We start from the raw sequence: 47,275 nt of genomic DNA on the forward strand, positions 1-47,275 counted from the left end.
GCGCGGCCGCCAGGGGCCCCCCCACCGGCCCCCGCCGGCCGCGGGTGGACCGGGCGACCCCCGCGAGCCGGGGGGCCATGGGGACGCGGCCGACCTGGGAGGTGTACGCGAGCGAGGCGAGCGACGGCGCGGGCAGGCCCCTGCCGCTGCTGCTGCCCTTGCCCGCGTCCGCGTCCGCACCCGCACCCGCACCCGCATCCGCATCCGCATCCGCATCCGCATCCGCATCGAGGAACTCCACCATCGCGGCGACGTAGCGGCGCAGCGCGGCTTCGTCCCTGCCCGACAGCAGGAACACGTCGGCGGCGGCGTCCCGCAGCGGGGCCGGGGGCGTGGTGGCGGGTGCCTCTTCGAGGACGACGTGCGCGTTGACGCCGCCGAAGCCGAAGGAGCTGACGCCCGCGCGCAGCGGCAGGGGCGCGCCGTCGGCGTCCGCGGGCGCCCACGGGGTCGTCTCCCGTACGGGCCGGAACGGCGTACCGGTGAGGTCGATCAACGGGTTGAGCGTCTGGAGGTGCAGCGTCTTCGGCAGGGTGCGGTGCCGCATCGCCAGGACCACCTTGATGACTCCGGCGACGCCTGCGGCGGGCTCCAGGTGTCCGATGTTGCTCTTCACGCTGCCGACGCCGCAGGGCGTGGCCGGGCCGTCGGCCAGGGTCCGGTGGGCGCGGACGAGCCCGTCGATCTCCACCGGGTCGCCGAGGGAGGTGCCGGTGCCGTGGAGTTCGGTGTAGGAAACCGTTCCGACCGGTACCCCCGCGTCCTGGTAGGCCTCGACGAGCAGGGCGGCCTGGGCCAGCGGGTTGGGGGCGGTCAGCGAGGAGGCGTGCCCGCCGTGGCCGACCGCGCTGCCGCGGATCACCGCGTGCACCCGGTCGCCGTCGGCGAGGGCGCGGGAGAGCGGCTTGAGGACGAGTACGCCCACGCCCTCCCCCTTGACGTACCCGTCGGCCGTCGCGTCCAGGGCCTTGCAGCGGCCGTCCGGGGAGAGCACCCCGAGCTGGTTCCCGGCCACCACGGTCTGCGGCGAGAGCACCAGGCTCACGCCACCGGCGACGGCGAGTTCGCTCTCCCCCGCGCGCAGGGCGCGGACGGCGCGGTGCAGTGCCACCAGGGAGCTGGAGCAGGCGGTGTCGATGCTCTCGCTCTGGCCCTTGAGGTCCAGCAGGTACGAGATGCGGTTGGCCAGGATGGTCCGCGCGAGTCCGGTGCCCGCGTGGGGGTTGACCTGCTCCCCGCGCAGGACCATCGACTCGTAGTCGTTGAACTGGACGCCGGCGAAGACGGAGACGCGGCGGCCGGCGAGCCGGTCGGCCCGGCAGCCCGCGTCCTCCAGGGCGGCCCAGGTGTGTTCGAGGAACAGCCGGTGCTGCGGGTCCATGACCTCCGCCTCGGCGGGCGAGATCTTGAAGAACCGCGCGTCGAACCGGTCGACGTCGCTCAGGAAGCCGCCCCAGCGGGCGGTGCCGCCGAAGCGCCGGGACACCTCCTGCCAGTCCCAGCGGTCGGCGGGGGTCTCGGTGATCAGGTCCTCACCCGCCCGGAGGCGCTGCCAGAACTCCGCCAGGTCCGCCGAGCCCGGGAAGCGTCCGGACATGCCGACGATGGCGACGGCGTCCTCCGGGGTGGACGCGGTGGACGAAACGGCGGAAGGAGCGGCGGAAGGGGCCGTGGAGGGGGCGGTGACGGCGGTGGGCGCGACGGCCGGTTCCGCGCCCACGGTGGCGGACGTCGGGTTCCGTTCCGCCAGGGAGGGGTGTTCCGCGAGCAGGTGCCGGGCGAGCCGCTCGACGGTGTTCTCGCCGAACAGGGTCGTCGTCGGCACCGAGACGCCGTAGCGCTCCTCCAGCGCCACGGAGAGGGACTGCAGCCCGAAGGAGTCCAGTCCGTACTCCCCGAAGCCGGCCTCCGGGTCGAGCGCCTTCGGCGCCAGGCCCAGCAGTTCGGCGACGAGCTCCCGCAGCCGTTCGGTCAGTTCGCCCGCGTGCACGGGAGCGGCGGGGGCGGCGGCCGGCGCCGGAGCGGCCGGGCGGGCGCGGTGCCCGTGCTCCCGGATCCGCATCGCCCCGACCTGCTCGCGCATCCGCTCGGGCGCTCCGGGCAGTACGGCGACCTGGGGGCGTCCCAGCCGCAGGGCGAGGTCGAGCAGCCGTTCGCCCTCCTCGGCCTCGAGGTGGCGGAAGCCCGTGTCGGCGAGGTAGCGGCGCTCGTCCTCGGCCGCCACGTGCATGCCTCCGGCACGCCACATGGGCCAGTCGATCGAGACCGTGTGCCCGCTGCGGCGGCCGGCCGTGCGCAGTGCCGCGCGCTCCTCGGCGAAACCGTCGAGGTAGCGGGCGCCGACGGCGTAGTCGACCAGGCCGTAGTCGCCGAGCTGCCCGGCCAGCGAGGAGTACAGGACGAACAGGTCCAGCGGTTCGTCACGGGTCACCTCGTCGAGGACGCGGGTGCCCTCGAAACGGGCCCGCAGGTGGGAGCGGAACTCCGCGAGGTCCTTGCCGGGCAGCGGTGTGCGCGAGGCGGTCGCCGCCAGGTGGAAGACCCCGTGCAGCGCGCCCCACTTCTGCTTGACGTCCGCCACGACGCGGCCCATGGCTGCCTGGTCGTCCACGGACGCCTGGAAGTAGGCGACGTCACCGAGGGCGCGCAGCCCGGCGAGTTCCCGGGCCCGCTCCCCTGCGGAGGACCGGCCGGTGAGGGCCACCCGGGCACCGCGCGACAGCAGGGTGCGGGCCAGCAGCAGCCCGAGGCCCCCGGCGCCGCCGGTCACCAGGTGGACGGCCCCCGGGCGCAGCGGGGACTCCGTGACGGGGCTCGGGTCGGTCTCCGTGAGCACGCGCACGGTGCGGCCGGTCGCCGAGAGGCGGACGGCTGCCGAGGAGAGCCGCTCCGCGGCCACCTCGGCGAGCAGGGCCGCCGGTTCGACCGGGCCGGCGAGGCGCACGACGCCGAAGGCGGTGCCGGGCAGGGCGGCGCGCAGCGAGGCGTCGAACCCTCCCCAGGCCTCCGCCGTGGCGCCCTCCGGCACCAGGACCTGGATCCGCGCGGCGGCGGCCCGGGAGGCCGTCATGGCGCGCACGAGCAGGAAGACCGACTCGATGCCCAGGTCCGGGCGCTCGGGGTGGAGCAGCGGCCACCCCTGCACGATCCGGTCCGCGCCGGCGGCGAGCAGCCGGGCGTAGTCCTCGGCCTCGCCGGGGCGGATCGTGACGGTGGAGCCCTCGTCGGCGTATGCGGATCCGGCCCGTACGGTGACGGCACCGGGGACCGGAAGGTCGCCGAACACCAGGGTGCGGCCCGGGTGCGGGGCGGCGGGCGGCACGGGCTCGGCCACCCATTCGGCCGTGAAGAGGCTGACGGGTGCCCGGCCGGCCGGGCCGTCGGCCGGCCCGGAGCCGGAGCCGGACTCGGAAGCGGAGCCGGAGCCAGGCTCGGAAGCGGTCCCGGCACCGGTCCGGGCGACGGACCCGGCGGCGGCCCTCGGCTCGGTCGCCGGGGCGGTCGCCGGGGCGGTCGCCGGGGCGGTCGCGGTGGCCGTCACCGGCACGGTCGCCGGCGCGACGGCCGCCGCGGGGGCTCCATCGGTGAACCAGTGGCGCTCGGCGGCGAAGGGGTACGGCGGCAGCGAACGCAGCTGCGGCGTCCGCTCCCACCGGGCGGACCAGTCGACCGTCGCGCCGCGCACCCACGCGGCGGCGGTCTCCTCGTCGCCCCGTCCGTCGAACGGCGCGCGGTCGGCGTGCCGTTCCACGCGCCCCTGGTGGATGCCGGCGAAGTCCCCGGCGAGGTAGCGGCGCAGGGCGTCCACCGCGTGCTCGCCCGAGTCCGCGACGAACGCCAGGCGTTCGGCGTGTTCGGTGCGGCCGGACTGGAGGGTACGGGCGGTGCCGGCGAGGTCGTGCTCCCAGCCGTCCCGGGCGTCGACCAGGGAGCGGGCGGTGGCCCGCAGCCGCTCCGGGTCGCGGGCGGAGAGGACGAACACGGCCGGACGGCCGGAGGGCGCCGGTTCGTCGGCCGGGTACTCCTCCAGCACGACATGGGCGTTGACGCCGCCGTAGCCGAAGGAGCTGACCCCGGCGCGACGCGGGACACCGGGCGCCACGGGCGTCCAGTCACGTGCCTCCACCGCGATCTCGCAGGCCGTGCCCTCCAGCGCCAGGTGGGGGTTGAGTTCCGGGCCGTGCGGGTCCCCGGTGATCCGTCCGTGGCGCATGGACAGCAGGACGCGCAGCACGGCGGCGATGCCGGCCGCCGGCTCCAGGTGGCCGATGGTGTTCTTCAGGGCCCCCAGAGCGCAGTGCGGGGCGGCCGGAGCCGGGTGGCCCCAGTCGCGGTAGAGCTCGGCGAAGGCCTGGCGCAGGCCGTTGGTCTCGGCGGGATCGCCGATGACCGTGCCGGTGCCGTGGGTCTCGATGTACCCGATGGTCGCCGGGTCCACGCCCGCCTCGCGGTGGGCCTTCACGATCACCTCGGCCTGGCCGCGCGGGTTGGGCGCGGTCAGCGAGTTGGAGCGGCCTCCGTGGTTGACGGCGGTGCCGCGCAGGACGGCGAGCACCGGGTTGCCGTCGGCGCGGGCGCGGCTGAGCCGCTTGAGCACGACGGCTCCGACGCCCTCGCCGCGCACGTACCCCGCGGCGTCCCTGTCGAAGGCCCGGCCCACTCCGTCGGGGCTGAGCATCCCGGCCCGTTCGAGGGAGGCGAAGGTGACCGGGGAGAGCATGAGGCTGACGCCGCCCGCGATGACGGTGTCGCAGTGCCCGAGGCGCAGTGCCTCCGCCGCGCGGTGCAGGGCCACGAGCGAGCTGGAGCAGGCGGTGTCCACGGGTTCGCTGGGGCCGCGCAGGTCGAGGTGGTAGGAGATGCGGTTGGCCAGCATGGAGGGGGTCAGGCCGGTCGAGGAGTAGGCGTCGGTGGCCGTGTCCGAGCGCTGCACGAGCTCGGCGTACTCGGACGGGCCGACGCCGACGAACAGGCCGGTGTCGGTGCCGGCGAGGCCGGTCGGGTCGATGCCCGCGTCCTCCAGCGCCGACCACACCGTGCGCAGCAGCAGCCGCTGGCGGGGGTCCATCCAGCGGGCCTCGCGGGGCGAGATGCCGAAGAACAGCGGGTCGAAGCGGTCGATGTCCGGCATGAAGCCGCCCCGGGTGATCCGGGTCCGGTCCGGGTGCAGGGCCGGGTCCCCGTGGTGGGCGCGGCTGTCCCAGCGGTCGGCGGGCACTTCGGAGAAGAGGTCGCCGCCCTTCTGGAGGGCCGCCCAGAACTCGTCGAGGTTCCGTGCGCCGGGCAGGGTGCCCGCCATGCCGACGATCACGACGGGGTCGTCCTCGGCCGGCAGGTCCCGCGCGGCGTCGGCCGACGGGGACGGGGCGGCGTTCGGGTGCTCGTTCTCCAGCCACTCGGCGAGCGCGAAGGGGGTCGGGGTGGCGAGCAGTTGGTCGGGGCCGACCGGCACGCCGAAGGCGTTGGAGACCTCGTCGGCGAGCCGGATCAGGCCCAGGGAGTCCAGGCCGTGCTCGTGGAAGGAGCCGGTCGGGTCGAGGTCGGCGGGGGCGTACCCGCTGACCGTGCCCAGCAGGGCCAGTACGGCGTCCTGGAGCCGGGCGCCCCGGGTGCGGGCGTCCGGGGACCCGGATGCCGTCGGGGACCCGGATGCCGTCGGGGCGGCGGGGGCGGCCGGGGCGGCGGCGTCGATCCAGCAGCGGGTCCGGGCGAAGGGGTATCCGGGCAGGGACAGGACCGGTACCGGACCGGGCCGGCCGGCCTCCCAGTCGAAGACCTCTCCCCCGACCCAGCGGCGGGCCGTGTCGTGCGGATCCGCCGCGGAGGGGAGGACCGCGGCCCCCGGCTCGGCGGTCGCGACGCCGGTGTGACCGGCGGGCCGCCCGGCGAGGAACGCGTCGAGCGCCTCGGCGAGTTCCCCGGCCGACCGTGCGACGACGGCGAACCGGTGGGCCATGGCCTCGCGGCCGGTCTGGAGGGTGCGGGCGAGCCGGACGAGGTCGACGCCGGCGCTGCCTCCGGCGCGGCTCGCGAGCTCGCGCAGGGTCGTGCCGCCGTGCACGGAACCCGCCCCGACCGAGTCGCCGAGGCCGATCAGCCGCACCATCGTGGCCGGGTCCAGGCCCAGTTCGTCGAGGGGTTCGTCCACCGCCGTGACGGGGACGCCGGCCGCGGCCGCAACGTCTCGGGGATCGGCGCCGGTGCCCGCCGAACCCAGCCAGGTCCGCATGCCCGCGACGACGCGGCGCAGTCCCTCCGCGTCCCGCGCGGAGAACGGGAAGACGTCCGGTTCCGCCGCGCCGTCGGGCCGCGCAGCCGGTGTCCGGTGCTCCTCGACCACGAGGTGGGCGTTGGAACCGCCCGCGCCGAAGGCGCTGACACCCGCGCGCAGGGGTTCGGAGCCCGTCCAGGGGGCGAGTTCGCGCTGCACCCGGAAGGGCACGGCGTTCCAGTCGACGGCCGGGTTGAGGGTGTCCGCGTGCAGGGAGGGCGCCAGTTCACGAGCCTTCATCTGGAGCAGGACCTTCGTGAGGGCCGCGATGCCCGCGGCCGACTCCAGGTGGCCGACGGAGGACTTGACCGAGCCGAGCGCAACCGAGCCGGCCGGCAGGTCGCCGAAGGCCCTTGCGAGTCCGGCGACTTCGGCCGGATCGCCCAGCGCGGTCCCGGTGCCGTGCGCCTCGACGTAGGAGATGCCGTCGGCCGGCACTCCGGCCGTGTGCAGGGCCCGGGCGATGACCTCGCCCTGGGCGCCGGGACTGGGCACGGCGAATCCGCCGGTCTTTCCGCCGTGGTTGACGGAGCTGCCGAGGATCACGCCGAGGATGCGGTCCCCGTCGCGCTCGGCCGCCGCCAGCGGCTTGAGCAGGACGGCACCGACACCCTCACCGGGCACCATGCCGTCGCCGTCCGCCGCGAAGCTGCGGCACCGCCCGCTCTCGCCGGTGAACCCGCCGGCCGCCAGCTGGCGGTACTTGCGCGGATGCGGGGCGAGGTTGACGCCGCCGGCGAGCGCGTAGTCCGCCTGACCGGTCGCCAGGGCCTCGCAGGCGAGGTGGATGGCGGTGAGGGAGGAGGAGCACATGGTGTCGACGGCCAGGCTCGGCCCGTGGAAGTCGAAGAAGTACGAGACCCGGTTGGCGATGGACGCGTAGCCCATGCCGCCGGCGAGGCCCCGCTCGTCCTCGAACAGCTGGTAGTGCCCGTACATCACGCCCACGTACACGCCGACGCGGTTGCCCCGCAGGCGGGCCCGGGTGTAGCCGGCGTCCTCCAGTGCGTGCCAGGAGGTCTGGAGGAACAGCCGTTCCTGAGGGTCGGTCAGTTCGGCTTCCCGCAGGGACATCTGGAAGAAGCGGGGGTCGAACTCGTCGATCCCGTCGAGGAATCCGCCCCAGCGGCTCACCGGCTGTCCGTCCGCGTCGGCGGGGGCCCGGTGGTCCCAGCGGTCGGCGGGCACCCGGCCCACGCAGTCGCGGCCGGACCGCAGGTTCTCCCAGAAGGCGTCGAGGTCTTCGGCCCGGGGGTAGCGGCCGGCGACGCCGACGATCGCGACGCGGTGGTCGGCGGCCGGCACGGGCTGCGCCGGGCGCGCGGCCGGACGCACGTCGGCACCGGGTGCACGGACTGCCGGGACAGCGTCCGGCACGGGGGCGGGGGCGGGAACGGCGACCGGCGCCGCAGCGGGCTCGGGAAGGAGCGCGCGCACCCGGTCGGCGTGCCGCTCGACCAGGTAGTCGGCGACCTCGCGGATGGTCGGGTACTCGAACAGCAGGGACACCGGCAGCTCGCCCATGCCCTCGGCGAGGAGGTCCACGATGAGGGGCACCGTCAGAGAGTCGACGCCGAAGTTCTCGTACGTCTCGTCCAGCCAGAGCCGCTCGCGCGGCACCTGGAGGATCTGCGCGAAGGCGTCCTTGACGTACTCCCGCGCGGCCTCCGGCAGCGCGTCGCCGTCCGTGTCGGACGTGCCGGACGTGCCGGACGTGCCGGACGTGCCGGACGACGGGAGCGGGGGCTGTGCGGCGCGCGGCGGGGCGGCGGGCGCCGCGGCGGCAGCGGGCGGCGGGCCGCCCGGCGCCGTCTCCGCGACCACCACGTGCTGGCTCAGCCCCTCGTCCGCCGGCACGGCCCGGCTGCGACTGAAGCCGGCGAGGGCGAGGGCCTTGCGCCATCCGGGCGCGGAGAGCAACGGGGAGCCGGGCAGGCGCAGTTCGGCGTCCTCGTGGAGCCACCAGCCGTCGAGCAGGCCGAAGGTGAGGGTGGCGGTGAGGACGTTGCTGCTGGCCTCGTTGAGGACCAGCCGTCCGCCGGGCTTGAGCAGCCGGGTCACCGCGCGCAGGGTGGCGAGCAGGTCGGCGGTCGCGTGCAGGACGTTGGCCGCCACGACCAGGTCGGCGCTGCCCGGGGTGAAGCCCTGGGCCTCGGGGTCCGCGGAGATGTCGAGCCGCTGGAAGCGGACGTACGGGTGCGCCTCGGCGAACCGCTGCTCCCCGTGCCGCAGGAAGGCGCGGGATATGTCCGTGTAGACGTACGTCACCTCCGTGCCCGAGGCCGCGAGGGCGGGGAGGACGCTCGCGGTGGTGCCGCCGGTGCCCGCGCCGATCTCGATGACGGTGAGCGGGCCCTCGTGGCGCGAGAGCAGGTCCTGGACGGCGCCCACGACGAGTTCGTTGGCGCGGTCGACGACCGGGCTGCCCCGGTAGGCGCCTTCGACGAGCGCGCTGGAGCCGCCGGGGAACATCACGTCGGTGGCGCGGACGGTGCCGCGCAGCACGCCGAAGAGGTTCTGCATGCAGGGACGCAGCAGCCGGTCGAAGCGGTTGAGCGCGGGCTTGCGCCCGCACAGCTCGACCAGGTCTCCCTCGGGGTCCTCGGCGGCCCGGCGTCCGGCGGGGACGAGTGCTCCGCCCCGGTCGTCGAGGAAGCCGCCCCCGGTCAGCTGGCGCAGGATCTCGGCGAAGAGCCTGCGCTGCGCGGGGACGACGCCGAGCCGCTCGGCGAGCGCGTCGGGCTGCCAGCTCTCGGCGTCGCCGAGGTACACCCCTTCACGCCGGAAGAGCGTCCACAGCCAGTCGCACATGACCTCGGTCAGGCGGGCGTCGTCGGCCTCGGTGAGCAGCCGGGCGACCGGGGGGATCCGGGCCAGCGACGGCACCAGGGACACGTCGTCGGAGGGCGTCCCCGGGTCGGAGGGCGTCGTTCCCGCCCCGGCCGGTTGCCCGGCGGCCCGACGCGGCCGGGCGCCGACCGCGGCGAGCGCGGCCGCGTCGGCCTTGACCACGACGACCTGCCGGTCCTCGCGTCCGAGCACGGCGTGCACGGCGGCCATTCCCTCCTCCGGGGTGATCGAGTGGATGCCGGTGGCGGCGAGCCGCTCGCGGTAGCGCTCGTCGGCGACGATGCCGACGGTTCCCCAGTAGCCCCAGTTGATGACGGCCACCCTGGCCCCCAGCACCCAGTCGAGGTGGTGGGCGAAGGCGTCCTCGAAGGTGGATCCGGCCGCGTAGTTGCCCTGGCCTGCGCTGCCGGACAGGGCGACCGCCGAGGAGAAGAAGAGCACGAAGTCCAGGCCGCCCACGCCCCTCAGGGCGGCGTGCAGGGCGACCGAGGTGTGTGCCTTGGCGTCGAGGACCGAACGGAAGGTCTCCTCCGTCATGGTGGCGACGGTCTGGTCGCGCAGGACGATCGTGGCGTGGAAGACGCCGTGCAGGGCGCCGTGGGTGCTCCTGGTCCACTCGACGGCCTCCCGCAGCGCGGCGGGGTCGGTCGCGTCGGTCCTGCGGTAGGAGACGAGGGTGCCGTCCGGGTCGATGGCGCGCAGCCGTGCGCGGCGGTCGGCGTCCAGTTCGCTGCGGCCGAGGAGGACGACCTTCGCCCGGTAGCCGCGCACCAGCCATTCGGTGAGTTCCAGGCCGATGCCCCCGGCCCCGCCGAGGATCAGGTAGGTGCCGTCCCGGCGGATCCGCTCCTGCGGCGGCGTGACGGCGACCGGGGCGAGTCGGCGGTGGTGGAGCACGCCGCGGCGCAGTGCGTAGGGGCCGCCGGCGGGGGCGTCGAGGACGTCCGCGGAGGGCGCGTCGGCGGAGGAGCGGTCGACGACGGCGACCTGCCAGCGGGGGTGTTCCTGGGCCAGCGACAGGGCCAGGCCGTGCAGACCGGCCGCGTACGGGTTGGCGACGGGTTCGCCGGCCGTGGTGAGGGCGTCCTCGGTGACCACGGTGAGGCGGACGGCCGAGCGGGTGCGCTGGAGGACCTTGGCGAGCCGGAACAGGGCGAGGACACCGCGTTCCTGGGCCGCTTCGAGCACGGCGGTGTCGTCGGTCGCGCCCCCGGCGCGGGGGGCGAGGAGGATCACGTGGTCGGGCCGGCCGGTCGCGGTGGCGACGCGGTCGTGGTCCAGTTCGACGACGGAGCCGCCGAGGCGGGCGCGCAGGGCAGCCGCCAGCGCTGCCGAGTCCGGTGTGCTCACGAGCCAGGTGGTGGCCCCGTCGGGGAGCGGTTCCGGGGCCGGGCCGGACAGCTCGGTCCAGTGCGGTACGAACATCAGGTCGTCCGCGGCGGCCGTCGACGCGGCAGGGACGGCCGCTGCGGCGGGGGCGCCGGCCGGCCGGGCCTGGGCGACGCCGGGTGCGGGCCTCAGCGACAGGTCGCGCAGTCGCACGCGGATGTTCCCCTCGGAGTCGGTCAGGGTGAGGTCGTAGCGGTCGGTGCCGATGGTGCGGACGTGGGCGTACCCGAGGTCCGTCACCGGGGCGTGGACTTCGGCCGCGGTGAGGGCGTACGGCACCATCGCGGGGCCGTTGTCCCGGTCGCGGAGGACGGCGAAGGCGTGCAGGGCACCGTCGACCACCGAGGGGTGGAGGGCGGAGCCGGCGAAGCGGGCGGCTTCGGCGGGGATCCGCAGGCGTACGAGTGCCTCTCCGTCGCCCGCGGCGATCCATTCGACGGCCCGCAGGGCGGGTCCGTAGAACAGTCCCGCCGCCGTGAGGTCGGCGTAGAGGCCGGCGCCTTCGTGGCGGCTGCCGAGGCGGGCCCGTACGGCGTCGACGTCCAGGGGCTCCCCGGCGGGCGCGGACAGGGGCTCCACCCGGCCCTCGGCGAGGAGTTCGCCGCTGTCGTCGCACAGGTCGAAGCGCGTGCCGGTCTCGCCGCGGCGCAGCCGTGTCCTGGCCGTGCGCTCGGCGCCGGCGACGACGAAGGGCCGCAGCCAGCGGACGTTCGACAGCCGCAGCCGCTCCCCCGCCCCGGCCGCCGCGGCGGCGGCACGAGCCATCTCCAGGACGGCGGCGGCGGGCAGCAGCCGGGTCTCGCCGAGCCGGTGTCCACCGATGTAGGGGTGCTCGGGGTCGAAGGCGGTCCGGTAGGTCAGGCCGTCCAGGCTCTCGGCCGGGTCGATCACGTCGAGCAGCGGGTGCACCGGACCCGCTGCGGCGGGCTCGGCGGCCGGGGCGGGCGGTGCGGGCGGGGACCAGATGGCGTCGGTGAGCCAGCAGCGGAGTTCCTCGAAGGGGTAGCCCGGCAGCGGCACGCGGCTGCCGTTCCCCGCCGGCCACGTGACCGTGGCTCCGGCGGCCCAGGCGGCGCCGATCGATGCCGGATCGCCGTTCGCGGGGGCGGCGGCGCGGGAGGCGGCGCGGCCGCGGGCGCTGCCGGTCCAGACTCCCGTCGGGTCGTCTCCGCGCAGCCGGGCCACCAGCTCGGTGGTGGTGGAGGCCAGGACGACCATGCGGTCCGCCCATTCCTCGCGCCCCTGCTGGAGGGTGAACGCCACGTCCGCGAGGCGGGGTGACGTTCCGTCCGCCAGGCCGCGCTCCAGGGCGTCCGCCAGTTCGGCGGCGAGCACCGGGAGCCGTTCGGGCACCCGGGCGGAGAGCGGGAACAGGTACGCGCCGGGCTCCTGCACCGCGGCCGGCGGAGCCACGTACTCCTCCACGACGAGGTGGGCGTTGGCCCCGCCCGCGCCGAAGGAGCTGAGGCCCGCGCGCCGGGGGGCGCCGTCGGGACGGGGCCACGGGGCGAGGTCGCGCTGCACGTGCAGCGGGGTCGAGTCGAAGTCGATGTTCGGGTTGAGCGGGTCCGCGTGCAGCGACGGCACGAGCCGGCCGTGCCGCATCTGGAGCAGCACCTTGCACAGTCCGGCCATGCCGGAGGCCGATTCGAGGTGGCCGACGTTGGACTTGACCGAGCCGATCGGAAGGCTTCGCGGGGGCAGTCCGGCCTCGGCCAGGGCGCGGGCGAGGCCGCGGATCTCGACGGGGTCGCCGAGGGCGGTGCCGGTGCCGTGTGCCTCCAGGTAGCCGAGGGTGGCCGGGTCCACGCCCGCCTCGCCGAGCGCCTGGGCGACGAGGTCGCCCTGGGCGACGGGGTTGGGCACGGTGAAGCCGTTGGTGCGGCCGCCGTGGTTGACGCTGGTCCCGAGGATCACGCCGTGGATGTGGTCGCCGTCCCGGACGGCGTCCGCGAGCGGCCGGAGCAGCACCGCGCCGACGCCCTCGCCGGGGACGTAGCCGTCGCCGTCCGCGCCGAAGCTGCGGCAGCGGCCGTCGCTGGAGGTGAAGCTGCCCTGGCCGAGGAAGCGGTACTTGTACGGGTGGACGTGCAGGTTGACCCCGCCCGCGACGGCCAGGTCCGTGTCCCCGGCGCGCAGGTCGCGCACGGCCAGGTGAATGGCCGTCAGCGAGGAGGAGCACATCGTGTCCACGCCCAGGCTGGGGCCGGTGAGGCCGAGGGTGTAGGAGACCCGGTTGGCGATGGAGGCGTGCGAGGAGGCGCCGATCCGGCCGTCCTCGGCCTCGTGCAGCTGGTAGAGCCCGTACATCGCGCCGACGTACACGCCGACGCGGTGGGAACGCAGGTCCGCGCGGGTGCGTCCGGCGTTCTCCATGGCGTGCCAGGCGGTCTGGAGGAACAGCCGTTCCTGGGGGTCGACGATCTCCGCCTCGCGGGGCGAGACGCCGAAGAAGAGCGGGTCGAACATGTCGACGCCGCGCAGGAAGCTGCCCCAGCGGCTGTAGCGGGCCGCCCGGTCGGCGGGGGTGGCCTGGTCGTAGTCCCGCCAGTCCCACCGGTCCGCCGGGATCTCGGTGATCAGGTCCCGGCCCGCCTGGAGGTGGTCCCAGAACTGGTCGAGGGTGTCCGACTCGGCAAAGCGGGCGGCGACGCCGACGATGGCGATGGGCACGGGACCCGAGGGGGCGTGAGCGGGGGCCGCGACGGCTCCCGGGAGCACGGCCGCGGCGGGGGCCGCCGGCTCCGGGGCCTCCTCCGCCGGGGGGGCCGGGGCGGTCACCGGTCCGGGCGCGGGGGCCAGTTCCGCGAGGCGGGAGCCGTGGTGCTCGGTGAACCAGCCGGCGAGGGAGCGCAGGTCCTGGTACTCGAAGAACAGGGTCTTCGGCAGGGATCCGAAGTGGTCCTCCAGGCGGCGGGTCAGGTCCATGATCAGCAGCGAGTCGATGCCGAACCGCTCGAAGGGGGCATCGGCCTCCATCTCCTCGGCCGGAAGCTCGAAGGCCTCGGCGAGCACCTTGCGCAGGAACTCCTCGGCCGCGCCGGCGGACGGCGCCGCCGGTTCCCCGGCCGGGAGGGACGGGACGAAGGCAGCGGACGCGGCGGACGGAACGGCGCGCGCGGCGGACGGGGCGGACGGAACGGCGGACGGGGCGGAGGGGGCCGCCGCGGCCTCGGGCGCCGGCGCGTTCACCACCTCGCGCAGGCGCGCCAGGTTGCCGTGCGCCACCAGGACGTGGTCGCCGTCGTGGCCCAAGGCGCGGTCGAAGGCTTCCAGTCCGGCGTCGGTGGGCATGGCCACCAGTCCGACCTGACGGGCCGTCCGGGCCGCCGTGGCCGCGTCGGCGTCGACGCGTATGCCCCCGTCGGCCCACAGCGACCACAGCACGGAGAGGCTGCGGCCCGGCCGTCCGCTGCCCCGGCGCCAGGCCGTGAACGCGTCCAGGAAGCGGTTGGCGTAGGCGTAGTCGGTCTGGCCGGGGCTTCCTGCGGCCCCCGACATGGAGGAGAAGGCGATGAAGAAGTCCAGCGGGTCCCCGGCAGTGGCCCGGTCCAGCTCCACGGTGCCGCGGACCTTGGGGCCGAGCACGGCGGCGATCTGCTGGTCGGTCTTGCCGATCAGCAACGCGTCCCGGGTGGTTCCGGCGAGGTGCAGGACCCCGTGGAGCGGCCCGAAGGAGCCGTGGATCCGCTCGACGAGGTCCCCGGCGGCGCCGGGAGCGCCCAGGTCGGCGGGTACGTAGTGGACGTCGAGCCCGGCGGAGCGCAGCTCCGTGAGGTCCGCCTGGGCCGAACGGCCCGTCAGGACGTAACGGGCGTCGCCTCCCAGGTGGGCGACGAGCCGGCGGCCGAGGGCGCCCGCGCCGCCGGTGACCAGCACGGTGCCGCGCGGGGCGAGCGGTGCCGGGTCGGGGGCGATGGGCTCCCAGCGCGGCACCTGCCGGCCGGCGGCCGTGTACCGGACCCGGAACTCGTGGGCGGCGCGCGCCTCGGACCCGACGGTGGCGGCGAGGCCCGCCGTGCCCGCGTCGACCGCCGAGACGAGGAACTGCGGGTCCTCGTTGGCGAGGGCCCGCGCGAACCCGTCCACGGCCTGGGCGCGCGCGTCCTCGACCCCGCCGGACGTGCGGAACACGTGCAGGACGCGCACCGGGTGGCGGGTCGGCTGGGCCGCCCAGGACCGGTACAGACCGGTGAGGGCGGGCAGCGGGTCGCCGTCCGAGGTGTGGACGAGGAGGAGTTCCCCGTCGTGGGGGAAGACGGCGTCCTCGGTGGTGCGTTCGGCTCCGGTGTAGGCCTCCTCGCCGAGCAGGAGGGTGCGCACGGTCCGGCCGGCGGCCGGCGCGGGGGCGTCCTGCCAGCGCTGTGCGAGCAGGTGGGCGCCGATGGTGCCGTCCAGGCGGGCGGCGCCCTCGACCGGCCGGGTGACGACGGCGCGCAGCCGCACGCGGACCCGGCCCTGGTCGTCGGCGAGGGCAACGTCGTGGCCGGCCGGGGTCCTCACGGCGTGCACGTGGCCCTGCTCGGGGAGCGGTCCGAAGACCTCCACGGCGTCCAGGGAGAAGGGCAGTTCCCGGGCGCGCGGGGCCGAGGGGTCCTCGTCGGTCCACAGGCACGCCTGGAGCATCGCGTCGAGGAGGGAGGGGTGGAGGGCGAAGTCGGAGAAGGGGAGGTCCGCCGCCGTGGGCACGGCGACGTGCGCGAGGACCTCGCCCGGCGCGGACAGCACCGAGCGCAGCCCCTGGAGGCTGGGCCCGTAGCCGCCGCCGAGCGCGCTGAAGACCTCGTAGCACTCCTCGGCCGTGGCCGCACGGGGCAGCCGGGCCCGGATCGCCTCCAGGTCGAGGCGCGGTGCCTCGGGACGGGCGTCGAAGCGGAGGGTGCCGGCGGAGCAGAGCGCGCCTTCGGCGCTGCCGTCGGTGAGCCGGACCTCGTAGGAGACCCCGTCGGCCGTGGACGCGAGGTGCAGGCGTACGCGGGTCGGCTCGTCCTCGACGAGCACGGGGCGGGCCCACAGCACGTTGACGATGCCGGTGGCGCGGCCGTGGCCCTGCTGTTCGGCCGCGGCCACCGCGAACTCCAGGGCCGCCACGGCGGGCAGGATCCGGATCCGGCCCAGCGCGTGGTCGCGCAGGTAGAACTCCTCGCCGGTCAGCAGCCGTTCGGCGGGGCCGTCGGCCAGACCGGCGGGCGGCTTGATCCAGTAGCGGCGGGTCGGCCGGGGAGGCAGGGGCAGGGAGAGCCGGGCGGGACGGTCGCCGGGAGGCTCGGGCAGGACGACGTCCCGGCCGGTGACCCACAGGCGGGCCGCCTCGGCCGGATCGTCGGTGGCCACGGGCCCGGCCCCGTCGCCGGAGGCCGCGGAGGCGTCGGCCGTCGCGGTGCCGGTCACCAGACCGTCCCCGTCGCGCAGGCGCGCGGCCAGCTCGGCGACGCTCCCGACGGCCAGGGCGATGCGCTCCCGCAGGGGCTCCCGGCCGACGCGCAGGGTGTGGGCGATGCCGTCCAGGGAGGCGGACGGGTGCTCGTCCAGCCAGGTGCACAGCTCGGCCCGGTACCGGTCGAGCTGTTCGGGGCCGTCGGCGGACAGGAGGACCAGTCGGACGGTCCTGTCCTCGGTGGTGCCGCTCATCAACGCTGTCCCGCCTCTTCCACTACCACGTGCACGTTGCTGCCTCCCATGCCGAACGAACTGACGCCGACCCGGGCCGGCGTCCCCTCGCGTGTTTCCCATCTCTGTGCTGCGGCCTGGATCCGGAACGGACTGCCCGCCAGGTCGAGCATCGGATTCGGCGTCCGCAGGTCCACCAGGCCGGGGAGCGTGCGGTGACGCATCGCCAGCAGGACCTTCACGACGCCGGCGACGCCCGCCGCGGCCTCCAGATGGCCGATGTTCGTCTTGACCGACCCGAGGCCGGTGCGTCCCGGAGCCACCGGGATCTCCCAGTCGGCGTACAGGCGGCCGAACGCCTCCTTGAGGGCGTCGATCTCGATCGGGTCGCCGAGCGGGGTCCCCGTGCCGTGCGCCTCGATGTAGTCGATCGTGTCGGGCGCGACCCCGGCCGACCGGTGTGCGGCGAGCACGACGTCGCGCTGTGCCTGCGGGTTGGGGACCGTGAGCGAGTGGGTGTGCCCGCCGTGGTTCTCCGCCGAGCCGATCAGCACGCCGTGCACCGGGTCTCCGTCGGCCAGGGCCCGGTCGAGCAGTTTGAGGGCGAGGAGCACGACGCCCTCGCCCCTGCCGTACCCGTCCGCGCGCTCGTCGAAGGTCTTGCAGCGGCCGTCGGGGCTGAGCATCCCGGCGCGCCGCAGGCCGGTGAACCCGTGCGGGGACAGCAGGAGGTTGGCGCCGCCGGCCAGGGCCATGTCGCAGTCCCCCTGCTGGAGGGCGCGGGCCGCGCGGTGCACGGCGACGAGCGAGCTGGAGCAGGCCGTGTCGAAGACGGCGCTGGGTCCGTGCAGGTCGAACACGTAGGAGATGCGGTTGGCCGCGATCGAGGGGACGTTGCCGATCAGGAAGTGGTCGCCCATCTCCGGCGAGCCGGGGCCGAGCAGGCTCAGGTAGTCCGTGCCGCTGAGTCCGACGAACACCCCCGTGCGGCTGCCGGCGAGCGCGTCCGGGACCTGGCCGGAGTCGAGCACGGCCTCGTGCGCGGCGTGCAGCAGCAGGCGCTGTTGGGGGTCCATCTGTGCCGCTTCCCGGGGGGAGATGCGGAAGAGCCCCGCGTCGAAGGCGTCCACGTCCTCGACGAAGGAGCCGCGCAGGCCCTGCGGGAACACCCGCGCGGAGAAGCCCCGCTCCATGGGGTACGGCCGGGTGAGGTCGCGTCCGGCGGCGAGGTGCTGCCAGAACTCCTCCAGGCCGGAGGAGGAGGGCAGCCGTCCGCCGATGCCCACGACGGCCACCGGCGCGAATCCGCTCTGTGCGGCGGCCGTCGCGACCACCGGCTCGGACGCGGTCCGGGGGACGGGGCGGCGGTCCGTCGTGGCGAACGCCCCGGGGTGTGCCGCGCTCAGGTGGGCGGCCAGCGAGGTGAGGTCCGGGTGTGCGTAGAAGACGGTCGGGCGCACCGTGACGCCGAACCGCTCGCGCAGCGCGACCGCGAGGCGGGTGAATCCGATCGAGTCGAAGCCGACCTCGCCCAGCGGCCGGTCGAGGGGGACCTCCGCCACGGGCAGCCCGGCGACGGCCGCCGCGCTCCGGCGCAGTCGCTCCGCCAGGTCTCCGTGGCCGGCCGGCCGGGGCGGCCGGTCCGCTTCCCCGTGCCGTTCGGCGGGGCTGTCCTGGTGGCCGAAGCGGCGTACGAGTTCCTCGATCGGCAGGCGCGTCAGCGGACCGGTGTCCACCTTGGCGTTGGGGGTCAGGGGGAAGCGCGCCAGCGCGACCGTGCGGGAGGGGACCATGTACGCGGGCAGCCAGGCCCGGATCCGCTCGACCGCGGCCTCCGCGGCCTCCGCGGAGGCCAGGACGAAGGCCACCAGACGCGGCTGCCCGGGCAGGTCCTCGCGTACGGTCACCCGGACGTCGCCGATGCCGTCGTCGGCCCCCGCCGTGCCGGCGCGGCGGACGGCGGCCTCGATCTCGCCGAGTTCGATGCGGTGGCCGCGCAGCTTGACCTGACGGTCGGCGCGACCGAGCAGCACCACGTCCCCGTCGGCCGACCAGCGGGCGAGGTCGCCCGTGCGGTAGAGCCGTTCCCCGGTCACCGGGTCGTGCACGAAGCGTTCCGCGGTCAGCTCCGGCTTGCCCCGGTAGCCGCGGGCGACGCCGTCACCGCCGATGAGCAGTTCGCCGACCGCGCCGAAGGGCACGGGGGTGCCGTCGGGACCGGCGGTGCGGAAGGTGGTGTTGGCGAGCGGCGTGCCCACGGTGACGGGTCCGCCCCGCCGGATCCTCCGGGCGGAGGACCAGATGGTCGTCTCGGTCGGTCCGTACATGTTCCACAGTTCGTCGCACCGGTCCAGCAGCCGGTCCGCGAGTTCGGCGGTGAGCGCCTCCCCACCGCACAGCAGCCTGCGCACGCGTCCGGTCCAGCCGGCGTGCAGCAGCATCTCCCAGGTGGCCGGTGTGGCCTGGACGACGGTCGCGCCGGCCTCGTCGATGAGGTCGGCGAGTGCGAACCCGTCCCGGACCACGTCCTCGGGCGCGATGTGGACGGTGGCGCCCCGGGTCAGCGGGAGCAGCAGTTCCAGGCCCGAGATGTCGAAGCCGGCGGTGGTCACCGCCAGCAGGGTGTCGTCCTCGGAGCAGCCGGGCCGCTCGGCCGCCGCGACCAGCAGGTTGACCAGGTTGCCGTGGCAGACCTCGACGCCCTTGGGCTCGCCGGTGGATCCGGAGGTGTAGAGGACGTACGCGAGGTCGTCGTCGCGGCGGGCGACCGGGGCGACGGGTTGCGCCCCGGGCTCCGGGCCGGTCGGAGCGAGGGGCACGCCGGGTGCGGCGCCGGTCGGGGCGATGCGCACGCCGGGTGCGTCCTCGGGCAGCCGGTCGGCCAGGTGCGGATCGACGATCACGGCGGCCGGTGCCGCGTCGGCGGTGATGTGGGCGAGTCGGGGCGCCGGGAAGTCCGGGTCGAGGGGGACGTAGGCGGCCCCTGCGGCCTGGACGGCGAGCAGGGCCACGACCAGTGCGGCCCGGCGGGCGACCAGGACGCCCACGACGTCGCCCGGGCGTACGCCGTGCTCGGTGAGGACCCGGGTGAGGGCGTGCACCTGCCCGGCGACCTCCCCGTAGGTCAGCGAGCCCGTGGCGTCGACGAGGGCGGTGCGCCCGGGGTTGCGCCGGGCGCGGGCGAGCACCAGGTCGGCGGCGGTGACGTCGCGCGGCCGTTCGGCGCGCGTGGCGTTGGCCCGCTCGACCGCGCGCCGTTCGGCGGGGGTGGCGGGATCGAGGTCCCCGAGGCGTACGGAGGGATCGGCCGTCACCGCGTCCAGCAGCAGCCGGTAGTGCTCGGCCAGCCGTTCGACGGTGGAGCGGTCGAAGCGCTCCGGGTCGTACTTGAGGTAGAGGAGCACGCCGGTGTCGCGCACGACCACCTCGACGACGAGGTCGTTCTCGCCCTCCTGGGTCAGGTCGAGCGCGTCGCGGAAGACGGTCTGCCCGGCCGCCATGTCCTGGTCGCCGCCGACTCCCTGCTGCATGTAGAAGCCGATGTCGAAGCCGGCCTCGGTGCCGGTCGTGCGGCGCAGGTCGTCGACGACGGAGGCGAAGGGGTACGCGCCGTGTTCCTCGGCCTCCGCCATCCGTGCCGCGACGGCGGCCGTGAGCTGGTCGAAGCGGTGGTCGGGGGCGCAGTCCACGCGCAGGACCACCGGGTTGATCAGGTAGCCGACGGTCCGGTCGAAGCGCTGCGCGGGACGGCCGTCGGTCGGCACCATCACGCTGAGGTCGCGGTGTCCCGAGTGGCGGTGCAGCAGCGCGAGGAACGCGCCGAGCACGACGCTGAACGCCGTCAGCCCGCCCGCACGGGCGGTGTCCTGGACGGCCGCCCAGGTGGAGTGCGGGAGCCGCACCTGCACCATCTCGCCGCCGGTGTGCGAGGCAGAGCCGGTCCGCCGGCGATCGGCGAGCGCGTCCAGGACCGGCGCGGTGGAGGCACCGGTCAGCCGGTCGAGCCACCACCGCCGGTGCTCCTCCGTCTCCGGGGCGGCGAGCATGGTCCGCTGCCACTCCACGAACTCGGCGTAGGGGGCGGCGGGTTCGACCGGCGGCAGCGCGCGGCCCTGGGCGAGCGCGTCGTGGCAGGCGACGACGTCGCGCAGCAGCAGGTGGCTGGAGACCCCGTCGGTGATCAGGTGGTGGAACACCAGGAGCAGCAGGGTGGCGCCGCCGGGTGCGGCGACGAGCCACATCCGGTACAGCGGGTCCTGCTCCAGGTCGAACGGGCGGCGCACCAGGGTGCGCACGCGGGCGGCGAACTCCCCGTCGGTCACGTGGCCGAGGTCCAGACGGGTCACTTCCGGGACGCGGTCGGTGACCTCCTGCACGGGCCCCGTGGCGTCCAGGCGCACGGAGATGCCCAGTTCGGGGTGCCTGCGCACCATCGCGAGCAGCGCCTCGACGAGCCGGTCCTCCGCCACGTCCTGCCCGAGCCACAGGCCCAACGGCAGGTTGTAGGAGACGGTCTGCGGATCGTCGGTGTGCAGGGCCCACAGCGCGGCCTGCCCGCGGCTGAGCGGGTACGGCCCGGAGGGCGCCTTCGCGGCGGCGACCGCCGCCGGGGCCGGGGCGGGTGCGACCGCCGGTGCGGTCGTGTCGACCAGACCCCGGACCAGCAGCTCGGCCACGTCGTCGGACAGCTTGCCGGCGGCGATCGCCGCCAGCAGTTCACGCAGGTCGGTGCTCATCGGCCCGCCCCTCCTTCGAGTACGGCCAGCGCGTCGTCGACGCGGACGGTTCCGTCGCGCAGCCCGGCCAGCAGGGCGGCCAGCGCGTCCGGCGCCGGTGCGGCGGCGGACCGGTCCGGCTCCCGGTCCCGGCCCTGGTCCTGCGGCTGCGGCTGCGGCTGCGGCTGCGGCTGCGGCTGCGGCTGGGGCGCGGGCAGTGGCCCGTACGCCTCGAACACGGCTCGGGCCACCGCCCGTACCGTCTGGGCCACCCCGAACATCCGGGTCGGCACCTCCACCTGGTAGTCCGCGCCGAGGCGGCGGCTCAGCCGGCGCAGGCCCAGCGAGTCCACTCCCGCGTCGGACAGCGCCCGGTCCAGGGGCAGGCGCTCGGGCCGCATGCCCAGGTGGGCCGCGAGGAGCCCGCGCACGTGCGCCCGGACGGCGCCCTCGGCATCGTCTCCGGCGGGAGCCCCGGACTCGGCCGGCTGCACGGAGGAAGGCGCCTGTGCGGCGGCAGGAGTGCGCACCGCGGACACCACGCCGGTCGCGCCCTGCGATCCGGCACGGGTCCGGGGACCGGCCTCGGCCGCGACGTCGGCCTCCGCCTCGGCCGCGGTTTCGGCCGCGGTTTCGGCGACCAGGCCCGCCTCGGCCGCCTGAAGGGCGTCGAAGCGGGCTCCGGGCGTGAGCCAGTGGCTCTCCCGGGCGAAGGGATAGGTCGGTGCGGGCACCCGCCGGGGCGCCGTTCCCGGCCACAGCTCCGCCCAGTCGATCGGGGCGCCCCCGACCCACAGCCGGGCGACCTTGTCCAGTCGGCCCGCGTCCACCACGGCCCGCAGGTACCGGCCGCCCTCGGGGCCGTCCAGCAGCAGGGCGGTGGTGGCGTCCCTGCCGTCCCCCGCGAAGACGCCCGGGGCCGGTTCGCCGGTCTGCCACGCCTCCAAGGCGGCCACCAGCGCACGCGGCGAGTCGGCGACCACCGCGAGGCGCTCGGAGAAGGCCTCCCGGCCGGTGCTCAGGGTGTGCGCCAGGGCCGCCGGGTCCACGTCCTCGTGGTCCGCGACCCAACGGGCCAGCCGCACCGCGTAGTCGCGCAGCCGCTCCGGGGTCTTCGCCGACAGGACGAACAGCTTCTCCCCCGCGGTCGGGAGGACCGGCGCCTCCCGGTACTCCTCCACCACCACGTGCGCGTTGACCCCGCCGAGGCCGAAGGAGCTCACTCCCGCCCTCAGCGGTGCCTCGGCCCCGTCGGCCGTGCGGACCCGGTTCCAGGGCTCGTTCCCGGACGGCAGGCGCAGCGGGCTGCCGTCGAGGCGCAGGTGCGGGTTGAGCGTCTCCAGGTGGACGTTGCCGGGGATCGCCCCGTGGCGCATCGCGAGCAGCGCCTTGATCAGGCCGGTGACGCCCGCGGCCGCCTCCAGGTGGCCGGTGTTGGTCTTCACCGCGCCCAGCACCACGTGCGGCCGCCCGGGTGCCGCGCCGTGATCGGCGTACAGCTCCCCGAAGGCCGACTTCAGGCCCTCGACCTCGACGGGGTCGCCGAGTTCGGTGCCGGTGCCGTGGGTCTCGACGTAGCCGACGGTCCGCGGGTCCACGCCGGCGCGGCGGTGCGCCTTGACGATGCAGGCGGCCTGCGCGTCCGGGTTCGGGGCGGTCAGCGAGTTGGTGCGGCCGCCGTGGTTGACGGCGCTGCCCTGCAGGACGGCGTGGATGACGTCGCCGTCGGCGACCGCCGCGTCGAGGCGCTTGAGCACCACCACTCCCACGCCCTCGGCACGGACGATGCCGTTGGCGCGCGCGTCGAAGGTACGGCAACGGCCGTCCGGGCTCAGCATGTCGGCCTGGCTCATGTCCACGAACAGCGTCGGCGAGGCGATGACGTTCACGCCGCCGGCCAGCGCGACCTCGCAGTCGCCGCCGCGGATCGCCTCGGCCGCCCGGTGGACGGCGACGAGCGAGGAGGAGCAGGCGGTGTCGATGGTCTCGCTGGGGCCGTGCAGGTCCAGCAGGTACGAGACCCGGTTGGACATGATCGCGTGGGCCCTGCCCACCGTGCTGTAGCCGTCGAGCGGGACGCCGAGGGCGTGCTGGAGCTCGAAGTAGTCGTAGGTGCTGCTGCCGATGAAGACGCCCGTGTCGGTGCCGGCGAGCGCGGACGGCCGGATGCCGGCGTTCTCGATCGCGCTCCAGGCGGCCTCCAGCACGAGCCGGTGCTGCGGGTCCATCGCCACGGCCTCGTGGGGGGAGATCCCGAAGAACTGCGGGTCGAACAGGTCGACCCGGCGCAGGAACCCTCCCCACTTCGCCGTCGTGCGGAACTCGCCGGGCGTCGGCTCCCCGTGCAGGCGGCGCCAGTCCCAGCGGTCGGCCGGGATCTCGTCGACGAGGTCGTCGCCCGCCGTCAGGTGCTCCCAGAACTCGTCCAGGTCGTCCGATCCGGGGAGCATTCCGGCCATGCCGACGACGGCGACGGCAACGGGCTCGCCGGCGACGGGCACCGGGGCGGCGGCCCGAACGGGTGCGGCCGTGGCGGCCACGGCCTGCGCGCGCGCCGGTTCGGGTGCCGGGGCCGGTTCGGGTGCCGGGGTCTCTTCGGGTGTCGGGGCACCGGGCGGTGCGTCCGTGCTCCAGCGTGCCGCGAAAGCGGCTCCGTGGTGCTGGAGGATCTTGCCGATCAGGTCGTCGGCGGTGGCCACGCCGAAGAACGTGGCCGGGGTCAGGTCGAGGTCCCAGCGCGCGTTCATCCGGGAGCTCAGCCTCGTGTACGTGATCGAGTCGAAGCCGAACCGGCTGAGCGGGGCGTCCGGTGCGAGTTCCGCGGGCCGGACGCCGGCGACCTCGCGCAGGACGGCAAGGATCTCGTCGGCGGCCGCCGCGCGCCAGGACGACCCGGCCGCGGGCGCGCCTGCGGGCGCGGGCTGCTGCCGTACGTCCGCTCCGGCCGCCCGGACACCGATCCGGCCGAGGAACTCGTCCGTGCCCGAGACCACTGCCACCTGAACCTCCTGTCGGCCGAGCACCCGGCTCAGCGCTTCGAATCCCGCCTCCGGCGAGAGCGGGTGGACCCCTGCCTCGGCCAGCCGGCCGATGTGCCGCTCGGTGAGGGCGGAGCCGGCCCAGGCCCCCCAGTTCACGACCCGGACGGGGTAGGGCAGCCGCGCGGAGAGCGCGCGGCCGATGGCGTCCTGGGCGGTGCATCCGGCCGCGTAGGCCGCCTGGCCGGGGTTGCCGAGGAAGGACTGCACCGAGGAGAACAGCGCCAGGAAGTCCAGCCGCCGGTCGCCCAGCGCCTCGGCGAGCGCCTCGGTGGTGCGGCTCTTCGCCGCCATGCCGCGCAGGAACCACTCCTCGTCCATGGCGGCCAGCGACCGGTCGCTCGGCACGGTCACCGCGTGCAGGACCCCGTGGACGATGCCCACCCGGTCGAGCACGGCGCGCAGTCGGCCCGGTTCCGAGGCGTCCGCCCGGTGGACCTCCACCCGGGTGCCCGAGGGGTCGAAGGCCTTGATCCGGGCCGCCCGCTCCTCGTCCGGCGCGGAGCGCCCGACGAGGACGACCCGGGCGCGGTGACGCCGTACGAGCTGCTCGGCGACGTCCAGGCCGACGTCGCCGGTCCCGCCGACGATCACGTACGTACCGCCCTCGCGCAGGACGGGCGCGGCCCCGGCCGTCGCGTCGACGGGGTGGAGCACCTCCCGGTACCAGCGTCCGGAGTGCAGGGCGTAGTCGCCCGGGGCGGCGACGGGGACCGCCGTCGGGTCCTCGGGGCCCGTGTCGACGGTGGTCACCCGCCAGCGCTCGCACTCGTTGCGCACCGATCGGGCGAGGCCCAGTGCCGCGGCCGACGCCGGGTCGGTCGCGGCGCGGGTCACGACCGTCAGCGCGAGTTCGCCGCCCGCCCCGGGGCGCGCCTGGAGGTGGTGGACGATCCGGAAGAGGTCGAGGACCCCGCGCTCGCCCTCGACCACGGCGTGGACCGCGACGGGGGTCGGCAGGGACTCCAGCGGCGCGGCGTCGATCCGGTGGACCTCGGTCCCCGGGAACTCGGCGGGGCCGAGCACCCAGACCGGGCCGGTGACCGGTCCGCGGAGGGGCACGTCGGTGACGGGGTGCCGGCGCGGGGCGTAGACACCTGCCCGGACCGGGGAGGCCGGCGCCGGGGCCGCGTTCGCCGGGACGGCATCCGCCCCGGCACCGGGGGACGCCACGGAGGCGACCCAGCACCGCCGGCGTTCGAACGGGTAGGTGGGCAGCGGGATCGAGAGCCCGCCCACCGGCCAGTGAACCGTTCCTCCGGCCACCCAGCGGTCGGCGTCCGTCCCGCCTGCGGGCCGGGCCAGCGCGGGATGGTCGGTGCCGTCGGCGGCGGCCTTCAGGGCGGCGACGAGCGTGGACCGGTCGGCGGCGGTGACGGCGAGCCGCTCGGCCATGGCGTCGCGGCCGTGCTGGAGGGTGTGTGCCACATCGGCCAGCTCCGGTGTCCGGTCCGCCCGTTCGACGGCCGCGAGCAGCGCGGTCGCGTACCGGCTCAGCGCCTGTGGGGTGCGGGCGGACAGCGGGAACACCCAGGGGCCGTGCGGCCGCCGCACCTCGGGCGCGGCTCCGGCCTCCTCCAGGACGACGTGGGCGTTGACTCCTCCGTAGCCGAAGGAGCTGACGCCCGCGCGACGCGGCCCGGCGGCCGGGAGCGGCCAGGCCCGCGCCGAACGGAGCAGCTGGAAGGGGCTCCCGTCGAGGCGCAGGTGCGGGTTCTGTTCCCGCAGACCGGCCAGCGGCGGCTGCACGCCGTGCTCCATCGCGAGGAGCACCTTGATCACTCCGGCGGCGCCGGCGGCGGATTCCAGGTGGCCGATGTTCGCCTTGACTGCTCCGACGGCGCAGTACGGCTCGGTCGGCGGGGGCGTGCCCCGGCGGCTCAGCAGTTCGTCGAAGGCCAGCCGCAGGCCGTTGATCTCCACCGGGTCGCCGAGCTCTGTGCCGGTGCCGTGCGCCTCCAGGTAGCCCAGGGTGGCCGGGTCGGTTCCGGCACGCTCGTGGGCCCGTACGATCATCGCCGCCTGGGCGGCCGGGTTGGGCGCGGTCAGGGACCGGGCCCGGCCCCCGTGGTTGACGGCGGTACCGCGCAGCCAGGCCCGGACCTGGCGGCCCCGTGCCCGCTCGGCGCGGGCCAGCACCACGAAGCCGTAGCCCTCGCCGCGTACGAAGCCGTCCGCGCGGGAGTCGAAGGTCCGGCACCGTCCGGTCGGGCTCAGCATGCCCGTGCTGCTGAGGAGGACGTGGTTGTGCGGGGACAGGACCAGGTTGATCCCGCCGGCCACGGCGATGTCGCACTCGCCCGAGCGGATCGACTCGGCGGCCCGGTGGATGGCGACCAGTGAGCTGGAGCAGCCGGTGTTGACCGGTTCGCTCGGCCCGTGCAGGTCGAGCTGGTAGGAGACCCGGTTGACCAGGATGGAGTGCGCGGTGGCGGTGGCGGCGTGCGCGTCGACCGGCAGGCCGGCGGCCTCGCGGATCTCGTCGTAGTCGCTCGATCCCGCCCCGACGAACAGGCCGACGTCGGCTCCCGCGAGGCTTCCCGGTGCCAGGCCGGCGTCCTCCAGCGCCGTCCAGACCCCTTCCAGCACCAGCCGCTGTTGGGGGTCCATGCCCTCGGCCTCGTGCGGGGAGATGCCGAAGAAGAGGGGATCGAAGCGGTCGACGTCGTGGATGAAGCCGCCGCGGCCCGCGTGCACGCCCTCCGGGAGCGCGTGGCGGTCCCAGCGGTCCGCGGGGACGTCGGTGACCAGGTCGTCCCCGTCCACCAGGTGGTGCCAGAACTCGTCGAGGTCGGCGCTGCCGGGCATCCGTCCGCTCATGCCGATGACGGCGATCGCCTCCTGGTCGGCGGGGCGCGCGGCGGAAGGCGTGGCGGACCGGTCCTCCGGGGCCGGGGCGGCGGGCGACACGGCGGCGGGCGGCGAGGGGGTGGGCGGCTCGGCGGTGGGCGGCGCCTTGCGGTGGTCGCGTGCGAGACGGTCGGCGAGGGCCCGCAGGGTGGGGGTCTCGTAGAAGAGCGCGGGCGTCACGTCCAGGTCGAAGGCCTCGTTGAGCCGGCTCGCGAGGAGGTTGTAGCTGACCGAGTCGAAGCCGTAGTCCCCGATCTGGCGGTCGAGGTCGAGTTCGCCGACGGGGATGCCGGAGGCGTCCGCGGTCAGGTCCAGCAGCATGTCGGTGAAGGCGGCCGTGGCGGCCCCGGTGGCCTGGGGCGTTCCCGTGGCCCGTGCGGCCCCCGTCGCCCGCGCGCCGGCGAGCGCGGTGGTGCCGGCCGCCGCGCGGGCCACCAGGACGTGCTGGAAGTTGCGGGTGGTCCGGGCGGAGTCCGGTGAGGCCGTCACCGCCTCGTACCCGGCCGCGCCGAGCACCCCGGTCCAGCCGGGAACGTCCAGCAGCGGGGAGCCGGGCAGGCGCAGGCCGGTGTCGCCGTGGGCCCACCAGCCGTCGAACAGCCCGTAGGTGAGCGTGCCGGGCAGGGTCACCGTCGTCAGCTCGTTGAGGAGCAGTTCGCCCCCGGTGCGCAGGACCCGTCGCAGGTGGCGCAGGGCGCGGCCGACGTCCGAGGTGGCGTGCAGGACGTTGGCGCCGACCACGAGGTCGAAGCCGCCCTCGTCGAAACCCTGGCCGACGGGGTCGGTGTCCAGGTCGAGGCGCTTGAACCGCAGGAAGGGGTACCGGGCGCCGAACTCCTGCTTGCCGTGGGCGAGGAAGGTGACCGACAGGTCGGTGTACCAGTACTCCAGTCGGTCGCCGTACGGTGCGAGGGCGCGCAGGAGCCCGGCGGAAGTGCCACCGGTGCCCGAACCGACCTCCAGGATGCGGAGGGTGGCGTCGGCGGGCAGGCCGGCCAGGCGTTCCTCCACGTACGCGACGAGGCGGCGGGTGAGCAGGTCGTTGTAGAGGTCGCTGATGGGGTTGCCGCGGTACACGCGCTCCATGAGCGAGGTGCCGGAGGAGGGGAACAGCAGCTCGGTGGCGAGGAGTTCGCCCCGGAGCAGCTCCGGATAGCGCTCCAGGCACAGGGCCAGCAGCCGTACGAACACCGCGGACTCGGGATGCGCGTCGGCGAGGGCGGCGAGCTGCCCGAGGTGCCCGCCCGCGCGGGCGCCGGCCAGGGCCTCCGGGACCGGGCGCAGGCGTCCGGCGGTGGCCGTGAGCAGGCCGTCGCCCACGAGCGCGTCGAGCACGGTGCGCAGCAGGCGTGCGTACCGAGGGGTGACGCCCACCCGGCGCAGGACCTCGTCCGCGTCGGGGTCGGGTCCGTGCCAGGTTCCCAGGTCGTCGAGCAGGGCGAGCAGGGCTCCGCCCGCGATGCGCGTCATCTGTCGGTCGAGCGCGTGGAAGTCCTCCACCACGCGCAGATCGGCGGCGTTCGGCCGCCCGCTGGTGGGCGTCACGTCGGTGCTCTCCGTTTTCCTGTTCGCTGCCATGCGCGCGCGCAGGGCCTCGGTGCCGGGCACGACGACGCTCTGGGGCGCCGACCGCCGGAGCGTCTCGACGAGCGCGGCGAAGCCCGCCCGGGGGGTGATGGACCGGAAGCCGGCCGCGGTCAGGCGGTCCCGGTGGGTGTCGTCGGCCACTGCCCCGACGGTGCCCCAGAATCCCCAGTCGACGGCGCGCACCGGGTAGGGCAGGCGCGCGTCGAGCGCGTGGGCGTAGGCGTCGAGGAAGGTGGAGCCGGCGGCGTAGTTGGCCAGGCCGGGGTCGCCGAGGAAGGACTGGGCGGAGGAGAAGAACACCAGGAAGTCCGGGTTCCGTCCGCGCAGGGCGTCGGCCAGGGCGGCGGCCACCCCGGACTTGGCCGCCAGGCTCTGGGCGAGGTCCGTGTCCGTGAGGTCGCGCACCAGCCGGTCCCGCCGCACCAGCGCCGCGTGGACGACGCCGTGCACCGGGCCCGCCTCGTCGAAGACGGCCGCCAGCCGGCCGGGGTCGGTGGCATCGGCGCGGACGTAGCGGATCCCGTCCCCGAGGTCGGGGTCGGTGAGCTCGCTGCGGCCGATGAGGACCACGTGGGCGTCCCAGTCCTCGACGAGGCGGCGGGCGACGGCGAGGCCGATGCCCCGGGCGCCTCCGACGATCGCGTAGGTGCCGCCCCGGCGCAGCGGGACGGGCCCGTCGGCGGCCGGGGCGGGCCGCAGCACTTGGGCGTGGCGGACGGTTCCGGTGTACGCGACGCGCGTTCCCCGGGGCGCGGGCGCCAGGAGGGCGGCGGACGCGTGGGCGGGGTCGAGGTCGACGCAGGCGACGGACCAGCCGCGGTGCTCGTTCTCCATGACCCGGGCGAAGCCGGTGATCCCGGCGGCGTAGGGGTCGGTGACGGAGCGGCCGGGCGGGGCGGCGGCGCCGGTGGTGACGATCACCCAGTCGAGGGTGTGCTCGCGGGACCAGGCCCGGGCGTACGGGGCGAGGGCCTTGACGCCCGCCTCTTCGGCGCGCGCGACCCGCAGCACCTCGTCCACGGTGTGGTCGGTGGTGTCGGTGGGCCCGGTCAGGACGTAGACCAGACGGGGTGTCACCCGGAGCGGTGTGCCCAGTTCGGCCAGGACGGCGCCCTCGTGACGGGTGGTCAGCTCGCGGGCCAGGTCCGCGCGGGCGGGGGCGTGGAGCACCACGACCGGACCGTCCGGAGCCGGCTGCACGGTGGGCGTCGGGACGGCCTCCCAGGTGGGGACGTCCAGCGGGAGGGGCTCGACGTCGGGCTCGGCAGCGGTCCCGGCGGGCGGAAGGGCGGCCTGCTGCGGGGCCGGTGCGTCGGCCCAGCAGCGCACGCGGGCGAACGGGTACTGCGGCAGCTCCACCTTGCGCGGCTGCCGTTCGCGGTGCAGGGCGCGCCAGTCGGGTGCGGCGCCCTCCGCCCAGCTGCGCGCCCACGCGTGCGGGTCGGCCGGGAGCGGGTCCGCCGGGAGCGGGTCCGCCGGGAGCGGGTCGCCTGCGGGGCGCTGCCCGGTGACGGTGCCCCGGTGGAGGGCCGGCGTCGGCGAGCCGGCGAGGAAGGCGTGCAGGGCGCTACGGAGTCCGGCCGTGTCGGAGGCGACCACGGCGAGCCGCTCCTCCAGCGGTTCCCGGCCGATCTGCGTCGTGTACGCGATGTCGGCCAGCGCGGCCTCCGTTCCCGCGCCCGCCGAGACGGCCTCGGCGAGACCGGCGAGGGTGGAACGGGCGTCGACGTGCGGGGCCCGGCCCGGGAACCGGTCGGCGAGGACCCGTGCGAGCCTGCGCAGGTCGGCCACGTCCAGGCCGAGTTCGTCGAGCTCGGCCTCCGGGTCGACGCCGGCGAGGCCGGCGGCTTCGGCCACTTCGGCCAGCGCATCGAGCGGGTCGCCCGCGGTCGGCTCCGCGTACCGCTCGGCGAGCTCGCGCAGCGCCTGCGGGGTGCGGGCGGAGAGCAGCACCACCTGCGGTCCGGCGGTGGGGGGTCCCCCGGTGGCCGGTGTCTGCTGCGGGAACTCCTCGACGACGACGTGGGCGTTGGACCCGCCCGCGCCGAACGCGCTGATCCCGGCGCGGCGCGGGCCGCCGGCGGCTCCGGCGGGCCACGGCTCGCTCTCGCGCTGGACGCGCAGGCCCACGGAGTCCCAGTCGATGCTCGTATTGGCCGGGTCGGCGTGCAGGGAGGGGACCAGGGTGCGGTGGCGCAGCTGGAGGAGGACCTTGGTCAGCCCGGCGATGCCCGCGGCCGACTCCAGGTGTCCGATGCCGGACTTCACCGAGCCGATCCGGCTCCGCGCGTCGCCGTAGGCCTGGGAGAGGGCCGTGATCTCGATGGGGTCGCCGAGGGAGGTGCCCGTGCCGTGCGCCTCGACGTAGCCGACGGAGGCGGGGTCCACGCCCGCCTTGCCCAGGGCCCGGCGCACCACGTCGGCCTGCGCCGCGGGGTTCGGCACGAAGAAGCCCCCGGCGCGCCCCCCGTGGTTGACGGCGCTGCCCTTGATCACCGCAAGGACCCGGTCACCGTCCTCCAGGGCGCGGGCGAGCGGCTTGAGCACGACGACGCCGACGCCCTCGCCGGGTACGTAACCGTCCCCGTCGGCGCCGAAGGCGCGGCACCGGCCGTCGGAGGAGACGAAGCCGACCTGGCTCAGGTGCAGGTACTTGTACGGGTGGACGATCAGGTTCACCCCGCCCGCCAGAGCGAGCTCGCTGTCCCCGGACCGCAGGCTCTCGCAGGCGAGGTGCAGCGCGGTCAGGGACGAGGAGCACATGGTGTCCAGGGCCAGGCTGGGGCCGCGCAGGTCGAGGAAGGCGGAGACGCGGTTGGCCACGGCCGAGGAGAAGGACGTCGGCAGCACGGGCAGCCGGTCCTCGGCGCCCAGGCCGAGCATCTGGTACTGGTTGAACATCACTCCGGCGAAGACGCCCACCATGCGGCCGGCCACGTCGGCGCGGGTCAACCCCGCGGACTCCAGGGCGTGCCAGGAGGTCTGGAGGAACAACCGCTCCTGCGGGTCCATCCCCGCGGCCTCGCGCGGGGTGATCCGGAAGAAGCCGGGGTCGAACTCGTCGATGCCCTCCAGGAATCCGCCCCACTTGCTGTACGAGTGGCCGGGCGCGCGGTCGGACCGGTAGAACCCGTCCGGGGTCCAGCGGTCCGCCGGGATCTCGGTGACGCAGTCCCGCCCGGCACTGAGGTTGCTCCAGAACCGGTCGAGGTCCTCGGCCATGGGGTAGCGGCCGGCGACGCCGATCACCGCGACGTCCCCGTCGCCGGCCTGCGGTGTGCCGCGGTTCTCCCCGGCCCGGGGGGCGGGGACGGTGTCGGCGGGGACGGTGTCGGCGGGGGTGAGGCCCAGGGCTTCGCGGGCCCGGTCGGGGTCGCCGTGGAGCACGACCAGTTCGCTGCCGGACAGGGCGAGGGACCGCTCGAACACGTCCAGGCCCGCTGCCGTCGGCAGCGGGGCCTGGCCCTGCCGGGCGAAGAGGGCTTCGGCGGCGGCATCCGTGCGCATGCCGCCCTCGGCCCACAGCGGCCAGGCGAAGGAGAGCAGTCCGCGGTCGCGGGCGTAGGCGTCCAGGAAGGCGTTCGCGGCCGCGTAGTCGCTCTGCCCCGCGTTGCCCGCGACGCCGGTCACCGAGGAGAAGAGGGCGAAGAAGTCGAGGTCCAGGTGGCGGGTCGCCTCGTCCAGCAGTACGGCTCCGCGCACCTTGGGCGCGAGCACCGCCTCCAGGTCCGCGGCGGCCTTGGTGGCGAACAGACCGTCGCGCAGGACGCCGGCCGCGTGGACGACGCCGTCCAGCCGGCCGTACCGTTCGAGGGTGCCGCTGACCAGGGCGTCGACCTCGGCGGGCACCGTGACGTCGGCACGGACGTAGGGGCCCTCCGGTCCCGCCGGGCGCGGTGTGCGTCCCACGAGGACGGCCGTGGCTCCGCGGGCGGTCATCCGGGCGGCGAGTTCCCGGCCGATGCCCCCCGCGCCTCCGGTGATCAGGTAGACGCCTCCGGGCCGGAGGGGGGCCGCGGGGCCGAGGTCGGCATCGCGGTAGCGACGGACGTGGCGGCCGCCGGGGGTGTGCCGCACCCAGGACTCCCCGTGGTCCGCGAACTCCGCGAGCAGGGCGTCCGCATCGGCGGGGCCCTCGCACTCGACGGCGGTGATCGCGAGGCGCGGCTGCTCCAGGCGCACCGTGCGGGCCAGTCCGGCCACGGCGGCGGCGACCGGGGCCGGGGCCACGTGCACGACGGGGACCGGGCGGTCGGCGAGGGCCTGGGCCAGGGCGAGCACCTCGCCGCAGGCGGACCGTACGGCCTCGGGGAGGTCCGCGGAGTCCTGGTCCGCGACGTGCAGGACCGCTTCCGGGGCCGTGCCGAGGTCGGCGAGGAGCAGCCTCAGGTCCCCGGTCTCGGCGGGGCGCAGCTCGTAGGCGTGGTGGGCGACCCGGCGGAAGGCGGGACCGCGCCGGACGGTGATCTGGTCGGTCCGTACCCGCTGGTCGCCGATGACCAGCAGGGGGCCGGCGGCCGGTGCGAGGGGGCGCGGCGCCGCCTGCCACAGGCCGGTCAGGCAGTGGGTCCGGGCGGGGTCGTCCGCCGCCGGGGCGACGGTGGTCGGGGCGGCGGCGGCCGGGCGGGCGGCCCGTTCGGCGGGCAGGAGTCCGGCGAGGTGAGCGGCGACCGCGTCGACGGTCGGGTACTCGAACAGCAGGGTCGGATAGAGCGCGATGTCCCAGCGTTCCTCGAACAGTCTGACCAGGGTGAGGAGTTGCGAGGATTCCAGGCCGAGGTCGTAGAAGCCGCGGTCGCCCTCCACCACCAGTGCGGGGTCGGCGACCGCCCGGCGGACCAGCTCGACCACCTCGGCCCGGATGCCCGCCGGTCCGCCGTCGGTGCGGGCCGGGACCGCGGGGCCTTCCGGCTGCGCGGGGACGGCCGGGGCCGCGGCGTGCGGGGCCGGCTCCGTCGGTTCGGCGGCGAGCCGGGTGATCGCCGCGGCGGAGCGGACGCGCTTGAAGGTCAGGTCCGTGAACCGGGCGGCCAGTGCGCCCGATCCGTCGCGCAGTTCGATGTCGGCCTTCACCACGTCGTTCCCGGCGCCCGCCCCGGCCGGGTGCATGCGCAGGTCGACGGTGCAGGCGTCCCCGAGGGTGCGGGCGGCACGGAAGGAGCCGATGTGCAGGGGTATGAGGGGGCGCCCGTCCGCGTCCGCCCCGTCGAAGGCGAGCGCGTACGACTGCATGGTCGAGCCGTCGAGCAGCGCGGGGTGCAGCAGGAAGTCCTCCACGGTGCTCCGCGCCTCGTCACCGAGCGCGATCTCGGCACGCACCCGATCCGCCGTGGCCCGCAGGGTTCCCGCGCAGCGCATGAACGCCCGGTGCTCGATGCCGGCCGACCGGCCGGTGGCGTAGACCTCGCCGACGTCACGCCGCGTGCCGGACGGCTGGAGTCCGGGGGCGCCGGTGAGCGGGGGCAGGTCGGTGCGCAGGGCCGCCCGGAGGTGGGTGGTCACGCTGTCGTCGACGGGCGCTCCGTCGCGGATCCGGCGGCTGGTCGCCGTCACCCGGAAGGCGGCGCCGTCGGGTGCGACGTCGACGATCAGCTCACGGTCGAACGAATCCGTGGTGACCACCGGCTCGACGAACAGCACATCGCTCAACTCGGTGCGTTCCAGAGGGACGTCGCGGGCGGCGAGCATTCGGTAGACGATGTCGAGGAAGGTGACACCCGGCAGGGTGCGCACCCCGTGGACCCGATGGTCGTCGACGATCGGGTTGTCCCGCTTCAGGTGCAGGGCACAGCGAACGGACCTTCGGTCCACGTGTTCTCTCCTGGTGGTCGGCGATGCGGGGGCGTGATCGGGCCCGGCCGCGCCGGGTTACGGGAAGGTCAGGTCGAGCCGGGCCGAGCGGACCAGCGGGGCGGCCGGTCCGGGCGGGGCGGCCGGTCCGGGCGGGGCGGGCGGTCCGCTCGGGGCGGGCAGGCGCCAGAATCTGCTGCGCCGGTAGGCGGGCTTGGGCAGTGCCGGCCGTCCGGGTTCCCCGGGGGTGCCGGGCCCCAGCAGGACGTGGGCGTTGGTGCCTCCGAAACCGAAGGCGCTGACGCCCACCCGGCTCCCGGCCGGCAGGTCCGTGACCCGGGTGACGGGGAAGAACGGCGAGTCGGCGAACGCGAAGCGCGGGTTCGGCCGGTCGCAGTGGAGCGTGGGCACGAGCCGGCCGTGCCGCAGGATCTGCACCGCCTTGATGAATCCGGCGACGCCCGCGGCGCTCAGCAGGTGCCCCATGGAACTCTTGACGCTGCCGATGCCGCAGTAGCCGCGGTCCTCGGTGTACGTCCGGTGCACGGCGGTCAGGGCCTGGAGCTCGATCGGGTCGCCGATCATCGTGCCGGTGCCGTGGGCCTCGACGTAGCCGACGGTGCGGGCGTCGGCCCCGGCGCGCGCCAGCACGTCGGAGATCAGCGCGCGTTGGGTGCGTCCGTTCGGCGTGGTGTGCCCCATGGTCCGGCCGTCGTTGTTGACGCCCGAGGACTCGATCACGGCCAGCACCCGGTCCCCGTCGCGCAGGGCGTCGTCGAGGCGCTTGAGCAGCACCATCCCGGCGCCCTCGCCCGGCACGAGGCCGTCGGCGGACTCGTCGAAGGTGCGGCAACGGCCACTGGGCGACAGCGCCTTGCCGGCGCTGAGCATGAGGTAGGGCTCCTCGTCGAACAGCAGGTCCACGCCTCCGGCCAGAGCCATGGACGACTCTCCCGACGCCAGGCTCCGGGCCGCCAGGTGGATGGTCACCAGGGACGAGGAACACGCGCTGTCGACCACGAGGTTCGGACCCGTCAGGTCCAGGAAGTGCGAGATGTGGGCGGCGACGAAGTTCTGGTTGACGCCTGCGATGTAGGGCCGCTCGGGGGGCTGCAGGTGCGCGCGGTGGTTGCCGGTGCGCGTGCCGACGAAGACGCCGACCGCCCCTCCCCGCACCTCGTCCTCGCGGTACCCGGCGTCCCGCAGGCACTCCACGGACACCTCCAGCGCCTTGCGCGCCAGCGGGTCCAGGTGACGCGCCGCCTCGGCGTCGAATCCGAAGAACTCCGGGTCGAACAGGGCGGCGTCGTCCAGGAATCCGCCCCATTTGCTCTGGCTGCGTCCCGGTCCGCCGTCCGGGCTGTAGAGGGAGGCCACGTCCCAGCGGTCGGCCGGCACCTCGGTGACGAGGTCCCGGCCCGCCAGCAGGAGCTCCCAGAACTGCGCCGGGTCGGCTGCGCCCGGCAGGCGGCAGCCCATCCCGATCACGGCGATGGGCGTCGGCCGCCCGTCCGGGGTCTGGAGCTGCGCCCCCGCCCATGGTTCGGCCCGGGCCCGGGACGGCCGTGTCCGTGGCCCGGGGACGGGCGGGGCGGGCTCGGGTACGGGGCCGGCCGGGGGTGCGCCGAGCGCGGCGGCGAGGCCGCCGAGCGTCGGGTGCTCCTGGAGGAGGCTCGGATCGACCGGGTGGCCGAGGACCTCCTCCAGGTCGCGCACCAGTTCGGCCATCAGCAGCGAGTCCACGCCGATGTCGCCGAGCAGGGTGTCGGCGCCCAGCAGGCCGGGGTCCACCTTGGTGGTGCGGGCCACGACGTCGTACAGCCAGTCCGGCGCCGCCTCCGTCGCGGACCCGCCGTACGGTGCGGCCACGGCCGGCACCGTCGGGCCCGCAACGACCTCGCCCGGAACGCGCGCATCGGGAACGGCCGTGCCCGGGACGGCTCCCGGTACGGCTTCCGGTACGGCGACGGCCTCCGCCGAGGGCCGTCCGGGGCGCGGCGCGGCGGTGCTTCGCGGCGCCCGGAACAGCTCGCCGGTGGTCACGGCGGCGCGCTCCACCCTGCAGGGCAGGGACACGGGGTCGCCGGGCACCCGCAGGGCGAGGTCGAGCAGGGCCAGGGCGTCGTCGGCGGCGAGGTCGGGGATGCCGAGCCCGCCGCTCGCGCTCGTACGCTCCAGCCCCATGCCCACGCCCTGCCACAGGGGCCAGCGCAGGGAGCGCACCACGCACCCGGAGGCACCGGTGTCGTGGGCGGCGGCGAAGTCGTCGAGCACGCCGTTGGCCGCCGCGTAGTCCAGGTGGCCCGCGGCGAGGAGCGGCAGCGCTCCGGCCACGGAGGAGAACAGCACCATGAGCCGGGGCGGCGTGGCCCCGAAGGCCGACCACAGCACCCGCAGCCCGTCGGTCTTGGGCCGCAGCACCCGGGATATCTCCTCGGGCGTGCGGGACAGGAAGGACGTGGGCGGGTCCATCACCCCCGCGCAGTGGAAGACGGCGTCGATCCCGCCGGCCTGCTTCCTGACCCGGCCGATCAGCCGGCGCAGGGAGGCGACGTCCTCCAGGGCGTCGGTCCGTACGGTCAGCGTCACCCCTCGCTCGACGAGGGCGAGCAGCGCGGTGAGGCGGGCGCGCAGCACCGGGTCCGTGGCGGGTGCGGCGACGAGGGCGGCCCACTGGTTGCGGACCGGTATCCGGGAGCGGCCGACGAGCACGATGTGGCGGGCTCCCCGGTCGGCCAGGTGGGCCGCGAGGCGCAGGCCGATGCCGCCGAGGCCGCCGGTGATGAGCACCGCGCCGCGGTCGACGCCCGCGAGCAGGTCCTCAGCGGCACGCGCCGGGGCGAATGCGGCCACGGGACGGCGGCGGCGCGTGCCCTCGTACCGGATCTCCGTCTCCCGGTCGACGGCGGCGGTCTCGGCCCGGACGGCGGCGGCGAGTTCGGCGGCGCCGCCGTCGACGCGGACGGTGCGTCCGTGGAGGGCCTGGAACTCGCCGGACAGCGAGCGGTAGAAGCCCGCGAGCACGGAGCGTTCGGCGCCGCTGACGTGCACGCAGCGCAGCCCGACGCGGGGGTTCGAGGTGAGCGTCCGCTGCAGCAGGGCGATGCGCTCGGTGACGAGGGTGCCGGGGGCGGACCAGTCGACCAGGTCGACGATCCCGCCGAGGCCGGCCAGATCGGGTACGGGATCCCCGGGAACGTGCACGACGGCGCGTTCCGCGAGCACCGTACGGGCCAGTTCCGGGTCGGTGGTGACCACCAGCAGTCGGTCGGTGTCCTCGGTGTCCGGCGCGGGTGCGTCCGCCCACTCGGTGGTGAGGAGTTCCGCGCCCGCGACGGGGGCCACCCAGTGCTGGTCGCGGCTGAAGGGGTAGGTCGGCAGCGACGCGGGCGGTGCGTCCGGGGCCGTCCGGGCCGGCCCCGCGCCCTCGGACTGCCCGTTCACGGGCGCGTCCGGCGGGGTGTCGAGTACCGAGGCGAGCCGCGCGGCGAGTTCGCCGAGGTCCGACGCCTCGACGGCGACGTGGTACGGCAGTGCCGCGCGCCCGGTGCACAGGGTCCTCGCGATCGACGCGAGCGGCGGGGCGTCCGGTGAGCGGACCGCCTCCAGCAGACGGGCCACGGCCTCCCGCAGGGCCTGCGGGGTCCGGGCGGAGACGGGCACGACCACCGGAGCGGCCGGGGCGGGGGCCGCCGCCGCGCGGGGACCTTCCTCAAGGACCACGTGGGCGTTGGTGCCGCCCATCCCGAAGGAGCTGACTCCGGCCCGCAGCGGGCCGCCGCCCGGGGGCGGCTCCCATGCGCTGCGGTCGCGGTGGAGCCGCAGCGGCGTACCGTCGATCTTGATCATCCGGTTCGGGCGGTGCAGGTTGCGCGCGGCCGGCAGCGTACGGTGCCCCATGGCCAGGATCACCTTGACCATGCCGGCGATTCCGGCGGCCGCCTCCAGGTGGCCGATGCTCGTCTTGACCGAGCCGACCGCGCAGTGCGGCTCGGCGGGCCGTGCGTGGCCCCACTGCGCGTAGAGCCGCTCGAACGCGGCGACCATCCCGGAGACTTCGATCGGGTCTCCCAGGCGGGTGCCGGTGCCGTGCGCCTCGATGTAGCCCACGGTGCGGGGGTCGACGCCCGCCTCGTTGTAGGCGGCGACGAGCAGGTCGGCCTGTGCGTCCGGGTTGGGGGCGGTGAAGGACTGGGCCTGTCCGCCGTGGTTGACGGCCACGCCGCGGATCACCGCGTGCACGCGGTCCCCGTCGGCCAGCGCGCGGTCCAGCGGCTTGAGCAGCAGGGCGGCGACGCCCTCGCCCCGGACGTATCCGTCCGCTTCCTCGTCGAAGGTGTGGCAGCGGCCGCGCGGACTCAGCACGCCGGTGCGCTGGTAGGCGTGCTGCCGGGCCGGGTCGCACAGGACGTTGACGCCGCCCGCGAACGCCTGGTCGCATGCGCCGGCGCGCAGCGCGGCGACGGCCTGTGCGACGGCGACCAGGGACGAGGAGCAGAGGGTGTCCACGGCGACGCTGGGCCCGCGCAGGCCGAGGGCGTACGAGACGCGGTTGGCCACCAGGGAGGGGGAGACCGCGACGCTCAGGTGCGGCTCGTCCTGCCCGGCGTGCCGGGCGATCAGCCCGGCGTAGTCGGAGTGGCACACGCCCGCGTAGACGCCGGTGCGGCTGCCGGTGAGCGAGGCCGGATCGCATCCGGCGTCCTCGGCCGTCGCCCACACGGTCTCCAGCAGCAGCCGTTGCTGGGGGTCCATCAGGGCGGCTTCGCGGGGACTGATGGAGAAGAACTCGTGGTCGAAGCCGCGGATGTCGTCGAGCAGGGCCGCCTTGCCGATGAGACCGGGATGGTCGGCCGCGTTCCAGCGGTCCGCGGGAACGTCACGGACGGCGTCCTCGTCGCGGCCCAGGAGGTCCCACAGTTCGGGCACGCTCCGCGCGCCGGGGAACCGGCCGGCCATGCCGATCACGGCGATCGGCACGTCGGCGGGACTCGCCGCCGGTGGTACGGCCGCCGGCGCTGCCGACGGTCCGGTCGGGGCCGGATCCGGACGTCCGCCGCGCAGGACGCGGGCCATCGCGGAGACCGTGAACGCCTGGAACAGGGTGCTGGGGTCGACCTCGCAGCCGATCTCGTCCTCGGCCCGTACGGCGGCCTCCGACAGGGACAGGCTGTCCAGTCCGTGCGGGCGCAGGTCGTCGTCCGCGGTCAGCGAGCCGGCGGGGGCCCGGAGCACGGTCTCCAGCAGGGCCAAGAGCCGGCTTTCGAGGTCTTCGGGCAGGGAAGCGCTCGGTGACTCGGAAGCAGGACCGGCGGAAACAGGAGGAGGCGTGGTGGAGTCGACCGCGGCCGGGGTCGCGCCGTCGCCCGGGAGGGCCACGAAGGCCTCGGGCCGGACGAGCCGCTTGACGGTCTCCAGGCGGGCGAGCGTCCGGCCGTCGTGTTCCCGCAGGAGGGAGGAGGTGAGGACCACCCGGTCCGCCGACTCCCGCCGGCACCCGTCCAGGCGGTAGCGCACGGCGTCGGCCAGGCCGCAGTTGCCGAGGTAGACGATGTCCCGGCTGAGGGTGACGGCGTCGACGGCCCACTCGCCGCCGGACACCACCGACCGTACGTACTTGCGCTCGCCGCGGTCGTTGATGTGCGGGTACGAGGCGAAGTAGAGCAGGCCCGCCGCGTTCACGTCCGCGAAGGGGTTCAGTTCGTACGTGTCGGTGTAGAGGCCGGCGGCGCCGTCGGGCTCCAGCAGGGTCAGGGCTCGGAACTCGCCCTGGAAGTCACGGTGTTCCGCGCTCGCGTCCGCCACCGGACCGCGGCCTTCGTGCCGCGGGGTGCCGGGGACGAGCCAGTTGCCGGGACCCCGGCGGACGAAGGAGGTCAGGAGCCGGACGTCGACCGACGTCGTGGGCGTGGCGAAGCGGATGTCGCTGACGAAGGCGTGCTCGTCAAGTCGGGCAAGCGTGCCGGTCAGTTCCCCCTCGTCGTGCTCGGTGAAGAAGCGGAGGGAGTCGGCCGCGGCGAGCCGGGCGCGGGTGAAGGCGGGCAGCAGCCGTTCGCCGTCGGCGTCGGCGAGTTCGGCGACCGGGAGGCCGAAGTGCTCGCCGATCAGCGACCAGTGGAGGTCGCCGGCTTCGCGTAACAGCCAGTTCTCGGAGAGGCCGCCGACGGAGAGTGCGGGAAGGCCGAGGACGATCCTGCGGGTCAGCATGTGGGCACCCGCCCGGCCGCCGCACGCTCCGCGGCCGCTGCGGGCCGGCGCGCACCCCCGCTCGGATGCGCCCACGACCGATGACGGCGCTGAATCATCGACATCCCCCGATGCATTCCCCTGAAGACCCGTCGGACACGCCGACCGACGAGGTAGTTGACTATTGAAATTACCCCCACAGGGCCCCGTGCGGCACGGCGACCACGGAGGTGGTTGAGTGTTGAAACTACCCCTACTTCGACCCCTTCTCCCCGTGACGGGAATTCGAGGACCGACAAGAATGCATCGTGGATGATCACGTCTGGTTACGCAAGCCGAGGAGGCATTCATGTCAGGAATTCCAGAGCCGGATCTCGACATCCACCATCCGATGCCGGCCCCCGGGCCGACCTGGCCGGACGGCACGAATCCCGCGCCCCGCACGGGGTCGGGGCCGGGCCCCCGCCCCTCCCCCGCCGGGCCCGACCTACTCGTCGGCACGCTGCCGGACGTCGTGGTCATCGAGCTGTTCGCCGACCCGCCGGGCATCCACCTCTACCCGGAGGAAGCCGAGAGGGTGAAGCGCGCGGTCGACAAGCGCCGACGGGAATTCGCCACCGTCCGACTGTGCGCGCGCAGGGCGCTGGCCCGGCTCGGAGTACCGCCGGGGCCGATCCTCCCCGGTCCCGGCGGGGCGCCGGCCTGGCCCGAGGGCATCGCCGGCAGCATGACCCACTGCCCCGGCTACCGGGCGGCGGCGGTCGCCAGGACCGACGCGGTCGCCACGGTCGGGATCGACGCCGAGCCGAACTCCGCGCTGCCCAGGGGCGTGGAGAACCTGGTGGCCTCGCCCGAGGAGCGGCGCACGCTGGACCGCCTCACCCTCTCCCATCCCGACGTGGCCTGGGACAGGCTGCTGTTCAGCGCGAAGGAGAGCACGTACAAGACCTGCTTCCCGCTCATGGGCAGGATGCTGGATTTCAGCGACTGCACCATCGTCCCCGATCCGGAGCGGGGCACCTTCACCAGTTCGCTGCACGTGCCGGGCCCGGTGGTCGGCGGGCACCGCGTGAACACCTTCACCGGACGCTGGCGAACCGTCGTGCGGGAGGGCGTGGAGTACGTGGCGACGGGCATCGCCGTACCGGCCGCCCCCACACCCATGATGTCCGAAAATCGGTGACCACCATATACATTTCGGACACCTCCGAGGCTATGGCCGAAATATATATAGGCAAAGGAATTCTCTCGACGGGCTCCGCAGGAAATCGGCCAAACAACGCGTCGACCCCCGTGCGGCCCTCCCGGACGGGACCGTCGGGCCAATGGCCGGAACTCGATCACCCCCTTGGAGGGCCCCTCGTGCGCCAGTAGGGTGATCGACATGCTGCAAGAAGTAAAAGGAACGCAATATGTGACGGCCTTGCGCGAGGGCGGTTCACTTCCCGGCATCGTCGAGGCGGACAATGACGGCACTTATGTCGTCAAGTTCCGGGGAGCCGGCCAGGGAAGCGCGGCCCTCGTCGCCGAGATCGTGGTCGGCGAGCTCGGCCGGCACCTCGGCGTCCGGGTACCCGACCTGGTCCTCCTCGACGTGGACGCCGAACTGGCCCGGCGCGAGCCGGACCAGGAGGTGCAAGAGCTCCTCCAGGCCAGCACCGGCCCCAATCTGGCCATGGACTTCCTGCCCGGCTCGGTCGGCTACGACGGCATCGCCTGGCGGGCGCCGGCGGAGGAGGCCGCCCGCATCTACTGGCTGGACGCCCTGACGGCCAATGTGGACCGGACCTGGTCCAACCCCAACCTCCTGATCTGGCACCGCCAGTTGTGGGCGATCGACCACGGCGCGGCGCTGATCTTCCAGCACTCGTGGCCGTCGGTGGACGGCTGGGCCAACCGGGACTACGGCTTGGGCTCGCACGTCCTGTCCGAGCGGGTGTCCACCCTGGCGGCCCCGGTCCTCAACGCCCTCGACGCCGAGCTGGCCGCCCTCGTGACACCGGAGGCACTGACGCGGATCCTCGGACTCGTGCCCGACGACTTCCTGGCCACCATGAACGCGGCGAACGGCGCGGACCCGCAAACCCTGCGCGAACGCTACTGCGAATACCTGCTGGCCCGTCTCGCGGGCGAGCGCGCCTGGTGGCCGGAGGTGGCGGCATGAACACGCGCGTCTCCCCCTCCCTCGGTTTCGACTACGCGCTGCTGCAGGCCGTTCCCCGCGTGGACCGCGGCGAGCGGATCAACGTCGGCGCGCTGCTCTACTGCAAGGAAGCCGACTTCCTCGCGGCGGAGGTCCACATCGACGCCGCACGCCTGCGCGCCCTCGACCCCGAGGTCGACCTGACCGGTGTCGCCGACGCCCTCCAAGCGATCCGCGCCATCTGCGCGGGCGACCCGGAGGCCGGCCGGGCCGGCGCCGGCACACTGCGCTCGCGGTTCGGCTGGCTGACGGCCCCGCGCAGCGCGGTCGTGCAGACCGGACCGGTGCACGGCGGCCTCACGGCCGACCCGACGGCCGAACTGGTCCGGCTGATGGACCGTCTGGTGCGCTGAGCCGCCGCACTCCCGCACCACCGCCCGACCCCCGTACCGAGGACACCACACATGCAGGACATCATCGATGCCATCGTGAGCCGGGAAGGGGCGCCGGAGGACTTCGCCGCGCTCGCCCTCCCCGAGGCGTACCGCGCCGTCACCCTGCACAAGGACGAGACGGACCTGTTCGCGGGGCTCGCCACCCGCGACAAGGACCCGCGCACGTCGGTGCACCTGGACGAGGTTCCGGTGCCCGAACTCGGTCCGGGTGAGGCCCTGGTGGCCGTCATGGCCTCCTCGGTCAACTACAACACCGTCTGGTCGTCCCTCTTCGAACCGCTGCCGACCTTCGGCTTCCTGGAGCGCTACGGCAGGCTCAGCGAGCTCACCAGGCGCCACGACCTGCCGTACCACGTCATAGGCTCCGACCTCGCGGGCGTCGTCCTGCGCACGGGGCCGGGCGTGCACGCCTGGAAGCCCGGCGACGAGGTCGTCGCGCACTGCCTCTCGGTCGAACTGGAGGCACCGGACGGCCACGACGACGCGATGCTCGACCCCGAGCAGCGCATCTGGGGCTACGAGACGAACTTCGGCGGCCTGGCGGAGATCGCCCTGGTGAAGTCCACCCAGCTGATGCCCAAACCCCGGCATCTGAGCTGGGAGGAGGCGGCTTCCCCGGGGCTGGTCGCCTCCACCGCCTACCGCCAGCTGGTCTCCCGCAACGGCGCCGGCATGAAGCAGGGCGACAACGTCCTGATCTGGGGCGCGGGCGGCGGACTCGGTTCCTACGCCACCCAGTTCGCCCTCGCCGGCGGGGCCAACCCGGTCTGCGTGGTCTCAAGCGCGCAGAAGGCGGACATCTGCCGCGCGATGGGCGCCACCGCGATCATCGACCGCAGCGCCGAGGGCTACGCGTTCTGGAAGGACGAGCACACCCAGGACCCCGGGGAGTGGAAGCGCTTCGGCAAGCGCATCCGCGAGTTGACCGGCGGCGAGGACGTGGACATCGTCTTCGAGCACCCGGGCCGCGAGACCTTCGGCGCGAGCGTCTTCGTCACCCGCAAGGGCGGCACCATCGTCACCTGCGCCTCCACCTCCGGCTACCACCACGAGTACGACAACCGCTACCTGTGGATGTCCCTCAAGAAGATCGTCGGATCCCACTTCGCGAACTACCGGGAATCCTGGGAATCGAACCGGCTGATCTCCAAGGGCAGGATCCACCCCACGCTGTCGAAGGTCTACGCGCTGGAGGACACCGGCCAGGCCCTGTACGACGTCCACCGCAACCTGCACCACGGCAAGGTGGGGATCCTCGCGCTGGCCCCCGAGGAGGGGCTGGGCGTCCGCGACCACGAACTGCGCGCCCGGCACCTCGACGCCATCAACCGCTTCCGGGTCCCGGTTCCCGACTCCGTCTGACCTCGCGGCTCGGTCACGGGCTGCCACCACGCCTTCGGGCACCGGTGGCAGCCCGTTCGCCTGTGCGCCCCGCGGAACCGGCCGCCCCCTCTGAATGCGTTTCAGATACAGTCCCGTATTGGGATACAGTCTCGTATCCAGGAAGCGCGCCAAGGAGGCGGTCACCATCACCAAGCGACTCACCCGGCAGCAGAGCCGGCAGGTCACCCGCGAGCAGATCCTTCGATCGGCGGCCGCGCTGTTCGCCGGCCAAGGGGTCAGCGGAACCTCGGTGGAACAGATCGTCGAAGCCGCCGGGTACACCCGGGGCGCCTTCTACGGCAACTTCGAGGGCAAGCACGAGCTCGTCCTCGCCCTGCTCGAACAGCGGACCCAGCACGAACTGGAAGAGATCCAGGCGATGGGCCGGGCGGCGGCCACCTTCGAGGAGATGCTCGACCACCTCCGCTCCTGGCACCGCCGGCGCGACGAGAACCTCGCCAGCTGGCTCGCCCTGCGCACCGAACTCTGGCTCTACGGGCTGCGCGACCCGGAGCTGCTGCCCGTACTGGCGGACCGCGAGCGCCGCTCCCGGGAGGCGATCGCCCAGTCGCTGGAGCAGGGCTTCGCCGCGCGCGGCGTGACCACGCCGGCCCCCGTGGAGCTGCTGGCCCTGATCGTGCACGCGCTGAACGACGGGTTGTCCATCCAGCGCGTGCTCTCCCCCGCCGACAGCGGCACGGACTCCGTCGTGGACGTGGTGGAGCTCCTGATGAGGTCCTGGACCGCACTCGCCCGCAGCACCGCAGCCGTTGCCGACCCGACCGCGGAACCCACCGCCGAACCCCCGAACGAGAACCTGGAGAAGAACCCATGAACAAGGCAGGGCAGGCAGAAAAGCCGGCGAGCGCCGGCCCACCTGCCACCCCCGACGCGCCCGAGCCCGACCCGAAGCGGTGGCTCGCGCTGACCGTCCTGCTGGTCGCCACCTTCATGGACCTGCTCGACGCCAACATCATCACCGTGGCGATCCCGAGCATCCAACGCGACCTCGGCGCCTCGTCCGTCGCCATCCAGGCGATGACGGCCGGATACACCCTGAGCTTCGCGGTCCTGCTGATCACCGGCGGCCGGCTCGGTGACATCTTCGGCCGCAAGCGGATGTTCCTCATCGGCGTCAGCGGCTTCGTCCTCGCGTCCGCCGTGTGCGCCGCCGCCCCCAGCACCGAGTTACTCGTCCTCGCCCGCGTGCTCCAGGGGCTCACCGCCGCGATCATGGTGCCCCAGGTGCTCGCGCTCATCCACGTCTCCTTCGCCCCCCAGGAGATCGGCCGCGTCGTCAGCCTCTACGCGAGCATGGTCGGCCTGGCCATCGTGTCCGGTCCCCTCATCGGCGGCGCCCTGATCAGCTGGAGCCCGCTGGACCTCGGCTGGCGCAGCATCTTCGTGGTGAACCTGCCCATCGGCGTGCTGGCCCTGATCGGCGCCGCGAAGTGGATGCGGGAATCGAGCTCCCCCCACGCGAAGCGCCTGGACATCATCGGCATGCTGCTGGTGATCCTCGGGCTGCTGCTGCTCATGGTGCCGCTGACCCTCGGCCGCGAACTCGACTGGCCGCTCTGGAGCGTCGCCTCGCTCGTCGCCGCCGTCCCCGTCCTCGTGCTGTTCGTGGTGTACGAACGCCACAAGACCCTCAAGGACGGCTCGCCCCTGGTGACGCTGTCCCTGTTCAAGGTCCGCGCGTTCGGCGCCGGCATCGGCGTGCAGCTCCTCTTCAGCGCCATCCCCGCCGGCTTCTTCCTCAGCTGGACCCTCTACCTCCAGGCCGGCCTCGGCTGGTCCGCCCTGCACACGGGTCTGACGGCGATCCCGTTCTCCCTGTGCGTGCCGATCGTCGGCGGGCTCGCCGTCCGCAGGTTCTCCCCGCTCTACGGCCGTTACTGCCTGCTCGCGGGGGCCGTCCTGATGTTCGCGGGCATCGTCTCCTACGCCTGGGCGGCCGACCGCTTCGGTACGGACATCACCTCCTGGCACGCGATCCCGTCCATGCTCCTGATCGGCTCCGGCATGGGCCTGCTCATGCCCCCGCTGACGGCGCTGGTCCTCAGGGAGGTCAAGCCGCAGGAGGCCGGCGCCGCCTCCGGCATCATCAACGCCACCGGCCAGCTCGGTGCCGCGCTCGGCGTGGCGGTCATCGGCAGCCTCTTCTTCGCGGCGCTCGCGGGCAATGCCGGGCCGCAGGCCGAACGGGTCGTCCCCACCGTGCAGTCGGTCTCGCCCCGGCAGGCCGCGAGCATCCAGGACTGCGCGACCGAGGCACTCGGCCAGGACGACCTGGCCAAGGTTCCGGCCACGTGCTCCCAGCTGGTGCAGGGCGCCGACGGCGACACCCGGGATACGATCAACGGCGCGCTCGGCGAGATCCGCGCGAAGACGTTCGTGTCCACCTACAGCGAAACGCTGTACTGGGCGGCCGGTGGCCTCGTCCCGGTCACCGCCCTCGTGCTGCTCCTCCCGCACCACCGGGTCCGGCGGGAGGAAATGGCGTAGTGCGCCGCTTCCCTGACGACCAGTCGAATCCGAGAACCACGTCTGGAGACCTCCCCTCATGAGCAGCAGTACGACCTATCAGGTCCTCACCCGGGGCAAGTTCGCGCCCCTCGACGAGGAGCAGCGCGCGTCGCTGCTCGCCCAGGTCGACGACCACGGCGTGCTCAGCGCCCGGTTCACCGAAGAAGGCACGGTGAACTACGAGCGCGGACTGCACGGGTTCACCTTCCGCGTGCTGATCCCCGCGACCGACGACGACACCGAGGAGCTCGTCCTGTCGCAGGCCGAGGAGCTCGCCGTGGCGGCCGTCGCCAAGCTCGGCGCCGGATGCCTCGACCTCAAGTCGGTCTCCACCGACCTGGCCAGCATCAAGATCAAGCGGAAGGGGCGCTGACCCGAAGGTTCCGGCCGGGGCGGGGCCCCCGCCCCCCCCCCCGGCCGGCCCGCCCCGCCCCCCCACACACAGAATTAACCCGACGCCATAAACCCCCGGGGGTGGG

The 47,275-nt window shown here is 74.8% G+C and carries 11 protein-coding genes; 7 read left to right on the plus strand and 4 right to left on the minus strand.

Annotation, left to right across the window (positions count from 1 at the left end; translation table 11 throughout):
- From ACFW22_RS06815 to ACFW22_RS06830, 4 genes are all read right to left on the minus strand, one after another.
- A partial coding sequence (locus ACFW22_RS06815; RefSeq protein WP_386399998.1) for an SDR family NAD(P)-dependent oxidoreductase occupies nucleotides 1-16,141 on the minus strand: 16,141 nt, incomplete at its 3' end.
- Entirely contained in the window at nucleotides 16,141-20,856 is a 4,716-nt protein-coding gene (locus ACFW22_RS06820; RefSeq protein WP_386400001.1) for an amino acid adenylation domain-containing protein, read from the minus strand. The genes ACFW22_RS06815 and ACFW22_RS06820, both read right to left, overlap by 1 nt.
- Nucleotides 20,853-34,121, minus strand: coding sequence for an SDR family NAD(P)-dependent oxidoreductase (locus tag ACFW22_RS06825; RefSeq protein ID WP_386400004.1), 13,269 nt, complete (start codon nucleotides 34,119-34,121; stop codon nucleotides 20,853-20,855). Before ACFW22_RS06825 ends, ACFW22_RS06820 begins: the two co-directional genes overlap by 4 nt.
- 57 nt (nucleotides 34,122-34,178) lie before the next feature.
- Nucleotides 34,179-40,307: a beta-ketoacyl synthase N-terminal-like domain-containing protein gene (locus ACFW22_RS06830; RefSeq protein WP_386400006.1), complete on the minus strand. Its 6,129-nt coding sequence runs from the start codon at nucleotides 40,305-40,307 to the stop codon at nucleotides 34,179-34,181.
- 328 nt (nucleotides 40,308-40,635) lie between these two features.
- On the opposite strand from ACFW22_RS06830, the gene ACFW22_RS06835 reads away from it, so the two are divergent.
- The 7 genes from ACFW22_RS06835 (at nucleotide 40,636) to ACFW22_RS06865 (ending at nucleotide 47,169) form a co-directional block, all read left to right on the plus strand.
- Nucleotides 40,636-41,469 carry a 4'-phosphopantetheinyl transferase gene (locus tag ACFW22_RS06835; protein WP_386400009.1) on the plus strand — a complete coding sequence of 278 codons (834 nt, stop codon included), beginning with the start codon at nucleotides 40,636-40,638 and terminating at the stop codon, nucleotides 41,467-41,469.
- A 231-nt stretch (nucleotides 41,470-41,700) separates the two neighbouring features.
- Nucleotides 41,701-42,450, plus strand: a complete 750-nt coding sequence (locus tag ACFW22_RS06840) for a HipA family kinase (protein WP_386400012.1) — start codon at nucleotides 41,701-41,703, stop codon at nucleotides 42,448-42,450.
- Entirely contained in the window at nucleotides 42,447-42,842 is a 396-nt protein-coding gene (locus ACFW22_RS06845; RefSeq protein ID WP_386400014.1) for a DUF3037 domain-containing protein, read from the plus strand. Before ACFW22_RS06840 ends, ACFW22_RS06845 begins: the two co-directional genes overlap by 4 nt.
- Before the next feature lie 51 nt (nucleotides 42,843-42,893).
- Complete coding sequence (gene ccrA / locus ACFW22_RS06850; RefSeq protein ID WP_386400017.1) at nucleotides 42,894-44,246, plus strand: crotonyl-CoA carboxylase/reductase; 1,353 nt, start codon at nucleotides 42,894-42,896, stop codon at nucleotides 44,244-44,246.
- A gap of 118 nt (nucleotides 44,247-44,364) precedes the next feature.
- Nucleotides 44,365-45,102, plus strand: a complete 738-nt coding sequence (locus ACFW22_RS06855; protein ID WP_386400019.1) for a TetR/AcrR family transcriptional regulator — start codon at nucleotides 44,365-44,367, stop codon at nucleotides 45,100-45,102.
- A complete protein-coding gene (locus ACFW22_RS06860) occupies nucleotides 45,099-46,775 on the plus strand; it encodes an MFS transporter (RefSeq protein WP_386400022.1) in 1,677 nt (558 codons plus the stop codon). The genes ACFW22_RS06855 and ACFW22_RS06860 overlap by 4 nt, the downstream gene beginning before the upstream one ends.
- Before the next feature lie 58 nt (nucleotides 46,776-46,833).
- Complete coding sequence (locus tag ACFW22_RS06865; RefSeq protein ID WP_386400025.1) at nucleotides 46,834-47,169, plus strand: DUF6204 family protein; 336 nt, start codon at nucleotides 46,834-46,836, stop codon at nucleotides 47,167-47,169.
- The last annotated feature ends 106 nt before the right edge of the window (nucleotides 47,170-47,275 follow it).

The sequence above is a fragment of the Streptomyces sp. NPDC058872 genome (assembly GCF_042743065.1).
In the GTDB taxonomy this organism is placed as follows: domain Bacteria; phylum Actinomycetota; class Actinomycetes; order Streptomycetales; family Streptomycetaceae; genus Streptomyces.

What these genes read in the sequence shown, in the direction of transcription:
- ACFW22_RS06835 (WP_386400009.1), top strand. Translation starts at nt 40,636, where the DNA reads ATGTCAGGAATTCCAGAGCCGGATCTCGACATCCACCATCCGATGCCG.
- ACFW22_RS06820 (WP_386400001.1), bottom strand. Translation starts at nt 20,856, where the DNA reads ATGAGCACCGACCTGCGTGAACTGCTGGCGGCGATCGCCGCCGGCAAG.
- ACFW22_RS06830 (WP_386400006.1), bottom strand. Translation starts at nt 40,307, where the DNA reads ATGCTGACCCGCAGGATCGTCCTCGGCCTTCCCGCACTCTCCGTCGGC.
- ACFW22_RS06845 (WP_386400014.1), top strand. Translation starts at nt 42,447, where the DNA reads ATGAACACGCGCGTCTCCCCCTCCCTCGGTTTCGACTACGCGCTGCTG.
- ACFW22_RS06865 (WP_386400025.1), top strand. Translation starts at nt 46,834, where the DNA reads ATGAGCAGCAGTACGACCTATCAGGTCCTCACCCGGGGCAAGTTCGCG.
- ACFW22_RS06860 (WP_386400022.1), top strand. Translation starts at nt 45,099, where the DNA reads ATGAACAAGGCAGGGCAGGCAGAAAAGCCGGCGAGCGCCGGCCCACCT.
- ccrA (WP_386400017.1), top strand. Translation starts at nt 42,894, where the DNA reads ATGCAGGACATCATCGATGCCATCGTGAGCCGGGAAGGGGCGCCGGAG.